General features: G+C 46.0%; 48 protein-coding genes and 1 pseudogene (1 of these 49 running past the window's edge). 35 read left to right on the top strand and 14 right to left on the bottom strand.

Going from position 1 to position 57671, the window contains the following annotated elements:
- Positions 1 to 2113 carry the 3' portion of a patatin-like phospholipase family protein gene (locus ACNA7P_RS02010; RefSeq protein ID WP_416256927.1) on the top strand. The gene continues 218 nt to the left of window position 1, outside the view, so the window shows 2113 of its 2331 coding nt (coding positions 219-2331); its start codon lies beyond the left edge, outside the window; its stop codon occupies positions 2111 to 2113.
- Between the two features lie 32 nt (positions 2114 to 2145).
- On the top strand, positions 2146 to 2805 hold the full coding sequence (locus ACNA7P_RS02005) for a diacylglycerol/lipid kinase family protein (protein ID WP_416256926.1): 660 nt from the start codon (positions 2146 to 2148) through the stop codon (positions 2803 to 2805).
- 19 nt (positions 2806 to 2824) lie between these two features.
- Here ACNA7P_RS02005 and ACNA7P_RS02000 read toward each other — a convergent pair whose 3' ends face one another.
- Positions 2825 to 3937 (bottom strand): DUF3080 family protein, encoded by a 1113-nt coding sequence (locus ACNA7P_RS02000; protein ID WP_416256925.1) that lies wholly within the window; start codon positions 3935 to 3937, stop codon positions 2825 to 2827.
- Between the two features lie 34 nt (positions 3938 to 3971).
- Between ACNA7P_RS02000 and ACNA7P_RS01995 the strand changes: the two genes are divergently transcribed.
- Positions 3972 to 4598, top strand: coding sequence for a riboflavin synthase subunit alpha (locus ACNA7P_RS01995; protein ID WP_416256924.1), 627 nt, complete (start codon positions 3972 to 3974; stop codon positions 4596 to 4598).
- Positions 4599 to 4661: 63 nt separating this feature from the next.
- On the opposite strand, the gene ACNA7P_RS01990 is transcribed toward ACNA7P_RS01995, so the two are convergent.
- Positions 4662 to 4871: a CPXCG motif-containing cysteine-rich protein gene (locus tag ACNA7P_RS01990; protein ID WP_416256923.1), complete on the bottom strand. Its 210-nt coding sequence runs from the start codon at positions 4869 to 4871 to the stop codon at positions 4662 to 4664.
- Positions 4872 to 5054: 183 nt separating this feature from the next.
- Between ACNA7P_RS01990 and ACNA7P_RS01985 the strand changes: the two genes are divergently transcribed.
- The 8 genes from ACNA7P_RS01985 to ihfA all read left to right on the top strand — a co-directional run bounded on the left by ACNA7P_RS01985 (position 5055) and on the right by ihfA (position 13132).
- Positions 5055 to 5954, top strand: coding sequence for a DMT family transporter (locus tag ACNA7P_RS01985; protein ID WP_416256922.1), 900 nt, complete (start codon positions 5055 to 5057; stop codon positions 5952 to 5954).
- 165 nt (positions 5955 to 6119) lie between these two features.
- On the top strand, positions 6120 to 8036 hold the full coding sequence (gene thrS, locus ACNA7P_RS01980) for a threonine--tRNA ligase (RefSeq protein ID WP_416256921.1): 1917 nt from the start codon (positions 6120 to 6122) through the stop codon (positions 8034 to 8036).
- Positions 8037 to 8042: 6 nt separating this feature from the next.
- Complete coding sequence (infC, locus tag ACNA7P_RS01975) at positions 8043 to 8600, top strand: translation initiation factor IF-3 (protein WP_416256920.1); 558 nt, start codon at positions 8043 to 8045, stop codon at positions 8598 to 8600.
- A 78-nt stretch (positions 8601 to 8678) separates the two neighbouring features.
- Positions 8679 to 8876, top strand: a complete 198-nt coding sequence (gene rpmI, locus ACNA7P_RS01970) for a 50S ribosomal protein L35 (protein ID WP_040487138.1) — start codon at positions 8679 to 8681, stop codon at positions 8874 to 8876.
- Between the two features lie 14 nt (positions 8877 to 8890).
- A complete protein-coding gene (gene rplT / locus ACNA7P_RS01965; RefSeq protein WP_126765734.1) occupies positions 8891 to 9250 on the top strand; it encodes a 50S ribosomal protein L20 in 360 nt (119 codons plus the stop codon).
- Between the two features lie 177 nt (positions 9251 to 9427).
- Positions 9428 to 10420 (top strand): phenylalanine--tRNA ligase subunit alpha, encoded by a 993-nt coding sequence (pheS, locus tag ACNA7P_RS01960; protein ID WP_416256919.1) that lies wholly within the window; start codon positions 9428 to 9430, stop codon positions 10418 to 10420.
- Positions 10421 to 10442: 22 nt separating this feature from the next.
- Entirely contained in the window at positions 10443 to 12833 is a 2391-nt protein-coding gene (gene pheT / locus ACNA7P_RS01955) for a phenylalanine--tRNA ligase subunit beta (RefSeq protein WP_416256918.1), read from the top strand.
- 2 nt (positions 12834 to 12835) lie between these two features.
- Positions 12836 to 13132 (top strand): integration host factor subunit alpha, encoded by a 297-nt coding sequence (ihfA, locus tag ACNA7P_RS01950; protein WP_416256917.1) that lies wholly within the window; start codon positions 12836 to 12838, stop codon positions 13130 to 13132.
- 133 nt (positions 13133 to 13265) lie between these two features.
- Here the strand turns inward: ihfA and ACNA7P_RS01945 are convergent, their stop codons facing one another.
- The 3 genes from ACNA7P_RS01945 to ACNA7P_RS01935 all read right to left on the bottom strand — a co-directional run bounded on the left by ACNA7P_RS01945 (position 13266) and on the right by ACNA7P_RS01935 (position 15392).
- Positions 13266 to 13955: a ChrR family anti-sigma-E factor gene (locus tag ACNA7P_RS01945; protein ID WP_416256916.1), complete on the bottom strand. Its 690-nt coding sequence runs from the start codon at positions 13953 to 13955 to the stop codon at positions 13266 to 13268.
- Entirely contained in the window at positions 13948 to 14541 is a 594-nt protein-coding gene (locus tag ACNA7P_RS01940; RefSeq protein WP_416256915.1) for a sigma-70 family RNA polymerase sigma factor, read from the bottom strand. Before ACNA7P_RS01940 ends, ACNA7P_RS01945 begins: the two co-directional genes overlap by 8 nt.
- A 158-nt stretch (positions 14542 to 14699) precedes the next feature.
- A complete protein-coding gene (locus ACNA7P_RS01935; RefSeq protein ID WP_416256914.1) occupies positions 14700 to 15392 on the bottom strand; it encodes an LON peptidase substrate-binding domain-containing protein in 693 nt (230 codons plus the stop codon).
- A 178-nt stretch (positions 15393 to 15570) separates the two neighbouring features.
- Between ACNA7P_RS01935 and ACNA7P_RS01930 the strand changes: the two genes are divergently transcribed.
- The 10 genes from ACNA7P_RS01930 to ACNA7P_RS01885 all read left to right on the top strand — a co-directional run bounded on the left by ACNA7P_RS01930 (position 15571) and on the right by ACNA7P_RS01885 (position 24383).
- Positions 15571 to 16503 (top strand): YbgA family protein, encoded by a 933-nt coding sequence (locus ACNA7P_RS01930; RefSeq protein WP_416256913.1) that lies wholly within the window; start codon positions 15571 to 15573, stop codon positions 16501 to 16503.
- Positions 16504 to 16563: 60 nt separating this feature from the next.
- Positions 16564 to 18054 (top strand): deoxyribodipyrimidine photo-lyase, encoded by a 1491-nt coding sequence (gene phrB / locus ACNA7P_RS01925; protein WP_416256912.1) that lies wholly within the window; start codon positions 16564 to 16566, stop codon positions 18052 to 18054.
- Between the two features lie 8 nt (positions 18055 to 18062).
- Positions 18063 to 18524: a nuclear transport factor 2 family protein gene (locus tag ACNA7P_RS01920; protein WP_416256911.1), complete on the top strand. Its 462-nt coding sequence runs from the start codon at positions 18063 to 18065 to the stop codon at positions 18522 to 18524.
- A 30-nt stretch (positions 18525 to 18554) separates the two neighbouring features.
- Positions 18555 to 19301, top strand: coding sequence for an SDR family NAD(P)-dependent oxidoreductase (locus ACNA7P_RS01915; protein WP_416256910.1), 747 nt, complete (start codon positions 18555 to 18557; stop codon positions 19299 to 19301).
- A complete protein-coding gene (locus ACNA7P_RS01910) occupies positions 19301 to 20608 on the top strand; it encodes an NAD(P)/FAD-dependent oxidoreductase (protein WP_416256909.1) in 1308 nt (435 codons plus the stop codon). The genes ACNA7P_RS01915 and ACNA7P_RS01910 overlap by 1 nt, the downstream gene beginning before the upstream one ends.
- A complete protein-coding gene (locus ACNA7P_RS01905; protein ID WP_416256908.1) occupies positions 20601 to 21395 on the top strand; it encodes a DUF1365 domain-containing protein in 795 nt (264 codons plus the stop codon). Before ACNA7P_RS01910 ends, ACNA7P_RS01905 begins: the two co-directional genes overlap by 8 nt.
- 89 nt (positions 21396 to 21484) lie before the next feature.
- Entirely contained in the window at positions 21485 to 22747 is a 1263-nt protein-coding gene (locus ACNA7P_RS01900) for a class I SAM-dependent methyltransferase (RefSeq protein WP_416256976.1), read from the top strand.
- Positions 22740 to 23303: a DUF2878 domain-containing protein gene (locus ACNA7P_RS01895; protein ID WP_416256907.1), complete on the top strand. Its 564-nt coding sequence runs from the start codon at positions 22740 to 22742 to the stop codon at positions 23301 to 23303. Before ACNA7P_RS01900 ends, ACNA7P_RS01895 begins: the two co-directional genes overlap by 8 nt.
- Positions 23293 to 23859 carry a chalcone isomerase family protein gene (locus ACNA7P_RS01890; protein WP_416256906.1) on the top strand — a complete coding sequence of 189 codons (567 nt, stop codon included), beginning with the start codon at positions 23293 to 23295 and terminating at the stop codon, positions 23857 to 23859. The genes ACNA7P_RS01895 and ACNA7P_RS01890 overlap by 11 nt, the downstream gene beginning before the upstream one ends.
- Positions 23859 to 24383 carry a DUF3833 domain-containing protein gene (locus ACNA7P_RS01885; RefSeq protein ID WP_416256905.1) on the top strand — a complete coding sequence of 175 codons (525 nt, stop codon included), beginning with the start codon at positions 23859 to 23861 and terminating at the stop codon, positions 24381 to 24383. Before ACNA7P_RS01890 ends, ACNA7P_RS01885 begins: the two co-directional genes overlap by 1 nt.
- 153 nt (positions 24384 to 24536) lie before the next feature.
- On the opposite strand, the gene ACNA7P_RS01880 is transcribed toward ACNA7P_RS01885, so the two are convergent.
- On the bottom strand, positions 24537 to 24845 hold the full coding sequence (locus ACNA7P_RS01880; RefSeq protein ID WP_416256904.1) for a hypothetical protein: 309 nt from the start codon (positions 24843 to 24845) through the stop codon (positions 24537 to 24539).
- Between the two features lie 97 nt (positions 24846 to 24942).
- On the opposite strand from ACNA7P_RS01880, the gene ACNA7P_RS01875 reads away from it, so the two are divergent.
- The 3 genes from ACNA7P_RS01875 to ACNA7P_RS01865 are packed head-to-tail and all read left to right on the top strand — an operon-like array spanning position 24943 to position 27453.
- A complete protein-coding gene (locus ACNA7P_RS01875) occupies positions 24943 to 25695 on the top strand; it encodes a Nif3-like dinuclear metal center hexameric protein (RefSeq protein ID WP_416256903.1) in 753 nt (250 codons plus the stop codon).
- 28 nt (positions 25696 to 25723) lie between these two features.
- Positions 25724 to 26581: a methyltransferase gene (locus ACNA7P_RS01870; protein WP_416256902.1), complete on the top strand. Its 858-nt coding sequence runs from the start codon at positions 25724 to 25726 to the stop codon at positions 26579 to 26581.
- Positions 26578 to 27453, top strand: a complete 876-nt coding sequence (locus tag ACNA7P_RS01865; RefSeq protein ID WP_416256901.1) for an NAD(P)-dependent oxidoreductase — start codon at positions 26578 to 26580, stop codon at positions 27451 to 27453. The genes ACNA7P_RS01870 and ACNA7P_RS01865 overlap by 4 nt, the downstream gene beginning before the upstream one ends.
- 145 nt (positions 27454 to 27598) lie before the next feature.
- Here the strand turns inward: ACNA7P_RS01865 and ACNA7P_RS01860 are convergent, their stop codons facing one another.
- Entirely contained in the window at positions 27599 to 28951 is a 1353-nt protein-coding gene (locus ACNA7P_RS01860; protein ID WP_416256900.1) for a DUF1329 domain-containing protein, read from the bottom strand.
- A gap of 222 nt (positions 28952 to 29173) precedes the next feature.
- Here ACNA7P_RS01860 and ACNA7P_RS01855 point away from each other — a divergent pair, with 222 nt between their 5' ends.
- The 4 genes from ACNA7P_RS01855 to ACNA7P_RS01840 all read left to right on the top strand — a co-directional run bounded on the left by ACNA7P_RS01855 (position 29174) and on the right by ACNA7P_RS01840 (position 39039).
- Complete coding sequence (locus tag ACNA7P_RS01855; protein ID WP_416256899.1) at positions 29174 to 30310, top strand: WD40/YVTN/BNR-like repeat-containing protein; 1137 nt, start codon at positions 29174 to 29176, stop codon at positions 30308 to 30310.
- 33 nt (positions 30311 to 30343) lie between these two features.
- Positions 30344 to 32695 carry an efflux RND transporter permease subunit gene (locus ACNA7P_RS01850; RefSeq protein WP_416256975.1) on the top strand — a complete coding sequence of 784 codons (2352 nt, stop codon included), beginning with the start codon at positions 30344 to 30346 and terminating at the stop codon, positions 32693 to 32695.
- A 177-nt stretch (positions 32696 to 32872) separates the two neighbouring features.
- Positions 32873 to 35851 (top strand): TonB-dependent receptor plug domain-containing protein, encoded by a 2979-nt coding sequence (locus ACNA7P_RS01845; protein ID WP_416256898.1) that lies wholly within the window; start codon positions 32873 to 32875, stop codon positions 35849 to 35851.
- A gap of 245 nt (positions 35852 to 36096) precedes the next feature.
- Positions 36097 to 39039 carry a TonB-dependent receptor domain-containing protein gene (locus ACNA7P_RS01840; protein ID WP_416256897.1) on the top strand — a complete coding sequence of 981 codons (2943 nt, stop codon included), beginning with the start codon at positions 36097 to 36099 and terminating at the stop codon, positions 39037 to 39039.
- Positions 39040 to 39165: 126 nt separating this feature from the next.
- Here the strand turns inward: ACNA7P_RS01840 and sbcB are convergent, their stop codons facing one another.
- Positions 39166 to 40626 carry an exodeoxyribonuclease I gene (gene sbcB / locus ACNA7P_RS01835; protein ID WP_416256896.1) on the bottom strand — a complete coding sequence of 487 codons (1461 nt, stop codon included), beginning with the start codon at positions 40624 to 40626 and terminating at the stop codon, positions 39166 to 39168.
- A gap of 195 nt (positions 40627 to 40821) precedes the next feature.
- Between sbcB and ACNA7P_RS01830 the strand changes: the two genes are divergently transcribed.
- The 3 genes from ACNA7P_RS01830 to hrpA all read left to right on the top strand — a co-directional run bounded on the left by ACNA7P_RS01830 (position 40822) and on the right by hrpA (position 46237).
- The gene (locus ACNA7P_RS01830) at positions 40822 to 41955 is read left to right on the top strand and encodes an isoaspartyl peptidase/L-asparaginase family protein (protein WP_416256895.1); all 1134 of its coding nucleotides are present in this window, start codon (positions 40822 to 40824) and stop codon (positions 41953 to 41955) included.
- A 14-nt stretch (positions 41956 to 41969) separates the two neighbouring features.
- On the top strand, positions 41970 to 42386 hold the full coding sequence (locus ACNA7P_RS01825) for a CBS domain-containing protein (protein WP_416256894.1): 417 nt from the start codon (positions 41970 to 41972) through the stop codon (positions 42384 to 42386).
- Positions 42387 to 42493: 107 nt separating this feature from the next.
- Positions 42494 to 46237 (top strand): ATP-dependent RNA helicase HrpA, encoded by a 3744-nt coding sequence (hrpA, locus tag ACNA7P_RS01820; protein WP_416256893.1) that lies wholly within the window; start codon positions 42494 to 42496, stop codon positions 46235 to 46237.
- 21 nt (positions 46238 to 46258) lie between these two features.
- Here the strand turns inward: hrpA and ACNA7P_RS01815 are convergent, their stop codons facing one another.
- From ACNA7P_RS01815 to ubiG, 6 genes are all read right to left on the bottom strand, one after another.
- Positions 46259 to 46522 carry a GrxA family glutaredoxin gene (locus ACNA7P_RS01815; protein ID WP_416256892.1) on the bottom strand — a complete coding sequence of 88 codons (264 nt, stop codon included), beginning with the start codon at positions 46520 to 46522 and terminating at the stop codon, positions 46259 to 46261.
- Positions 46523 to 46714: 192 nt separating this feature from the next.
- Positions 46715 to 46975 carry a class I ribonucleotide reductase maintenance protein YfaE gene (yfaE, locus tag ACNA7P_RS01810; protein ID WP_416256974.1) on the bottom strand — a complete coding sequence of 87 codons (261 nt, stop codon included), beginning with the start codon at positions 46973 to 46975 and terminating at the stop codon, positions 46715 to 46717.
- A gap of 4 nt (positions 46976 to 46979) precedes the next feature.
- A complete protein-coding gene (gene nrdB / locus ACNA7P_RS01805) occupies positions 46980 to 48110 on the bottom strand; it encodes a class Ia ribonucleoside-diphosphate reductase subunit beta (RefSeq protein WP_416256891.1) in 1131 nt (376 codons plus the stop codon).
- A 27-nt stretch (positions 48111 to 48137) separates the two neighbouring features.
- Positions 48138 to 50474 carry a class 1a ribonucleoside-diphosphate reductase subunit alpha gene (nrdA, locus tag ACNA7P_RS01800; protein ID WP_416256890.1) on the bottom strand — a complete coding sequence of 779 codons (2337 nt, stop codon included), beginning with the start codon at positions 50472 to 50474 and terminating at the stop codon, positions 48138 to 48140.
- 351 nt (positions 50475 to 50825) lie between these two features.
- Positions 50826 to 51527 (bottom strand): HAD family hydrolase, encoded by a 702-nt coding sequence (locus tag ACNA7P_RS01795; protein WP_416256889.1) that lies wholly within the window; start codon positions 51525 to 51527, stop codon positions 50826 to 50828.
- 8 nt (positions 51528 to 51535) lie between these two features.
- A complete protein-coding gene (gene ubiG / locus ACNA7P_RS01790) occupies positions 51536 to 52249 on the bottom strand; it encodes a bifunctional 2-polyprenyl-6-hydroxyphenol methylase/3-demethylubiquinol 3-O-methyltransferase UbiG (protein ID WP_416256888.1) in 714 nt (237 codons plus the stop codon).
- Positions 52250 to 52532: 283 nt separating this feature from the next.
- Between ubiG and gyrA the strand changes: the two genes are divergently transcribed.
- From gyrA to ACNA7P_RS01770, 4 genes and pseudogenes are all read left to right on the top strand, one after another.
- Positions 52533 to 55187 (top strand): DNA gyrase subunit A, encoded by a 2655-nt coding sequence (gene gyrA / locus ACNA7P_RS01785; protein WP_416256887.1) that lies wholly within the window; start codon positions 52533 to 52535, stop codon positions 55185 to 55187.
- Positions 55177 to 56256, top strand: a complete 1080-nt coding sequence (gene serC / locus ACNA7P_RS01780) for a 3-phosphoserine/phosphohydroxythreonine transaminase (RefSeq protein WP_416256973.1) — start codon at positions 55177 to 55179, stop codon at positions 56254 to 56256. The genes gyrA and serC overlap by 11 nt, the downstream gene beginning before the upstream one ends.
- A gap of 18 nt (positions 56257 to 56274) precedes the next feature.
- Positions 56275 to 57381: a histidinol-phosphate transaminase gene (gene hisC / locus ACNA7P_RS01775; RefSeq protein ID WP_416256886.1), complete on the top strand. Its 1107-nt coding sequence runs from the start codon at positions 56275 to 56277 to the stop codon at positions 57379 to 57381.
- 15 nt (positions 57382 to 57396) lie between these two features.
- Positions 57397 to 57671: pseudogene (locus ACNA7P_RS01770) on the top strand (hypothetical protein); the annotation flags it as partial.

Genomic DNA, 57671 nt, shown 5'->3' with positions numbered 1-57671 from the left:
TTTGGGTGGTGGCGGTGCTAAAGGGCTAGCGCATATTGGTGTGTTGCAAGTGTTGGAAGATTTGCAAATACCCATTGATTTAGTGGTGGGAACCAGTATGGGTGCAGTAGCAGGTGGTTTATACGTGCAGGGCCATAGCCCGGAAGATCTGCTCACATTGGTAGAAACCCTCGATTGGCAAGCCGCATTTCAAGATGAACCTAGTCGAGAATTCCGCAGTTTGCGGCGCAAAGAGGAAGAGCGCCGTTTTCCCTTACAATTTAGCTTTGGCTTTAATAATGGCCGCCTTTCTTTCCCTCCAGCCTTAATTCAGGGGCAACAGCTAGCAACGATTTTGCGAGAGCTATCCTTGGATTCAGCGTTAGTAGAGCGTTTTGATGAGTTACCTATTCCGTTTCGCTCTGTGGCGGTTGATATAGAAACCGGAGAAAGTGTAGCCCTTGAAGAAGGGGATTTGGTATTAGCGATGCGGGCAAGTATGGCGATACCCGGTTTAATAGCCCCGGTAGATTGGCATGGCCAAACACTTGTAGACGGCGGAGTTTCGGCCAATTTACCGGTGCAGTTTGCCCGCGAGATGGGTGCCGATGTGGTTATTGTTGTTGATGTGAATGGCGAGCTCTTAAGCCAAAAGAATCTTTCCGGGCCGTTTGCCATGATGGATCAATCACTTAACATTATGATTCGACGCAATGATGAAATTGCTATTGCAAGCCTTACGGAAGCCGACGTTTATATCCGGCCCGATATTTCCTCGGTTCCTATTGGAACTGGTGATTTTCAATATGGGCGGGAGGCTTATGATCTCGGATTTGCGGCTGCAGAGGCACAATCAGCGCAACTAGCGCGCTATCGGGTAGATGACGCGCTATGGACAGGCTATATCGGGAGTTTACGGTATGCCACTACGATGCCTGAAAAGATTGAGTTTATTCATTTAGATAATCTCTCAAGCCTACCGAATGCCTTATTGCAAACCCAAATCGAAAGCAGAATAGGTGATGATTTCCTGAGTACAACCATAGGCGACGATGTTGATCGTTTATATGGCCTAGGTTATTTCGAACAAGTTGATTACAGCTTTATGCGTGACGAGGAGAATCGTGCGGGCATAAAAATCACCACGGTACCTCGCTCATGGGGGCCTAGCTATCTTCGTTTTGGCCTAAGCCTTGAAGAAGACTTTGATGCAGTATCAAATTATCGAGCCATAATGAGTTTGCTGCGTACGGAAGTGAATAGCCTTGGTGCAGAGTTACAAATTGATGCCGAGCTCGGTGAAGAGCCATTAATTAATATTGAGTATTGGCAACCGTTGCGCCGAGATGCGCGTTTTTATGTGTTACCGAGATTGAAAGTAAGTAGAGAAAATACCAATATTTATCAGGAAGGTGAGCAAGTGGGCCGTTATCGTTTAACTCGCTACACGTCGGCGCTCGATTTTGGCACTACGTGGCGGTATAACGTGGATGTTCGAGTGGGCTATGAATTTGGTGTAGGGCGTGCCGAAGCTCGTATACAAGCTCCCGGTTTACCACGAGAAGCAAACTTTAAAACCGCTAAAGTGGTAACAACGGTAACTATGGATGATCTTGAAGATGTGTTTGTACCTCGCAGCGGAAAATTAGTAACCTTACGCTACGAATTTAGCGATACCGTGTTTGGTGCAGATGATGATTTCCAATCGCTGCATCTGCATTATTTAAATGCCCATAGCTGGGGGCGCAACACGCTAATTCATAGTGTTCGGCTTGGCAGTTATATTGATAGTGAAGCCCCACTGTATAACACCTTCACTCTCGGCGGCTTTATGAACCTTTCAGGTTATGATCGCCGCGAACTCTCTGGTTCACAAAAAGCACTTGGGCAATTAGTGTTCTTGCGCGAATTTGGTGCTACTCGGGCAATTAGTAATACGCCTCTGTATATTGGTGGAGCCATTGAAGCAGGGCAGGTGTGGACCGATAGCGAAACAGCGAGTTGGGATGATTTGGTTTACTCCGCTTCGGCAGTGATGATGGTAAGAACGCCTATCGGCGCAGCCTACTTGGGCTTAAGTTACAGTGATAATAATCGCAACAGTGTTTACTTGTCGTTAGGGCGAAACTTCTGATGGATTTGGCGAATAACAACGAATCTTGTAACGTGCTTGTACTTGTGAACCCGGTGGCGAATGCAAGGCGGGAAAAAATCCTGCAACAGTTACTGCAAACACTTACTGCGAGTAATGTGGGCTATCAATACTTAGAAACCTTTGCCAACGTTGAACAAACCGCTGCAGCACTTGCCGCCTTGCCAGCGAATTTTAACCAAGTGGTAGTTCTAGGTTTTGATGGTGCTTTGGTACAAAAATTAGGTACCAGAAAGTTTATTTGGCCGAAGCTGAGTTATGTATTAGCCGCATTGCAAAGCCTATTTAGTTATCGTGCCCAATCTTTCGAGTTGCAAGCTACCAACCAAAAGTTACTCGCTATTGGCCAGCGCCCAGCATTTTTATTCACCTTAGCCAATAGCCAGTACTTTGGTGCTGGAATGCATATTGCGCCACATGCCAAAATAAGTGATGGCAAACTCGCGTACTGTCTTATTGAACGTTGTGGAAATTTCACCAAATTGAATGTATTTCGTCGTGTGTTTGCTGGCACACATGGCGAACATGGTAAGGTTCACTGTGGCCAACTCAGTGCTGTAAGTGTTTGCGCGCAAGGGCTACCTGTGCAAGCAGATGGTGAGTGGGTAGGCGAAACTCCAATGATTTTCCGCACCATTCCAGCAGCGATTTCAATTCGCAAACCGAGCTTTTGAATCGCACTCAGGGTGCACATTATTGAGGCTGTACACTGAGCTCGCAGGTACTAAGAAAATCTTGCCATAGCTCAGCATGTTCGCGAATCAGCCGCTGATTGGTTGCAGCTATATTGTTTTCGCTAAACCAAAACCTTAAGTAACTGCGCCACGCCTCGCTTTGCACTTGGGGCAGGATATGGTTAACGGCGGTTTGCAGTTCGCGGTATTCAATTTCCCATGCAGCTAAGGCCGGTTGTAACTCTGCTATCCACACGCTGTGCAGCACATTTTGCATATATTCAGCTGCATTAGGTTGCCGTTCAGGGCATTGTAGTTCGCGTGCAGCGCCATCAAGTTGTTGATTTAATGCCACAAGCCAACCTTGAATATGCTGTTGGCTGCGCAGCAAGCTAGGTATTGCCTGATGCTGCGCAAGAATCTGTACATTTTGCAGCCATTCTTCGGTATCTATTTGGCGAGAGAAAGGGTCTGCTAATAAATTATCGAACAGAGTGCTGAAGTAAAATAGTGCGGCAATCGCTTCTGTACTCATTGCTTGTTCATGAGTTTGGCGTGCGGTTCTGCCTGGGCGGAATGTATCTCGTACTGCCGATTCGCTGGTCCAGAAACGATTAATCCAAAGTGGCAAGTAATCAATCTTCTCTGCCAAGCCTTGCTCTAGCAAGGGCACTAGGCTGCTACTTTGGATTTGTTCGTCTGCCAAACACTGCTCTAATGCGTTAATCATTTCAATTTCATAGCGTACTCGTGCTTGTAAAGGCTGCACCCTGCCTAATGAACTGTTGCGCTCAGCAATAAGCTGGCCAGCCTTACAGCGATTTAGGCGTTGGCTATTCAAAAGGCTAATGCTGCTTTCTGGAATGGGCAGTTGCACTTGGTTAATACGCGGTTGTTCGGCTACAGGGGGCATCATCTCGGGCACGAGGGTGGTATTAAGCAAGCGCGCGATACGCTGCTGGTAATCGGCGAACACATCGCCTACATCAGCCTGAAAATAGCTTACTATCTTGCCGCCAATAACACCGAGAACGATCAATAACAAAACACCTAATAACCAGTATTTTACTGGCGCTTTAGGTGTGCTTTTGCCGGTTTGTTGCGGTACACTTTGCAAACTAGTTTTTCGCATGATTCATTTTCTTCTGTTAAATCGAAGGTAGCCAATGTTCACTGGAATTATACAAACGAAAGCCGCAGTTAATACGATCATTGATCAAGGTGAGTTTCGTCAATTAGAGCTTCGCGTAGCTAGTGAATTTTTGCAAGGTATTGAAACAGGCGCAAGTATTGCAATTAACGGTTGTTGTTTAACCGTGGTAAGTTTTGCGCATGGCCCCGAGCAGGCTTTGGTGCGCTTTGATGTAATTGATGAAACTTTACGCTTAACTAATATTGGCTTGTTAGAGCAGGGTGATTTAGTTAATTTTGAACGCTCACTTACGTTCGGTAGTGAACTTGGTGGGCATATTGTGTCTGGGCACATTCACACTACGGCAACGTTGATGGAGCGAGTGGATGGTGAGAATAATTGCCGAATATTTCTCGCCCTCGAGCCGCAATGGCTGGAGTATATTTTGCCAAAGGGCTTTGTGGCAATCGATGGCGCTAGCCTTACAGTGGGCGAAGTAACAGATACTGGTTTTTGGCTGCATCTTATTCCGGAAACCTTAGCATTAACTATTCTTGGCGATGCTAAAGTGGGCCAGAAAATTAATATTGAAGCCGATCAGCAAACTATGGCCATCGTTGCCACAGTGAAACGGGTGTTGGCGCAACAAAATCGCGAATAATGGCCTAGTATTTTGCCCATGGTAATCACTACTATGCGTAATCACTGGTGTATCGGCCAAGCATTAATAGTACTGTTCGTCATCGGCGCTTACATGTAAATGAAAACGATCATCTGCGGCATCACGATAAAGCCGCAGATAAATCACATCGCCACAAGCTCGGCATTCATCGGCAAATACTTGCTCTCCCTCCGATGCATCAATGTCTAAATGAAGGGTATGCCCACAGTGAGGGCAGTTTACGCGCGCATCATGAAGTTTGTCCGTATTCATGCGTTACTCCTAGTGTGAACAAGCGAAAAGAAAGCCTTTATTCAACTATAGCAACGGCCCTCATGTTTGCTGTAAGATCGCCAGCATTACTTGCTAACCTGCCGTGATATCATCAATTTTTATTATGGTTTTGGCATTTCATTCGCGCTCGCTTCCGCATTGTTATAGGAATATGTTGCACCAATGGCATTTAACTCCGTTATTTTTGGCCAACTAGCGGCGCTTACCGCAGCCTTTTGTTGGGCGCTTGCAACTTTAATGTATAGCAAGAGCAGCCACCATTTAAGTTCAGCACAGTTGAATATGGTAAAAGGCTTACTGGCATCGCCGCTGTTGTTTATTGGCATGTGGTTATTTGTAGATGTGAGCAATTTAGCATGGCAAAGCACACCCTTATTGCTCTTACTTTTAAGTGGTGTGATTGGCATCACCATCGGTGATACGTGCTATTTCTCTGCTCTGCGCCGATTGGGGCCGGCTCACACTATCCTTTTGGAATATCTAGCGCCACCTTTGGCGGCGGTTATTGCTTGGCTTGCTTTAAGCGAACAATTAACTTGGTGGGAAATTGTTGCGGCAGTGGTGGTTATAACTGGCGTACTACTGGTGCTTACGGAACGGCAACCAATTGCAGGAGTGCAGATAAACCGCGCTGGATTACTGTTCGGTGTTACTGCCGCGCTTTGCCAAGCGGTAGGGTTAGTAATGGCGTTTTACGCCTTTCAAAACTTCAGTATAAACCCACTGCAAGCAGCAATGCTGCGGCTTTCTGCAGGCACTCTGGTGCTAACGCTGGCGCTACTGATTATTAGGCCAAAAATGCTCGCACAAACCTGGCTAGCGGTACAGAAAACTAATAAAGGCGTGTTGTTAACAGCCATTATTCTAGGTACCTTTTTAGCGATTTGGTTGCAACAAATAGCGGTAGCTTATGTAACTCCTGGAATCGCCCAAACATTACTCTCTACAGCACCATTGTTTATGCTTAGTTTAAATGTAGTGCGTGGCAACCGAGTAAGCTTCCGAGCGCTGCTGGGAACTTTGGTTGCTATGGCTGGGATAAGCTTGCTTTTCCTACGCTAGTTTCGGTATAGTTGCGCACTTAATTTTATTGGTTTTCTGCAACTTTTTTGCATTAGGTAAGAAACGCGCTAGTAGCGTTTACAACATATTTCATCTCGATATAACATCGAATTCACTCATACAAGTGGCACTTGGTAGGTGTCACCACTGTAGAAAGGAAAAATCATGCCTTTAATTACTCTTCCCGATGGTAGCAAGCGCGAGTTTGCAAACGCTGTGTCTGTACTTGATGTTGCGAATGATATTGGCCCTGGTTTAGCCAAAGCAACAGTAGCGGGCCGCATTAATGGCACCTTAGTAGATGCCTGCGAGCTCATCGAAAATGATGCGGATTTAGCCATCATTACGCCAAAAAATAACGAAGGCGTGGAAATCATTCGCCACTCATGTGCCCACTTGCTTGGCCATGCGATTAAGCAATTATGGCCAAATACCAAAATGGCGATTGGCCCAACCATCGATAACGGCTTCTACTATGATGTTGATATCGATCGGCCGCTATTACAGGATGATCTTGATGCGCTAGAAAAGCGCATGCAGGAATTGCAGAAAACTAACTACGATGTAGTGAAAAAACGCGTGAGTTGGGAAGAAGCTCGCGAGGTTTTTGTACAACGTGGTGAAAGCTATAAAGTTGAAATTCTTGATGAAAACGTAGCACGTGATGATCGCCCAGGCCTTTATTATCACGAAGAATACGTGGATATGTGTCGTGGCCCGCATGTGCCAAATATGCGCTTCTGCCAACACTTCAAAATTATGAAAGTGGCCGGAGCCTATTGGCGTGGTAATTCCGATAATAAGATGCTGCAACGCATTTACGGAACGGCTTGGGCTGATAAAAAGGAATTGAAAGCGTATTTACAACGTTTGGAAGAAGCGGAAAAGCGCGATCATCGGAAAATTGGTAAGGCGCAAGATTTGTTCCATTGGCAGGAAGAAGCCCCGGGCATGGTGTTTTGGCACCATAACGGTTGGAGCATTTTTCAAGAACTAGAAAAATATGTTCGCGAAAAACTCAATGAATACGATTACCAGGAAGTGAAAGGCCCATTAATGATGGACCGCGTGTTATGGGAAAAATCAGGGCATTGGGAAAAGTTCTCCGAGTTGATGTTTACTACGTCCTCTGAGAACCGTGAGTACGCAGTGAAGCCAATGAACTGTCCAGGCCACGTGCAGATTTTTAACCAAGGCTTGAAATCCTACCGCGATCTACCATTACGTATGGCTGAATTTGGCTGCTGCCACCGCAATGAACCGAGTGGGGCGCTGCATGGTTTAATGCGGGTGCGCGGCTTTACTCAAGATGATGCCCATATTTTCTGTACCCCTGAGCAAGTGCAAGCCGAAGTGGCCGGTTGTATTGAAATGGTGTACGAAGTTTATAAAACCTTTGGCTTTGAAGAAATCGTAGTAAAACTCTCAACGCGGCCAGAAAAACGCTTAGGTGACGATGCCATGTGGGATCGCGCAGAAGCGGCATTAAGTGATGCGTTGAAGAGCCATAACATCGAATTTGAGTATTTACCGGGTGAAGGAGCGTTCTACGGGCCTAAAATTGAATTTACTTTACACGATTGTTTAGGAAGATCCTGGCAATGTGGTACAATTCAGCTAGATTTTGCGTTACCAGACCGTTTAGGCGCTACTTATGTTGGCGAAGATAACGAACGCCATATCCCAGTGATGATTCACCGTGCGATTCTCGGTTCACTCGAGCGTTTCATGGGAATTCTTATTGAGGAGTATGCGGGCTACTTCCCAGTATGGTTAGCCCCAAATCAGGTTGTAGTAATGAACATTACCGATAATCAGGCAGAATATGCTGAAAATTTGGTAGCAGAATTGAAAAAACAGGGTTTTAGAGCAAAAGCTGACTTGAGAAATGAGAAGATTGGCTTTAAAATCCGCGAGCATACGATAAAGCGTGTGCCATATTTATTGGTGGTTGGTGATCGCGAAGTCGAAGAAGGACAAGTAGCGGTGCGAACCCGGCGAGGTGAAGATTTAGGCAAATTTGCAGTAGCCGACTTCATGGCTCGCTTACGCGAAGATGTAACATCACGCGTAATTTCTTAAAATTTTTTGGAGGAACACACAATTAAAGGCGGAAAAAAAGGCCAAAAGGTCGACAAAACTCGGATTAATGAAACTATCACGGCTCCTGAAGTGCGTTTACAAGACGGCGAAGGTGAGCAACGCGGGATAGTTAGTTTAAGCGAAGCTCTCGAAATTGCTGCAGAAGCGGGAATGGACTTGGTGGAAATCAGTCCTAACGCTGAGCCGCCTGTGTGTCGTGTGATGGATTACGGTAAATTCCTCTACGAGAAAAGTAAGCAACAGAAAGAGCAAAAGAAGAAGCAAAAACAGATTCAGGTTAAGGAAGTTAAATTCCGCCCTGGAACTGATGAAGGCGATTACCAGGTAAAACTACGCAACCTGCGTCGCTTTCTTGAGGGTGGTGACAAAGCAAAAGTTACCATTCGTTTCCGTGGCCGAGAAATGGCACATCAAGAAATTGGAATTGAATTGCTAGATCGGATTAAAAACGATTTAGAAGAAGTTTCAACTCTTGAATCGTTCCCTCGCAGGGCTGAAGGGCGCCAAATGATTATGGTTCTGGCCCCAATTAGTAGCAAGTAGCACTGGTACACAAGAAGGTAATCATTCCGATTGCCTCACCATGTTATCTTGAATGGCAACCAATGCGGAGTTTATGCAATGCCTAAAATGAAAAGTGTAAAAAGCGCTTCAAAGCGTTTTAAGAAAACCGCTTCTGGCGGTTACAAGTGCAAGCAGTCTCACTTGCGTCACATCCTGACCAAGAAGAGCTCGAAGCGGAAGCGTCACTTGCGTGCAAAGAGCATGGTTCATAAGAGCGATGTTGCTTTAGTAGATCGCATGTTACCGTTCGCATAAGAGGAGACTGACCCATGGCACGAGTAAAACGTGGTGTAATGGCGCGCGCGCGTCACAAGAAGATAATGAAACAAGCCAAAGGTTACTATGGTGCACGTAGTCGCGTATTCCGCGTTGCGAAGCAAGCAGTAACTAAGGCCGGTCAATATGCATACCGTGACCGTCGCAACAAGAAACGTACTTTCCGTCAATTATGGATCGTTCGTATTAATGCTGCTGCACGTCAAGGTGGCCTTTCATACAGCCGTTTCATCAATGGCTTAAAGAAAGCTTCAGTAGAAATCGACCGTAAGATTTTGGCCGATATCGCTGTTCACGATCAAGCAGGTTTCTCTGCATTGGTTGAGAAAGCTAAAGAAGGTCTTTCTGCGTAAGTAGAAAACCTGGTCAGCATTGAAGGGAGCCTTATGGCTCCCTTTTTGTTGGTTACAGTAAAAACATCAAGGCAGTATATCTAACTTACCCTGTGGTATTTTTATGCTATGATTACGCCCTTGTAAAATGGTGAAAAACTCCCGTTATAACTAGCCTAAGAGTAGTTGAGGATCAGAATGGATTTACAAGCAAATCTTGCGGAAATTTTAGCGGCGGGCATTGCTGCTGCAAATTCTGCGGCAACTCCCACAGAGATTGAGGATGTTCGTGTTGAGTTCATGGGTAAGAAAGGCAAGCTTACTGAGCAACTTAAGAGCTTAGGCAAACTAAGTTCAGAAGAGCGCCCAGCAGCTGGCCAGATGATTAACCAAGTGAAGCACGAATTACAAGATTTGCTAAATGCGCGTCGTGATGAACTGAAAAATGCGGAATTGAATGCGCGTTTGGATGCTGAACGCATTGACGTAAGCCTTGCCGGTCGGGCAGGTCAGTTTGGTGGTTTGCATCCAGTTACTCGCACTATTCAACGTATTGAAGATTACTTTGGCCAGTTAGGCTTTGCGGTGAAAGAGGGGCCGGAAGTAGAAGATGATTTCCATAATTTTGATGCCTTGAATATCCCTGCTCAGCATCCTGCTCGTGCGGATCACGACACTTTTTATTTTACGCCGCAAACAATGTTGCGTACGCAAACGTCTGGCGTACAAATTCGTACGATGGAGCACGAACAGCCACCATTACGAATTATTTCTCCCGGACGTGTTTACCGTAATGATTATGATCAAACCCATACACCGATGTTTCATCAGGTTGAAGGCTTGATGGTGGATAAAGATGTTAGCTTCACCGAGTTAAAAGGGATTTTGCATGATTTTCTGCATCATTTTTTCGAAGAAGATTTAGAAATTCGTTTTCGCCCATCTTATTTCCCGTTTACCGAGCCATCAGCGGAAGTGGATGTGCGCCGTAAAAATGGCGATTGGCTAGAAGTTTTGGGTTGCGGCATGGTGCATCCAAATGTGCTGAAATCGGTGGGTATTAACCCAGAAGAGTTTACCGGCTTTGCCTTTGGTATGGGCGTTGAGCGGCTCACCATGATTCGCTACGGTGTAAACGATTTACGCGCGTTCTTTGAAAACGATTTACGCTTCTTGAAGCAGTTCGGCTAAGCGGCAGAGGGTTAAGAGTATTATGAAATTTAGTGAACAGTGGCTACGTGAGTGGGTTAACCCAGAGCTAAGCAGCATTGAGCTTGCCGAACAGTTAAGTATGGCTGGATTGGAAGTAGATGGTATCGAACCCGTTGCAGGCGAGTTTACCGGTGTGGTTGTTGGTGAAGTGAAAGAGTGTGGCCAACATCCTAACGCCGATAAGTTACAGGTAACCAAAGTAGATGTAGGTGGCGAAGAGCTTATTGATATCGTATGCGGCGCAGCCAATTGCCGTAAGGGAATCAAAGTTGCGGTAGCAACTGTAGGTGCAGTGTTGCCAGGCGATTTTAAGATTAAGCAGAGTAAACTGCGTGGCGAGCCTAGCCATGGCATGCTGTGTTCAGCCTCTGAACTTGAATTAAATGATGATCATGATGGCATTATTGAATTACCAGCCGATGCTACCGTAGGTGAAGATTTTCGCGTATGGATGGGGCTAAATGATAGCACCCTAGATATTGATTTAACGCCAAACCGAGCGGATTGCCTTGGTATTCGCGGCTTAGCCCGTGAAGTAGGGGTGTTAAACAAGCTAGACGTGGAAGTGCCTAGCATTCCGGAGGTACCCGCCAGCATCAGCGATAGTGTGGCGATCAACTTAGTTGCCCCCGATGCCTGCCCACGTTATTTAGGTCGCGTAATTCGCAATGTAAATGTAAGTGCCAAGAGCCCGCTTTGGTTGCAAGAGCGTTTGCGCCGTAGCGGTATTCGGTCTATTGATCCGGTAGTTGATATCACCAACTATGTATTGCTTGAGCAGGGCCACCCAATGCATGCGTTTGATTTGGCCGCTGTTAAAGGTTCTATTCAAGTGCGGATGGCAAATAGCGGTGAACAGATCACTTTGCTAGATGGCCAAGAAGTAACCTTACAGAATGATGTGTTAGTGATTGCCGATGAAGAAAAAGCCTTGGCAATGGCTGGTATCTTCGGTGGCGAAGGAAGCGGTGTTACTGAAAGCTCGCAAGATATTTTCTTAGAAAGCGCGTTCTTTGCACCAGATGCAATTATGGGGCGTGCGCGCCGTTATGGGCTGCATACGGATGCATCGCATCGCTACGAGCGCGGTGTAGACCCAGAGTTGCAGAAAATTGCCATGGAACGTGCAAGTGCGCTTATTCTCGAGATTTGTGGCGGCGAAGCAGGGCCTATCGTTGAGGCAGTAAGTTCTGAACATCTACCGAAGCCTGCGCATATTCAATTACGCGCAAACCGCTTAGCGCGTTTGTTAGGCATTGATGTGGCAACTACTGAGGTAGAAGGCATTTTGCAGCGCTTAGGCTTCACGGTGAGCAAAGATGCTGCAGGTTGGCAGGTGAGTGTGCCTACCTATCGTTTTGATATTTCAATAGAAGAAGATTTAATTGAAGAAATTGCCCGCGTGTATGGTTACAACAATATACCGGTAGAGGCTCCAGTAGCTCCATTACGTATGCACCGCTCTGCGGAAGCGCAACTACCAGTGCGGCAATTGCAGCATGCAATGCTTGCGCAAGGATATCAGGAAGCGATTACCTATAGCTTTGTTGATCCGAAGCAACAAGCGCAACTATATCCAGATTTAGCGGCACTTACGTTACCGCATCCTATTTCTATCGAAATGAGTTCGATGCGGCTTGGGCTTTGGCCAGGCTTACTTTCTGCAGCCGGTTATAATCAAAAACGCCAGCAACAAAGTGTGCGGTTATTTGAAACGGGGCTGCGTTTTACTCCTGATGAACAGGCGGAGAATGGTATTCGCCAAGAACCGATGTTAGCCGGAGTAATGCTAGGCACTGTGCAGGGCGAGCATTGGCAAGATGGCGTGCGTGCAGTTGATTTTTACGATATGAAAGGGCACGTAGAAATGTTGCTGCGCGCCACGGGCCGGTTCTCTGAGTTCCGTTTTGTTGCTTCTGAACACTCGGCGTTACATCCCGGGCAGAGCGCCGCAATTTATCGCGGTGAACAACTGATCGGCTTTTGTGGTGCTTTGCACCCGCAGTTTGAGAAGATGTTTGGTATTAAAGGGCGAGCTTTCGTTTTTGAACTGGATTTAGCGCGTTTACGGGAAAGAGAAGTGCCGGCGGCGGGGATTATTTCACGTTATCCTTCCATTCGCCGTGATATTGCGGTATTAGTAGATCGTAATGTTGCCGCAGGTGAAGTTCTTGAAGTTATTCGGAAAGTTGGCGCAAATCAGTTGGTTGATCTAAACTTATTTGACGTCTACACGGGTGATAATGTGCCAGCTACGCAAAGAAGTTTAGCGATTGCACTAACCTTACAGGCTGCGGATCGAACACTGGAAGATCAGGAAGTAACAAACTTGATTGCTACAGTTGTTAAAACCTTACAAAACGAATTTAATGCGGTGTTGAGGGATAGTTAATTATGGCGCTAACAAAAGCTGAGATTGCGGAACATCTATTTGAAAAGGTAGGGATTAATCGAAAAGATGCTAAGGAATTAGTAGAAACATTTTTTGAGGAAATCCGCCATGCTCTGGAAAATGGTGAGCAAGTGAAGATATCCGGTTTTGGAAATTTTGATTTGCGAGATAAAGCCGAGCGACCAGGCCGAAACCCGAAAACAGGTGAAGATATTCCAATTTCAGCTCGCCGCGTAGTAACGTTTCGCCCAGGGCAAAAATTTAAAGCTCGAGTGGAAGACGCTAAGCCAAAAGAATAGTACTTGCAGAGTTATTACCTACCCCGCAGCATATAAATAAAAAGCCGCTTCATTTATTTGAAGCGGCTTTTTAATGCGTTTAAGAACCGGTGCGTTAACTAAATAACATTAGTATTGCTATTCACAGCGCTAGTTAGCGAAAGAACAAATTACTAAACGGATTAAGCAGGCGAGCAACACCTGAAGTGAACTGCAGTGGCTCATTTAGCCAAGCCAAAGTTAAACAATCTTCTTGCGCAGTTTGCGGTGTATGCTTGTGCTGCTGATCAAGAAAGATGAAATCACCATCTTCATAGCAATCAAATTCATCAGCGAAAGAACCATTTAGCACTAAAGTGGCTTCGCTACCTCGGTGCGTATGTTCTGGAACTGATGCACCAGCAGCCATATAAATTAAGTTAATCTTATCATGCTCAGATAAATTCACAGGCGCGCGCCAAACGGAACCTGGAACCTTGCTCCAATGGCCTAAGCGTGAACCTAGTCTGCCAAGCGTAGGAGGCAATTTAAATTGCTTCCCTTCAAGCATTACTTCTTCAAGGGCAGGCTCGCGCACTATTTTTTCAGGTGCATCCGAGCTAATAATTTGCTCAAGCATCATATTCATTTCAGCTTCAGGCAACTGCGTGGGGGTTGCGTTGGCAGAACCTTGTAAATCATTAATGAATGCGCTGCGGGCTACTTGCTCTTCAATATCTTTCACCGTGTTTGCACACACCGGGCACATATCAATATGAGTACCGATTACCAGACACAGGGAAGCTTCGAGCTCGCCTTGCACGTACTTAACTAGTAATTCTTCTGTGGGGTGAAATTTAATCATGTGCAGTTATCATCTCTTTCAGTTTTTGCAGGGCTAATCGAGTTCTCGATTTCACAGTACCTAAAGGAATATCAAGCTCGTCTGATACTTCTTGCTGCGATTTACCTTGTACATATATCTGTTCTATAACAATTCTTTGTGGATCAGGTAATTGGCGATAAAATTCACCAATTTCTTGAAGTAAAATATTTTGGTCTAGAGCGAATTCTTCATCAGAATCGCTCATTTCTTCAGATAATACGGGCCACAAATCTTCCGCACTTACATCATTTTGACGATGTTTGTTTTTGCGCAAAATATCAAAGCGAATGTTTCTGGCGATGGTGAAAATCCACGTAGTTGGCGAGCCTTTCTCAGGACTAAAGAGATGGGCTTTGTGCCATACGTTGGTCATGGTGTCTTGCACCAAATCCATCGCTGTTTGCTCATTACCAAATTGGCGGGTAGCAAAGGCTTGTAATCGCGGTGCAAAATGCTTAAACAACTCACTAAACGCTCTACGCGAACGTGCAGAAGCAATCTCAGCCAATAATTTGCTAAGATGCTCTGTGGTAATCTCTTGGGTGCTCTTGGGCGAAGTGCTCATGTACTCTCGCTTAACCCGTTTTTCCGGCATGACATGCATTGTAGTGTACGCCTTCTTTTTATGATTCACCAATTTGTACATTCAATTACGTTAACTTTTTAAAAAAAGGATCACTTTTTAAACAGAACCGTAGAATATTTTTCTATCTTTAATGCAAATTAGATTGAACCGTGTTTTTGTTTCCTTGTACTACTTTCATCTTCGCTTTGCTCATCTTCGTTATTTTCCGCAAATAAGCATTGCAGATAATTCTGCGTAACACGCAAATTGTTGGCGGCTAAAAGCTCTTGTTTCGCTTCTGCAGCAAGCGGCAGGATCTCCAGCCATCGATTGCAAACCCATTCTGCATTATCGAAATGTTGTTCTGGATATAAGCCCGCGAACTCAGGGTAGTTCGTAAATACTTCTTGCAAACGTTCTTTCAGCTCACATTCTTGTGTACTTTCAGTTTCTACCTTAGTTACCTCAGCCAACCTATTGCGAAAGCTTACGCTTGCGGTTCTTAATCCATCTTTTTCTGTTTCAATCGTGTGAATATCAAATAATGATTCGCCTGCAATGGTAATACCAAGATAGCCATCATTGAGGGTTTCAAAATCTACAATTTTAGCTAGAGTGCCAATTGGATGAATATGCTCATTTTTTGCTACATCGCCATCTGGATTGAGCATACACAAACCAAATCCTTGTTCATTACGTAGAGAATCGCGCACCAAACGAATGTAACGGGGCTCAAACACACGCAGCTGCATTCGCCCGCCAGGCATCAGGTGGGCGGTGAGTGGAAACAAACCAAGTTTCAGTGTGTTGCTATTGCTCGTGGAATCAATGTTATATGTGCTATTTTTCATGCAATAGTACCTACTGCTTTCGCTCTTGATGAGCCACTGCATTGGGATTAATAGTGGCGTTTCCATTGCTTACGTAAGCTAACGCAGTTGGGATCTAATTATCTTTATAAAAGCGATACTATTGCTTGTTGGATGAAAAAACGGAACACTGCAAGAAATAGTGAGTAAGGAGTATACGGTGGTTTACGTTGGGATAAGTGCCTGTTTACTTGGCCAGAAGGTGCGCTACGATGGCGGCCACAAAGGTTCAGATTTTTGCCAAAATCAGTTAGGAAAGCATGTTGAGTATTTACCTCTTTGTCCCGAAGTGGGAATAGGTATGAGCGTACCGCGGCCAACCATACGGTTAGTTGGGGATATAGCGCAGCCCCGCGCGGTGGTACCGAAAACGGGTGAAGATGTTACGCAGCGGTTAGCTGACTTTGCCGATGTTCGTGAGCAGCAATTGGCAAAGCTTTCCGGTTATATTCTTTGCGCGAAATCGCCCAGTTGTGGCATGGAGCGCGTGCGAGTGTATGCGGAAGATTCAAATATGAACGTTAAAGGTGGTACCGGCATATTTGCTCAGCGCCTGAAGGAGATGTTTCCAGCATTGCCAATGGAAGAAGACGGTAGGTTGAACGACCCATTGCTGCGGGAAAACTTTGTACTGCGCTTGTACGTTTACTATGAGTGGCAACAACTACTAAAACCCATCACTAAGCATGTGTTATATCAATTTCATGCGCGGCATAAGTTATTATTGCTTGCTCATAATCAGCCGGTGTATCGCGCTTTGGGTAAAGCGCTGGCAGAGCAGCAGCAAATTGATGAGCAATTCACCACTAGCTATATCATGCAGCTCATGTTGGGGCTATCGGAACCTGCTAGCCGCAAAGATCACACTAATGTTCTGCAGCATGTGCAAGGGTATTTTAAGCTAAAATTAGAAAGCAGTGAGCGTACAGAACTTGCTGAATTAATTTTGCGTTACAACGATGGCGAGGAGCCACTTGCAGCACCGTTAACGCTGATTAATCATTATTTGAAGCGCTTTCCGGATGAATATTTGCAATCCCAATCTTATTTTCGGCCGTACCCAGACAACTTACGCCTGCGCTATGGATTGTAATTGCTGTTCATCGCGTGTGAGCAGCATACTTAATACTTCAGAAAAAAGGGATAATGCAGCATGAGTGCGTTAGTTTGGTTTCGCAATGATCTTCGTTTGCTTGATAATGATGCGGTATTGCAAGCATGCCAAAATCACCAGCATGTGCACTTTTTAGTAACGCCTACCTTACAACATTACGTAGAGCATGATTGGTCGCTCGTTAAGTGGGATTTATACCAGCGCCAGCTGAATCAAATAGGCCATGATTTGGCTGATTTAGGCCACATCCTACTTATTCATCCGCTAGATAAATTCGCCGATTGCAGTGCCTTCTTAACTGATTTTTGTAGAGCACACCAAGTTGCAGCGCTCTACTTCAATCGGGAATACCCACTCGATGAAGTGAATCGCGATAAAGCCGTTATCACTGTTTTGCAGAATAACGACGTGCAAGTGAATACGTTCGCTAGTAATTTGCTGGTAGCGCCAGAACAGATAAAGAATGGTAAAGGGGAGTACTACAAGGTATTTACACCATTCTTTAAAGTATGGTTACAGAGAATACGCGAAAATGGCGTACCAGCGCCTTATGCTCGCAATATATTGCAAGCGGCTTCAGGGCGCACCCTTGCGTTTGCAGAAGTGCATTTATCGTTACCTGAATATCCTACTGAACTTGTTCCCGGCCTAGCGGATTCGGCGTTAACGGAGCCTCTGCAAACAAGCAATGAGTGGCCAGTTGGTGAGGCCAACATTCGCAAGTTAGCGCAGCAATTTGTGCGTGAACAAAGCATGGATTATAAGAGGCAGCGCGATTTCCCAAGCATCAAAGGTACTTCACGTTTATCCGCATACTTTGAGATTGGTGCGCTATCACCTCGTGTGGCGGCGCACCTATTACAACGATTAAGCCCCGAATTTCCTGATGGACTGCCAGAAGGCAGCCATACTTGGTTATCGGAGTTGGCATGGCGAGAATTTTATCAACACTTAATGTTTCATGAACCACGCTTAGCAAAAGGTGAACCTTTTCAGGCAGAGCAAGCCAAGTTCCCTTGGCGAACCGATGTAGAGAGGTTTGCTGCTTGGTGCAATGGTAAAACAGGTTTTCCTATTGTTGATGCGGGAATGCGCGAGTTAAATAATACCGGTTGGATGCATAATCGTGTACGTATGATAGTTGCGAGTTTTTTGGTTAAAGACCTGCACATTAACTGGCAGTGGGGCGAGCGCTATTTTATGCGTAGGTTAATAGACGGCAGCTTTGCGGCAAATAATGGTGGCTGGCAGTGGAGCGCAGGTACAGGTACCGACGCAGCACCATATTTTCGCGTGTTTAATCCAACGAGCCAAGGTGAAAAATTTGATCCGTCCGGACGGTACATTCGTAAATTTGTGCAAGAACTAGCTGACGTGCCCGATAAACAGTTACACACGCCGCACCAGTGGCTGCGCCAAGCGAGTTTGTTGGATGAAGCTACCCACAGCTACCCGCAACAAATTGTTGATCATAAAGATGCGAGGGAGCATTTTATAGCTACATTTAAGCAGGTTAAGAACGCGGAGTAGGAGGCAACATGGCTACGTATAGCAAAAAAGAGCGCGGGCAGTTAATTGCCAAATTAAAAAACATTTATGATGAATTTAACAGCGATTCTCTGCAGCAACTTGCTGCTATTTATCATGAGGACATTACCTTTCAAGACCCAGTTTTACAGGTGAATGGGCTTGCAGATTTGGAAACCTATTTTGCCCACGGTATTGCTAACGCGCAATCGTGCCGCTTTACTTTTGATACGGAAATGTTTAACAAAGATGAGGCATTTTTAACTTGGCAAATGCGTTTGCAGCACGAAAGCTTGGCGAATGGCCGTGAGATCGTAGTGCAGGGCTCTACCCATCTGCAGTTTACTGATGAAGAAAACAAAATACGTAGCCATGTTGATTATTATGATTTAGGTGCCATGGTGTACGAGCACATACCGGTAATTAGCTTTCTAATTCGCAAGGTTCGCGATCGTTTACAAGCTGTTAGTTAAATAGCCAATTCTACTAAGGGAACTTTGTTTATGAATGTACTGATAACGGGCGCAACCTCCGGCATTGGCCGACAGTTAGCGTTGGATTACGCAGCGGCAGGGCACCATGTAATCGCTTGTGGGCGAAACACCAACAAGCTGGATGAACTTTCTAATGACGTAGCTGATGCTACACGAATTACTACCGCAGTTTTTGACGTTACCAACCAACAGCAAGCGTTATCGGTGTTGCAGGATACGCTGAAGCAGCTGGCTGAGCCTTTAGATGTGGCCATTCTTAATGCGGGCGTGTGCGAATATATCGACGATGCTCAGAATTTTGAAGTTGCATTGGTAGAGCGAGTATTTGCGGCCAACTTTTTTGGCGTTGTGAACTGTATTTCCGCACTACTGCCGAATTTACCAAAAGGTAGCAAGCTAGTAGTGGTAGATAGCATGGCACGGCAATTCCCATTCACCCGAGCCGAAGCTTATGGCGCCAGCAAAGCTGCAGTGCATTATTTCGCTAGCGCTTTGCGCACCGATATTGTGGATACGGGGATTCAAGTGATTACCGTTTCTCCTGGCTTCGTAGAAACCCCTATGACCGACGCAAATGATTTTGAGATGCCGATGCGCATCTCAGTGGCAGAAGCTTCCCAAGCTATGCGCAAAGGAATAGCGAAAGGCAAAGCACACATTGCCTTTCCTAGTGTATTTGGTTTTATATTGGCGAGTTTACAACGCCTTCCTTACCGCGTGCAGATCGCTTTATCGAAACGAATGAGGAATCATTAATGAAAATAGCTGTAATTGGTTCAGGAATTGCGGGCATAACCGCAGCCAATTTATTAAGTGAGCAGCATGAAGTATGGATGTATGAGAAAAATGATTACATTGGTGGCCATACAGCTACGGTAGATGTGCAAGTAGCGGGCCAGCCATTCGCTATTGATACTGGTTTTATTGTTTTCAATAACCGTACCTACCCAAACTTTCGGGCCTTGTTGCGCAAGCACGGGGTGGCGTGGCAAGACACTGAAATGAGCTTTAGTGTGCAGAACCCAAAAACTGGCTTGGAGTATAACGGCCATAGTTTGGCGACGCTGTTTGCGCAAAAGCGCAATTATTTGCGGCCGAGTTTCTATCGTATGCTGTTGGATATTGTTAAGTTCAACAAGCAAGCGAAGCTGGCCTTGCAGCAACGCTCGGCAAAAGAGCTAGAACGCCTTACCTTAGATGATTTTGTTACGGAACTGGGAATTGGCCAAGCATTTTCCGACAACTACTTGTATCCAATGTGTGCTGCAATTTGGTCTGCTAGCCTTGAGGAAGCGGCAAAGTTTCCACTGGCCTTCTTCCTTAAATTCTTCCTAAATCATGGCCTTCTTGATGTTAGCGACCGCCCGCAATGGCACGTAATTAAAGGTGGCTCGCGTAATTACATTCCGGCTTTAACCAAGCCTTTTGCGGAACGAATACACTTGAATAGCGGTGTAAAGAAAGTACGCAGGGAACAAGATGGTGTAGTACTAGAGTTTATCGATGGCACTAGCGGCCGGTTTGATGAAGTTATTTTTGCTTGCCACAGCGATCAAGCGTTGGCGTTATTAGCCGATCCAAATGCTGCAGAGCGCGATATTTTAAGCGGTATTCCATACCAAGATAACGATGTTGTGCTGCACACGGATATTACCCAATTACCAAAGCGCAAAGCTGCGTGGGCCAGCTGGAACTATTTACTACCTAATTTATCGGCCGGTGGTATGCAAAAACCAGCTACGGTTACCTACAACATGAATATTTTGCAGGGCTTAACAGGCGCGCCAGTAACCTTTTGCGTAACTTTAAATAACACTGCGGCGATTGATGAAAGCAAGATACTCCGTAAATTCACCTATGCACACCCGGTGTATTCGGTGGATTCTTTCAGGAAGCGACAACGGCGTGCGGAAATTTGTGGCAAAAATCGTACTCACTTTTGCGGTGCGTATTGGTATAACGGCTTCCATGAAGATGGCGTGCGAAGTGCGGTAGATATAGCGGAGCGGTTTGGTATTGAGCGGCCCGAAAATACCCAAGTAGAAGCACCAACCAATGCATAACATTACCAATAACGATACGCATCATCATGCTATTTACAACGGGGTTATTCGCCATCGGCGCTACACCCCGAAAAAGCATTATTTTGCTTATTCGGTGAATCAGTGGTGGCTTGATTTAGATGATTTGGCCAGTGCGAATTCCATGAGCAAGTTGTTTAGCACCACGAGTAAATGGGCACCGATGCAATTTCGCGAAAGTGATTACTTAACCAATGAGCGAGCATCGCCGAAGCAGAGTTTAGCGGATGCAGTGCGGGCGAAAATGTGCGAGCTTGCGCATGCAGAATTGCAGGGTAGAGTTTATTTTCTCGGTAATATTCGCAACTGGGGTTTGTATTTCAGCCCTATTAACTGCTTCTATTTGGCGAACGAGCAGGGCGTTTTCACCCATATGCTCGCCGAAGTAAGCAACACCCCTTGGAATGAGCGGCACTGTTACTTGGTTAATTTAACGCGAAAGAACACCACCGATAAGATACTGCATGTATCCCCATTTAATCCTATTGATATGCAATACCAGTGGCGCCTAGGCGCACCGAAGTTGAGCGATGGCAGCCGTGTGTTAGTGCATATTGCTGCACACACTAAGAAAGAAGGGCTGGAGCGTTGCGAGTTCGATGCAACCCTCACATTAAAACGAACTGCATTGAACCAGAGCGCTATTCGTCGCGTACTAATAATGCATCCATGGATGACGCTGAAAGTTGTGGCGGGAATTTATTGGCAAGCTGTGAAGCTTTTTGTGAAGCGAGTGCCATTTTATGGGCACCCAGGCAGCTCTAGCTAATAGAGTATCTCGAATTAACAACGGACAATAATAATCGCAACAGCAAATTAGCCCATGCTAATGCAAAGCGAATACACAGGAAAGCTATGATGAGAACATCGACCAATACATCTTCGAATAACCTAGCACTCGCTGAAATCACCATGACCAAAATGGAACGATTTGCGCAAAACCTTATGTTTCGTGTGCTGAAGCACCTAGCTTTTGGTGAATTGCATATTGTGCAAGATGGCAAAGTTATTGGTCGATTTGGTGAGGTTGATGCGCAGCCTAGTGCGCGCATTGAAATTATTAACCCACAAACCTATGTGAAATTTGTATTCGGCGGCGATATTGGTGCCGGCGATGCCTTTATTGCGGGAGATTGGCATTCTCCCGATCTTACCAAAGTAATTGAATTATTCGCTGCAAACTTAACGGTTCTCGATAAACTTGAGGCTCGTTTGGCATGGTTATCGTGGCCGTTGCAAATGGTGAGCCACATGCGCAAACGCAACAGTAAAACGCGCGCGAAAGAAAACATTGCTGCCCATTATGATTTAGGCAACGAGCTGTATACTCGCTTTTTAGACCAGCGCATGCAGTATTCAAGTGCTGTGTATCCATCTTCCGAATCCACCCTTGATGAGGCGCAGGAAGAGAAACTTCGTCGTTTATGCGAAATGCTTGAGTTAACTGCGGATGATCATCTGCTTGAAATTGGTACAGGCTGGGGCGGCTTGGCAATTTTTGCGGCAGAGAACTATGGCTGTAAAGTAACCACCACCACAATTTCTGAAGAACAGTTTAAATTTGCAGAGAACCTTGTGGCAGAGCGCGGGCTGCAGAGCAAGGTTACCCTGTTAAAAGAGGATTACCGTGATTTAACTGGCCAGTACGATAAGTTGGTATCGGTAGAGATGATCGAAGCTGTGGGTGCCGAATATATGGCGGTTTTCTTCCGCAAGTGTAATGCACTCGTGAAGCCAGGCGGAAGCATGGTGCTGCAAGCCATTACAATTGCTGACCAACGATTGGAAAAGTACAACCGTAACGTTGATTTCATCCAAAAATATATATTCCCGGGCGGCTACTTACCTTCTATTGAATTGGTAAGCCGCATGTTCCGCAAGCACACCGAAATGGTAGTGCGAGAAGTGAGTGATATCGGCCTCGATTATGCGCGTACTCTTGCTGATTGGCGCCAGCGCTTTAATCACCGATTCGATGAATTAAAAGCCTTTAACTATGACGAACGCTTTGCCCGTATGTGGAACTATTATTTGTGCTACTGCGAAGGTGGCTTTAATCAACGTTCGATTAGCGCCGTGCAGTTAAAAGCAACGAAAGCGAAGTACCTTACTAATGGTTAACTGGCTGCGCAAGCTCATCTTAAATCATCGCTTAGCGGCGTTTGTGATTTTTGATTTCGTTTGGCTAAGCGCAGTGCTCGGTAGAGAGAGCTGGATTTGGTTAACGGTACTGTTAATCGTTCTTATGTTTGCTGCTACCCCCAAGCAGTTGTGGCATCGGCGTAAGGCATTTTTAATTATCGTAGTGGCAGGTTTGGGAGCAGAGCTGCTCACAGTTACTGGTGGTGTAATTCAATTTACTGGTACCGAATGGTTGCCGGCATGGTTGATTCTGTTGTGGTTCGGCTTTGCGGGCATGGCTTTGATGATGTTTGATTGGTTGCGCGGTAAAGCATGGTTAGCTGCTTTGCTCGGCGGAGTTTTCGGGCCCATCACCTATTTCGCCGGTACTCGTATTGGTGCTGCGGAACTGCAAGTACAGCCCGTTACGGCAGCCGTTGTATATGTTGTGATGTGGGCATTATTGATGATTTTGGTAGCGCGTTTGGTAACGCCAATTGTTAAGTTACCGAAAAATCCAAAACAGCGCTCTAAGGAGGGCTACAATGAAATTTAAAGGTTTAACGCTAGGTAATTCTGCGCTTCTTGTTTCCCTTGTTACTGCAATGCTGTTCAGCGCCACAGCGGCGGCTAGTAGTTGCGGTAGTGATGTAATTAGTGGTGCTAGTTCAGCATCATCGCAAAGCTTGGCAAAAGTTGGTGAAACCCGTTTGCGGGTAATGCTGTTTCGTATCTATGATGCTGAGCTTTACTCGAATACCGGCAGCTACTCTCAGGCAGAGGAACGTTTGTTGCGGTTAAACTATGCACGTAGCTTCACTGCCGAACGCTTGGCTGAGCAAACCCGTGATGAATGGGAGCGTATAGGTTTTGCAGAGAGTGAGAAAACAGGCGAATGGATTAATACGCTGAAAAACATTTGGCCCGATGTGAATTCCGGCGATTGTATTGTGGCGCATCAACTCCCCAATGGGGCAGTGCGTTTTTATGGCAACGAAGGCGAGCTAGGTGCGATAGAGGATCAACAGTTTGGTGAGCAGTTCCTGGCAATTTGGTTATCCGAGAATGCCCGTTTTCGTAGCAGCCGTGATGAACTAGTAGGGGAAAAGTAATGCGAATTTTAACCTTAATATTTGCCGCAGCCTTCCTGTTAGTAGGTTGTTCAGCAAAGATTGATGATTATAAAGATGATAGCCCGGCACTGCATTTAGATGAGTTTTTCGTAGGAAATATTGTGGCGCATGGAATGGTGCAAGATCGGTCTGGCAAGGTAACACAGCGTTTTCGTGCCGATATTGTAGGCACTTGGGAAGGCGAGCAAGGTGTGCTGGATGAAGTGTTTTACTGGGATGACGGGCGTGAGGAAACGCGGGTATGGCAACTTACAAAAACTGGGCCGAACAGCTACGAAGGCACTGCCGGTGATGTAGTAGGGGTAGCCAAAGGCACCACTGCAGGTAACGCGCTGCACTGGGTATATCAGCTGGAAGTGCCGTTTCGCGATAGTACGATTGCGATTACGTTAGATGATTGGATGTTCTTACTCGATGAAGATCGCTTAGTAAATCGCACAGAAATGCGTAAATTCGGGTTTCGGGTAGGGGAAATTACTATCTACATGGAGCGCCTTGATTAGCGCCATTTCAGTAATGTATGTAGCCGCTTCCGCAGCGTAGCGGCAGGAAAATGAATAAGGCGCCTTGGTTATCCAATGGCGCCTTGTTTATATGTGGTGTTTGTACGTGTTTCGGGTATACAGATTCACTGCTTTATTTATCGGTGGCAACGCTTAACGCATGCCACGAGGCAGGCGAGCATGGCCGCTTGCTTCAAGTTGTTGCTTCCACAATTCTTTTGCAGTAAGGCCACCTTTGCCTTTTTTCACAGCAGCGGCTGCTTTTGCTGGTTTTTTCGCAGCAGCGCTCTTGCCGCCATTAAGCTCGTCTGTTAATTCAGCAAGTTGCGCTAAACGCATATTCTTACCGCCATCAACACTAAACCAGCCGTTGCTATCTGTTAGCTTGGGTGCTTTACCGTGGGCGTTTTTGTACGCTTTAGTGAAATCAGCAAGCACCTGGTCTTTATCAAGTTTGCTCATCGTTCGTTCCCTGTGTGTTAACATTATGTGTGTACTCTATTTTTATACCGATTTTTCATGCAAGTGTCTAATTTGAGTAATACCTAGGGGGATTCGCATGCAGCGAAATAGTTTTTTAGCACGTTTAAATGAATGGTTGCAGCCTGAATTGGTAAGTGATTATTGCCCAAATGGTTTGCAAGTTGAGGGCGCGAGCACGATTCAGAAAATTGTAACCGGTGTTACCGCTAGCCAAGCATTAATTGATGCAGCGATAGCGGCAAAAGCAGATACAATTTTGGTGCATCATGGTTACTTTTGGAAAGGTGAAGCTGAACCTATTGTAGGCATGAAGGGCAAACGTATTCGTAGCTTAATAGAGAATAATATTAATTTAATTGCGTACCATTTACCCTTAGACATTCATCCAGAATTTGGCAACAACGCGCAATTATTAAAGTTACTAAATACCGATTCAAGCAGCGTAATCGATTTGCCACCAAATGGCATTCTTCAGCTTGGTGAGTTTGCTGAACCACTCACCGGAACTGCCTTGGCGCAGCGAATTGAACAACAGTTAAAGCGCCCGTTAGTAGCTTCGGTGCATAGCGATAGAAAAATCACCTCGGTAGCAGTATGTACGGGTGGCGGCCAAGGTTTTATTGAACAAGCGCTAGCTGCAGGTGCTGATGCGTTTATTACCGGCGAAGTATCTGAACAAACCATTCATGTAGCTCGCGAATGTGGCATTCAGTTTTTTGCTGCAGGGCATCATGCTACGGAGCGTTATGGCGTAAGAGCATTGGGCGAGAAAATTGCCGAGCAACTGAGTATTGCAGTTGAATTCGTTGATATTGATAATCCGGCGTAACTACCGGTAGCAGAGTTTAAAGCCGTATATGAAAAAAAGAAGTGCCAGCTCCACTAACGAAGATAGAGCGTTCACCAGTGATGTTCACCGGTTCGATAAAAATATCTATCAAACAGAAAAAGGGCAAATTCGTGAAGCGGTGCTTGCCGCAGACCTGCGTTTTTTGCTTGCTGATGTGGGCGCAGATGAAAGCAGCGAGCCAAAACGCTCTGTTGAAAAACAACCTAGCCGTTCATATCACCCACGCGCCCAGCTTAGCTGTTTAGATGTTGGCGCTGGGTTGGGGCAATTGAATACCTACTTTGCGCGGGCCGGTTACACGGTTACTCATACCGATATCTCTGCAGAAATGATAGTTGCTGCGAAAAGCCGCCACAGTGCGCAAGAGTTAGAGCAGCACTATACTTATCATCAGGTTGGTTTACAGGAGCTGGCTAGCGAGCTTGGTGAGCAACAGTTTAATGTGGTGCTGTGCCATGCGGTATTGGAGTGGCTTGCCGATCCATTTGCAGCGTTAGCAGTATTGCAAGCGCGGGTAAAACCCGGCGGATGGCTTTCGCTTATGTTCTACAATAACGATGCAAAACGCATGGCCAATATACTCTATGGTAATTTTGATTACGTAAATGCTGGCTTAAAAGTAAAAAAGAAGGTGCGCTTTAGCCCGAATTATCCGCTACAACCGCAGCAGGTGGTAGCGCGGCTAGGGCAATACCCACTTACCTTAATTAGCCATTCTGGTGTGCGTTGTTTTCATGATTATATGCGCGCGAAAGAATACTCCGCCGAGGAATTACTTGCGCTAGAGCTTACCTATCGGCAACAATCGCCTTATCGAGAATTAGGGCGGTATCAACATCTATTATTGAGAAAGGATAGCAAATGACCAAAGTAGCGTTTATTGGCCTTGGAGTAATGGGTTTTCCAATGGCGGGCCACTTACAAGAAGCCGGGTATGATGTATGTGTATATAATCGTACCGCAGCAAAAGCTGCATCTTGGCAAGATACCTACGGTGGTTGCACCGCTGAATCGCCAAAGTTGGCAGCACAGAACGCCGAAGTGGTATTTTTGTGCGTAGGCAATGATAGCGATGTACGCAGTGTTGTGTATGGTGAACAGGGCGTATTTGCAGGTATGCAAGAAGGCAGCATTTTAGTGGACCACACTACAGCTTCAGCAGATTTAGCGCGTGAGCTTGGTGCTGCAGCTGAGAAGCGGCATATAGCATTTCTTGATGCGCCGGTTTCTGGTGGCCAAGCAGGTGCAGAAAATGCTGCTCTAACGGTTATGGTGGGTGGCGAAGCTGCTAATTTACTCCGTATTTCGGCAATGCTGGAAACTTACGCAAAGCACGTTGGTTTACAGGGCCCTGTAGGCACTGGGCAGCTTGCTAAGATGGTGAATCAAATTTGCATCGCTGGGGTGGTGCAGGGTCTTTCAGAAGGTCTGCAGTTTGCGAAGAACGCTGGCTTAGATCAAGAGAAGCTAATTGCTGCAATTAGCAAGGGTGCAGCTGGTAGTTGGCAAATGGAAAACCGCTCTGCCACTATGTGGCAAGGTGAGTTTGAATTTGGTTTTGCGGTAGATTGGATGCGCAAAGATTTGCAAATCGCCTTGGCCGAAGCCAATAGTAATGGCTCGCGATTGCCCGTTACTGCCTTGGTTGATCAATTCTATGGTGATGTACAAGCTAACGGTGGTAATCGTTTTGATACCTCAAGTTTAATTACCCGGCTTGGTAACTCAAAACCGTAAAGTTTTTTAGCGGCTCAGAGTAACGCCGAGCGGTACAAAAGCTCTCTTAGAGAGTATTTGTAGAAAGCACACGTAACAGCAACCCATAAAAAAAGCTGAGCTTATAAAGCTCAGCTTTTTATTCAGCTAAGAAGCTAGCCTAAGTTTAACGAATACCCATGCGACGAAGCGCTTGTTGAGTAAAGTCTTGCCGACGAGGAGTGATGCTAAAGTCCATAAAATCACCTTCTTCGTTCGCCAAGCCAAGCACTAAGTAACGACCATTGTTTAAATCGTACAGTGATTCAGCTGCCATCCAAGGTACGTCATTACCGTAGAATTGAACGTTGTAGGCTTCACCTACCCGCCACAACTCACCACGGCCATCGTAATGGTCGATTACCGATGCTGTCCAAGTATCTTCATCAATAAAGAAGTTACGCTGCGCATAAATATGGCGTTCGCCTTCTTTCACACTTGCTTCCACTACCCATACACGGTGCAGTTCATAACGCACGTGGTCTTGGTTTAAATGGCCAGGCTGAATGATATCCGAGTATTTCAAACTATCATCGAGAAGCTTGTAGTTGTTGTACGGAATATACATTTCTTTTTTGCCAACGAGTTTCCAGTCGTATTTGTCTGGAGCACCGTTAAACATATCCAAGCCATCGGATGTACGTAAACCATCAGACGCTGTACCTGGACCATCATAGGCAACATTTGGCGCTCTGCGCACACGGCGCTGGCCAGCGTTGTACAGCCATGCGCGGCGGCTTTCTTGAACTTGGTTTATGGTGTCATGTACTAGAAGTACGGTACCGGTTAGGCGAGCTGGCGCTAGAACTTCTTGTAAGAAGTAGAACAGAATGTTGTCATCTGCACGCTCATCACGGCCACCTTGCAGGTGTTCTGGCCATACGAGTTGCTCGCGCAGGCGAACCATTTCGTAGTTACCGTTCGCTTGTACCGGGAATTGACCAACAGTACGTTGCACAGCACCGCCGCGATAGCGTGTGAGATGGTTCCAAATAACCTCTAAACCACTGCTCGGTACTGGGAATGGTACATAGCCAGAGAAATTATCTAAACCCATGCCACCTTCTGCTAACGAAGCGTTTTCCGCATTGGCTTTAACAATATCGTAAATTTCTTGCGGGTAAGCTGCAGTGCGTCGCGTTTGGTAAATATGCATCTTGTACGTAGGATAACGATCAAACATCGCGATTTGCCCTGGGCTCAAACGTTCACGGTGCTCAGATAAGTTATCATGCGTGATGGTGTATAAAGGTTGCTCATCTGGAAATGGGTTTTGCGGGCGATGTACATCAGCGCCTGGGTTAGAGAGGCCACCGGTCCACTCAGGAATTGTGCCCTCTGCATTGCCAGCACGCTCAGCCCCTAGTGGGGTAAGGTCTTGGCCTAAACGAGCTGCGTTGCTTTCTAACATCGCAGCACTAACGCTTGCAGAGACTAGCGAAAGCGCCATTACCCCTGCTGTAAGCATAATTTTTTTCATTGTCGTTGTCCTTAGTTCCTGTGCGTTCTTTATTATGGAACACCAATCCAATAGAAACTGGATGGGGTTATTATGTAAGCTACACCAATTTTCAACAAAATAAAATACAAGAAATATTTCCTTGTGGGGGTTTTCAAACGCCCGTTAGACTATACAATCGAGTACGAGAATAAATTTAATCAGATCAAACGGAATCTGAATATACATCTGGAGTATTCATTTATGAAACGAATTGCCCTCGCGGGAATCGTTACAGCCTTAATAACCAGTGCCACAGTAAGTACTGCTGTTATTGCCGAAATTTTCGATCCCCTTCATACGCCAGCCGCGCAAGCCTCCCGAGCAGAGCAGGGTTTGTTAATCGATATTGAGCAAACAGTTCATCGCACCTTTATTGTTGGTGATCACGGTATTCTGTTATCCCAGGGGATTGGGGAAAGTGGTTGGCAACAAGCCATGGTTCCTACGAGTGTGCTACTTACTGCTATTAGTGTAGTTGATACGAAACATATTTGGGCAGCAGGGCATCAGGGTGCATTAATTCGAAGCAGCGATGGCGGTGAATCTTGGCAGTTTATGCTTGATGGCCACCAACTATTAGAGCTTGAATATGAATGGTTACAAGAGAAACAAACGGCGTTAGAAGATGCAATCGAGAATGCTGAAGATGAATATGAAATAGAAGAGCTTGAATTTGCATTAGATGAGCTATTTTTCCATATCGGTGGCGCTGAAATTCAATTCGAAGTTGGGCCTACCAAGCCTTTTTTAGATGTGCATTTCTTTAATCGTGAAGTTGGCCTTGCTGTAGGCGCATACGGAACCATTTTGCGCACTACCGATGGTGGTGAATCATGGCAAGTGATGAATGATGCCATAGATAACATCATGGGTTACCACGTTAATAAGCTTGTAGAAGGCCCAGAGCAGAGTTTAATCCTAGCAGGGGAAGCGGGGCTATTGGCTCGTAGTGATGATTTGGGTGAAACCTTTGAGATGCTTGATTCGCCTTACCATGGTTCGTTATTTGGCGCTATTTTTGACGCTGAAGAGCGGCTGTGGGTACATGGCTTGCGGGGTAACTTATATGTTGCGGAAGATGGTTATAGCTTCCAGCAGGTTATGGTGAACACCCGGTATAACTTAAATGGTGCAACTCTGCTTGCCGATGGTCGCTTAGTATTTGTTGGTCATGCCGGTGTACTTGCGGTAGTAAACCCAGATTCGCGGGAGGTTGAGTTGTTTAACCATCCTTCTGGTTTGCCTATCAGTAATTTAGTGCAAAGTGCTGGTAATGAACTCATTTTAGTTGGTCGTGCAGGTGTACAAACCTTCGCGTTGCCTGCAGCAAGCCACTAAGAGGATACATAACAAATGCAAGAATTTGACAAGATTGAGAGTATTTCTACCGCGGGTTACGGCAAAGCTTCGTTAGCAGAAAAGCTACTGTTTCGTTACCGCGTATTCTGGATTTTCGTGTTTGCTGCATTAACGGCGTTTTTATTGTATCACGCAGCGCAGGTTCGGCCCGATGCCAGCCTGCAGAAAATGATTCCCGCGAATCATGAATTCGTACAAAACTTTTTTAAATATAGTGATGATCTCGCCGCCACAGGCAACGCAGTGCGGATTTCAGTGGAAACCACGGAAGGCGATATATTTAGTGCCGAGTATCAAGATATTTTGCGCCAAATTACCGATGAAATCTCCTTCCTTAATGGTGTGAATCGTTCTGGAATGCGTTCTATTTGGACACCTAACGTACGTTGGTCGGAAGTAACTGAAGAGGGTTTTGTGGGTGGCCCGGTTATTCCACAAAACTACGATGGCTCCGAAGAAGCATTGGCGCAATTGCAGCAGAATGTATTGCGGTCGGGTACGGTTGGCGATTTGGTAGCTAATAACTTCCGCTCTTCATTAATTTACGTTCCGCTCAACGAAATTAACCCGGAAACGGGAGAGGCACTTGATTATCATGAATTCTCCCTGCGCTTAGAAAGTGAAATTCGTAACGCATTTGAATCAGACACCATCAATATTCAGATTGTTGGTTTCGCTAAAGTTGTTGGTGATTTAATCGATGGCGCCATGTTAGTAGGTGGCTTCTTTATTCTAGCCATGCTGATCACTTTCGGCATGTTGTTCTTGTACAGCCGATGTGTGCGCAGTTCCATCGTGGTTTTATTATGCTCAGGCATCGCGGTAATATGGCAGCTGGGTATTATTAAACTCATCGGTAGCGGTATTAATCCATATTCGATGTTAGTGCCATTCTTAGTATTCGCGATTGGTGTAAGCCATGGTGTGCAGATTATTAATGCCGTACTTGCCAACACGGTTGACGGCGCTAATAAAATTGATGCCTCTCGGCTGGCGTTCCGCGGCTTATATGTAGCGGGCTTAACGGCATTGGTTTCAGATGCAGTAGGTTTTACTACCTTAATGGTAATTGATATTGCCGTTATTAAAGAACTCGCAATCGCTGCCAGTATTGGTGTAGCAGTAATTGTGCTTACCAATTTAGGCTTACTGCCTATTCTTACTTCCTACATGGGTGTAAGCAAACGCGGTGTTACTTATTTACAGAAAGTACAGGCGCAAAGCCATCCTATTTTCTCGCTGTTTGATCGCTTTACCAAGTTACGTTGGGCTATTGGTGCGGTTGCCGTTGCGGTGCTTATGAGTATTTGGGGCATTTATCAAGCGCAAAACTTGGAAATTGGCGATCTTGATAGTGGAGCGCCAGAGCTAAGGGCTGATTCACGCTACAACCTTGATAATGCATTCCAGGTGGCCAACTACAGTGCTAGCACAGATATATTCGTGGTAATGGCGGAAACACAGCCTGGAGAATGTATCTCCTACAACAATCTTGCACTCATTGATCGTTTCCAATGGCATATGGAAAACGTGCAGGGTGTGCAAGCTGTGCGTTCGATTGTGTATGTGTCTAAATTGGGTATGGCAGGTACCAATGAGGGTAACCTGAAATGGTCTAGTGTGAACCGCGATAACTTTGTGGTTAACGCGTCTATCTCGCAGGCACCAAGTGGTTTAATCAATGGCGATTGCTCAATGGCGCCGGTAATTATCTACTTGAACGATCATAAGGCCGATACGCTAAACCGAGTGGTTGCTGAAGTTCGCTCATTTAGTGACATGTATCCCAGCGATTCTGTTGAATTCTTGATGGCAGCGGGCAACTCAGGCATCGAAGCTGCCACCAATAAAGTTATAGAAGATGCGCAATTCCGCATGTTGGTGTGGGTATATGGTGTGGTAATTGCACTCTGTTTAATTACCTTCCGCAGTATTCGCACGGTGTTGTGTATTGTGCTGCCACTAATGTTCACCACCATTATGAGCCAAGCCTTAATGGCGAAACTCGGCATTGGCGTGAAGGTAGCTACCTTACCGGTAATTGCACTCGGGGTAGGTATCGGTGTGGATTATGGCATCTATATCTACAGCAAAATGCGGGAAGCACTAAATCAAGGGCGCAACCTTACTGATAGCTATTTGTTTGCGCTATCGAAAACAGGTAAAGCAGTTGGCTTTACTGGCTTAACGCTAGCGATTGGTGTGGCAACCTGGATTTGGTCGCCGATCAAGTTCCAAGCTGATATGGGTTTATTATTAACCTTCATGTTCATTTGGAATATGCTAGGTGCGCTGATCCTCATACCTGCATTAGCACGCATTTTCCGTGTAGGGCCGAAATCAGAACCGAAATCAATCACTTAAATAATGTTAAAAAAGTTAACAAATACGTTGATTTTATGTTTCGTTTCACTTTATGCTTGCAATGCTTAGGGTAGGGGGAAACCCCTGCTCTATAACAAATAGGAAAGCTGGTAGCCTTAAAGAGCCACATAATAATAAAACTAAAGTCACTCAGAGTGATCCAGGGAGAGCTCTAATATGTTTACAAACAGCAAACTCAGCAAATCTGTGCGTTTGGCGTTAGCATTCGGTGCTGCGTCTACGTTAGCATTTGCGGGCGGTGTTAACGCCCAAGAAAACGAAGAAGAAGAGGAAGAACAAGCTCGTAGCGAACGTCCCGAGCGCATTCAAATCGTAGGTTCTCGTATTCGCACTGATGGTTTAGATAGCGCTACACCAATCGATATCATCAGCACTGAAATTGCCACTGAACAGGGTTTAAACACTCTAGGTGAATTGTTGCGTACCTCTACTATCGCATCAGGTTCAGATCAGTTGATTTCAGCGCAATCAGTAGGTTTTGTAACCTCTGGTGGTGCCGGTGCAGAATCAATCTCAATGCGTGGTTTAGGTGCAAACCGTACTCTCGTATTATTAAACGGCCGTCGTGCCGGGCCTGCAGGTACTCGTGGTCAAATCTCTGCATTTGATATGAACGCATTACCTGTTTCAGCTGTAGAACGTGTAGAAATCCTGAAAGATGGTGCTTCTTCACTATACGGTTCAGACGCGGTAGCGGGTGTAATTAACATTATCACTAAGCGCGGCGAAGATAAAAACATCAACGTTAACTTAAGCCAGCCTTTCGAATCAGGCGGCGAAACCGCGCGCGTTAACGGTACCTATGGTTCAACGTTTGATCGTGGTTCTTACCGAGTAGTTGCCGATTATAACTACAACTCAGGCCTAAAACGCGGCGATCGTGACCACTTCGGTTGTCCAACACGTTACTACTTTCATCAAGTAGATGGCGTTGCCGGCGATAGAGCCGATCCAATTGATCCGCGAACAGGGCAATATCATTGCAACGATACCGGCTTCGGATTGTGGGTAAATGCTGCTGGTGGCCGGTTACAATTCGATCGTGATGGCTTTGGTTTCCCGCAAGCAGGCCTTGCTGGCGCCGCTGATCCTTCCTATAGCCACCCGTTTGTGCAAACAGCGCCAGATGGCTGGTATTGGGCTGGTCATTCAGTAGAAACCGATGGTTGGTATGATAACTCATCTGATTTGCATAAGAATCGAACCATGATTCCGGAAACAACGGTGTGGTCGATTTACACGCAAGCGGATTACGATTTAACTAATAATATATCCGCCTATGCAGAGTTCATGCATAGCCAACGGAACACTAAAATTGACAACGTGCGTCAGTTCTGGACATCTAACCCAGGCCTAGCGTCGTTTATTCCAATTAATACCTTACCAGGTTGGGAAGCAACTAACCCAGCATTCGGTGTTATGCCAGTAGCTCTTACTGACCACTTCAGCAGCGATACTACGGTAGATTACAGCCGTTTCGTGGCTGGTTTAGAAGGTGCTCTTGGTTATTGGAACTGGGATATTTCATGGCAGCGTTCGCTCAACCGTGGCGAATATGAAAACGAAATCATCTTCCAAGATTCAATGATCATGGCGCATCAAGCATTACTTGGTATGCGTGAGTGTGGGCCGGGTGAAGTAACTGAATTTTCGCAGAAACAATGTGTGCAGTTAAACTGGTTCACTGATGGTCACCTTTCTGGTACTGATTATGGAGATGCGCAAGCAGATTTCATTTTCGGTAACGATATTGGCCGTACAATCTATAAGCAAGACACAGTGGATGCCTATATCACTGGTGATGTATTTGATTTACCGGCTGGTCCACTCGCAACTGCAATTGGTGTTTCCTATCAAACAGATGAAATCCAAGATACTCCGGGTTTTCACACCTTAAATGGTAACTCATGGGGCTTGAGTTCTGCTGGTATTACAGCGGGGCGGCAAACAACCAAGGCAGCGTATGCGGAAGTTCAAGCACCGTTAGTGCGTGATTGGTTCTTGATGGAAGCTCTGGATATAACCGCTTCTGCGCGTTACACCGATGTAAATACTTATGGTAGCGGTGAAACCTATAAGATTAGTGCCAACTGGACAATTGGTGGTGGTTTCCGTGTGCGTGCTTCCAGAGGTACTTCATTCCGAACTCCAGCGTTGTTTGAATTGTTCCTTGAAGGGCAAACTAGCTTCGCAGGTCAGTTAAATGACCCTTGTGTAAACTGGATTGAATCTACCAGTGATTTCTTGCGTACTAACTGTGCTGCAGCTGGTGTGCCAGAAAGTTATACCGCAGCGGTTGGTGGTTCTATGACCATCGTAACTGGTGGCGGCGCAGGTGTGCTAGATGCTGAAACTTCTACTTCTGAAGGTATTGGCTTAGTGTACTCTAGCCCGGAAAATGCATTTGCCTTCTCGATAGATTATTACGATGTAACCATTCGTGATCAAATCTCTAACGTTGGTGGTGGTAGTGTACTCAGCCGTTGTTACCTAACTGAAAATGGTATTGAGAACGAACCGTTCTGCCGGCAAATTGATCGCCGTACGGGTAACGAAGGGAACAACTTCGATTGGGGTGTAGATACTGTTCGTGGAGGTTATTTGAACACTTCAGAGCAGCGTGTACGCGGAACAGATTGGGTAGCGAGCTACCAAACTGAATCACCAATCGGTCACTTACGTTTCCGTTTAAGCCACACAGCTACTATCGAGCGGTTCTTCAAGCAGTTTGATGATAGTGTTCCAACTCAGTTCACTGGCCGTTTAGGCAACCCGAAACATTCAGGAACCTTCAACACCACGTTAACCCGTGATGATTGGAGATTTAACTGGAACATTCGTTATGTTGGTTCTGTATCGAACTATCCTTTCTACACCAGAGGAAACTTAATTACCTATCGTGGTACCGACTATGCGTTCTCGGCAGCAGCGGGAAGCTACTTCATGCACGCAGTATCGGTGAATAAAGCGCTGGGTGACTTTGATGTAACTCTAGGTATTTCTAACGTGTTCGATCGTATTCCACCGCAGGTTTCTCCTGCAGCAGCAAGCACTGCGGGTAACACTGCATTGTTCGCATCACAATACGAGTTGTTAGGACGCCGTGCATTCTTGAACGCTTCATACTCTTTCTAAGTTAAGATAATTAGAAAGATTCGAGGTTAACAACTAGGCACAAAATATAAACACCGGCTAGCAATAGCTGGTGTTTTTTTATTGGAAATAGTGAACATCAATGTAAATAATCGCGGAAATAAAGGCTTACCGCGGATTAAATTTGCGCTTTACATAGAATTAACATTATTATGAGGTACTAGCGTTAAAGTTAGATCGAATGCTGATAATAAAAACAGCACAATAAGCACCTTGGGAGCACACTCATGTTTACGAATAATAAGCTAAGCAAATCAATTCGTTTGGCGCTGGCATTTGGTGCCGCGTCAACGTTAGCGTTTGCTGGTGCAGCCACTGCACAAGACGAAAATGAAGAAGAAGAGGAAGCGCGCTCAGAACGGCCCGAGCGTATTCAAGTTGTTGGTTCGCGGATTCGCACGGATGGTTTAGACAACGCTACACCAATCGATATTATTAGCGCGGAGATCGCAACAGAGCAGGGCCTTAACACGCTTGGCGAGTTGCTGCGTACCGCTACGGTAGCATCGGGTTCAAACCAGCTCATTTCTGCAATGTCAGTTGGCTCCGTTACTGCCGGTGGTGCAGGTGCAGAATCAATATCAATGCGTGGTTTAGGCTCTAACCGTACATTGGTATTGTTAAACGGCCGACGTGCAGGCCCTGCGGGTACCCGTGGCCAAGTAGCCGCTTTTGATATGAATGCCTTACCCGTATCTGCTGTTGAGCGAGTTGAAATCTTAAAAGATGGTGCATCTTCACTGTATGGTTCAGATGCGGTTGCCGGTGTAATTAATATTATTACCAAACGTGGCGATGAATCATCGATTAACGTGAGTGCAAACCAGCCGCTAGAAAGTGGTGGTGAAACCTTCCGTATCAACGGTACTTGGGGTAAATCATTCGATCGCGGTTCAATCCGTGCGGTAGCAGATTATAATCTGCAAACTGAATTACAACGCGGTGATCGCGATCACTTTAAATGTGGCCAACGCTACGTTTTTAGCCCAGAAACGGGTGAGCAAGTAGATCCAATCGATCCGCGTACTGGTAACTTCCATTGTAACGATTTGCCTTATGGTATGTGGTTATGGAACGCGGGAGCGCCGAACTACACCTCACTAATTACGGGTTTTGACCACACTGGTTATTTCGCTAATAATCCTATTCCAGGCTATGAGCAAACACAGCCTGGTGATATTGCTGCACCTGAAGGCTGGTATCCTATGGGGTATAGCCGTGAATCAGATGGTTGGTTAAATTCAACACATCCGTTCCAAGAAATTCAAACCATGATTCCAGAAACGGAAGTAACCTCTGTTTATTTCCAAGGGGATTATGATTTAACGAATAATGTGTCTATGTATGGTGAATTACTGCATAGCCGCCGCGTAACCACGATCAATAGCTATCGCCAATTCTGGGAACCCTTTATTCCTGCATGGATTGGTTTGGTTGATGGCTGGGATGGTTTTGTTTTCCTCGATCCAACTGCGGTTACTGATCACTCAGGTTCTGAAACCACCATTGATTATTCACGCGCTGTTATCGGTTTTGAAGGTGCGATTGGTTACTGGAACTGGGATGTTTCCTATCAACGTTCAGTGAACCGTGGTGAATACCGCCAAAAGGTTATTCTTCGCGATTCGTTGGAAATGGCATCAGACGCGATTTGGGGCGACCCATGTGAAGGTGAATTCTCACCAATTTCGAATCGCCCATGCTACGCGATTGATTTCTTCACCCCAGAATATATCTTTGGTGATTTCGACCAAGGTACCCGTGATTTCTTGTTTGATAATGAGATGGGCAAAACCATCTACAAGCAAGATACCCTTGATGCCTACATGACCGGCGATTTGTTTGATTTACCAGCTGGTACATTAGCCACGGCGTTTGGTGTTTCGTATCAAACAGACGAAATCCAAGATACTCCAGGTGACGTAACCTTAGCAGGAAACTCGTGGGGCATGACAAGTTCTGGTATTACTGCAGGTAAATCAAATACCAAAGCAGTGTACGCGGAAATTCAAGCACCGTTGATTCGTGATGTGCGTTTTATTGAAGCGTTAGATTTAACTGCTTCTGCGCGTTACACCGATGTTTCTACATACGGTTCCGGAGAAACATATAAGGTAAGCGCTAATTGGACCATTGGGAACGGCTTCCGAGTTCGTGCTTCGCGTGGCACCTCGTTTCGTTCACCGGCATTGTTTGAACTATTCTTAGAGAATCAAACAGGCTTTTTCTCGCAAACTCAAGATCCATGCTGGAACTGGGGCGAACGTTTTGATGCAGGTACTTTGAATCCGATTGTTGCTGCAAACTGTGCGGCGGATGGAATTCCGGAAGATTACGCACTGAACTTTGGTTCCGCGACATCGGTTAGTGGTGGTGGTGCAGGCTTACTTGAAGCCGAAACTTCAGTATCGGAAGGGATTGGTTTAGTGTGGTCTTCAGCAGACAATCGCTTTGCTAGTTCTGTTGATTACTATGATGTAACCATTCGTGATCAAATCAGTAATGTGGGTGGCGGTAACATTCTCTCGTTATGCTATAACTCAGAGAACTTTGCAACTGAGCCGTTCTGCGATCAGTTCGATCGTAACGATGGTGAAGCGGGTAACTTCAATATCATCGAAGTTCGTGGTGGTTACGTGAACGTTGCTGAACAGCGTATTCGTGGTGCTGATTTCGTATTCACTTACATGGATGAAACGCCATTTGGTGGTGTACGTGTGCGTTTAGATCACACTGTGCAGTTTGAACGCTCATTCTTACAGTTCCCAACTAGTACAGCGATTGAATCAACTGGTCGGTTGGGGAATCCGAAACACTCAGGTACGTTGAACATCGGGTTAACCCGTGATTCGTGGCGTTATAACTACGCGATTCGCTATACCGGTAAGGTGTCTAATGATCACCTATACAACAACGGCGCATTTGGTACCTATCGTGGTGAGGAAGTACGTTTTGTGGCTTCTGCTCCAACTACGCTATACCATACCTTCTCGTTGAATAAAGAGTTTAATACCGGTATCGATCTTACTTTAGGTGTGAACAACTTATTTGATAAGAAGCCACCTAAAGCTAGCCCAAGCCGAGCGGCAACTGTTGGTAATGCAATGCTTTACTCTCAGTATGATCAGCTTGGTCGCCGTATCTTTATGAACCTAGGTTACACGTTCTAAAAGACACTCAAGGCAATACGCGAAAACCCCAGTAACTTTGGTTGCTGGGGTTTTTTTATTGGGAGGCCATCAATAGGCGTTTCAATTGGAGGTTATAATAACAAATGCTTCTGCACCTAGAGCCAGCTATAGCTCTAATAGGTAGTTTGCAAGCGCTTTAAGGATAGCCATTTTCTGAGGGTTGTTCTGGTGAGCTTCGGCTAGCTGCTCAATCTTTAACATATATTCATCGCTACTTAAAAAACCGTCCTCGCCAAGTATTAAACGATTCCGGCAATGCTGCCGCCAACGATGCATTTCTGCTGGGCTAAGCGTGTGCGGGAAATTGCGTGCGCGATAGCGGAATAACAAAATGGGCAACCGTGTGTCATCCCAAGGCAGGTTGATATCCGCCAGTGCTTCCGGATTTGCTTCGCGAATCATGCGGGCATGGGTGCGTGCTTGTTGGCTAAGAAAGCCACCTGAATACAGAGCTAAATCGGTATCGATGCTGCGTTCGTGCTGGTGTTCATCGGTTTGCGCTGGTGTGCTACTGGCGTCCCGTACCATTACGGATAATAGATGCTCACGCAGCGCAGCATTGTTAGCTAACATATTGCGGTAATTCTCCGCTGCATTAACATCAATGCCAGCCAATACAGCTTGTTCTGCGGCTAAGGTTTTTTCTGGCGCAAGAAAAGGGCATTGATTTAAGGTGATGGTAATGAGGCCAGGCCTTTCTCCGGTAAGTTCATCTTTACGTTGATACAATAACTCGCGGATATTTTCAGCGGTAATATCACGCCATTGCTCTGGATTGGTATCCAGCCGCCACGCTATCAACTGATTGGCATTCTCTGGATGAAATGCGAGTGGGTAAACCCAGCGTACATAACGGTTTTCGGCGCCAAACATGCCACTAACATGAACCAACATAGTTTGATTTACTAGTGCGGTTTTTACTAATTCGATCAGTGCTTTTTTACTGCGAATTGTAAAGGTGTACTGATAAAGTTTTGGCTGCTGGGTTTTAATTTTCCGCGCCATTTCAATGCTGGCATATACATCCGCCATGGCATCATGCGCGTTGCTATGCTCGATACCGTTGGCTGGTGCAAGTTGATCAAGTTTTAAACTTACGCTGCCATCGGCATTTAAGGGCCACTCAATGCCTTCAGGGCGCAGTGCATAGGCGGCGCGCACTAGAGTAAGCAAATCCCAACGTGAATTATTATTCTCCCAACTATAGCCGTAGGGATCGTAAAAATTACGATAAAATAGAAAGCGGCTCATCTCATCGTCATAACGAATGTTATTGTAACCAACAATAGTAGTATCCGCCTGGCTGAACTCTGCGTGAATAAGGCGAGCTAATTCGCACTCGGGCACGCCCCGTTGATTCGCGGTTTGTGGCGTAATGCCAGTAATTAAGCAAGCTTCAGGGTGCGGGAGATAATCGGGTGCGAGTTGGCAATAGATTTCCAAAGGCTTACCAATAATCTGCAAATCCCGATCAGTGCGGATGCCTGCAAATTGCATTGGCCGATCGGCGCGCGGATTTACACCACCGGCTTCATAATCGTGCCAATAAATTGAGGGGCTAGGCATGGCGAGAATTCTCTCATAGTTTAAACTGAAGATAACAGCATATCATCGCTAGGGGCTTGTATGCGAGCCGCAAGCATGGTGATAATAGGGTAATAATTTTAATCATAATGTGTTGGTAGTACTGTTGAATACCTTCGAGCTTTGCGCTGTATGTGTTCACTCGTTTTAAAATTCTAATAATACTCAGAGGATACTATGCCAGTAAATACGCCAGGTAAGCCATATATTAATCATCAATCGAATAGTGCTGAAACTAAGGCATCGCGCCGCTCTGCAAAGCGGTGGCTACTGCCTTTACTAGTAGGCGCGAGCAGTATCGGTTTGTTGGCATGTGGTGGGGCACCGGATCCAGCCGAGCAGTTCAATTTTTCGGAAACCCCAATAGCGATAGCCATTCATGGTGGCGCGGGAACCATTACGCGTGAAAGCATGAGCCCTGAGCGCGAAGCGCAGTTTCAAGCCGCACTAGAAGAGGCCCTTGCTGCTGGCTATGCTGTGTTAGAAACGGGCGGCTCTAGTGTTGATGCGGTAATTGCAGCCATTGAACTGATGGAAGAGAACCCACTGTTTAACGCTGGCCGTGGCGCGGTGTATACCTATGAGGGTACTCATGAGCTAGATGCGTCGATTATGCATGGTGCAACTCGCGAAGCTGGTGCGATAGCCGGTGTAACACGGATTCAGAACCCGATTAAAGCGGCGCGTGCGGTAATGGAAAACTCTCGGCATGTATTGTTAAGCGGCACTGGTGCTGAAACGTTTGCGCGGGAACAAGATTTAGCCATGGTGCATAACAGTTATTTCAATACAGAACATCGTTTTGAGCAATTGCAGCGTGCGCGGGAAAATATGCAAATGAATGCAACCTTACCTGTACATGAAGCTTATGCCAGTGTGAACTGGGACCCAGCCTTCAATATGGGTACAGTAGGTGCCGTGGCGCTCGATGTAGAGGGTAATATTGTTGCCGGAACCTCTACCGGTGGTATGACCGCGAAACAATATGGCCGTATTGGTGATTCACCCATTATTGGCGCCGGCACATGGGCCGATAACGAAAGTTGTGCGGTTTCAGCTACCGGCCATGGTGAATACTTTATTCGCTATCAAGTGGCAGCTGATATCTGTAGCCGTGTAAAATATCTAGGTGAAAGCATCGAGCAAGCAGGTGCCTACGTGATTCATGAAGTGTTGATGCCAATTGGCGGTACCGGTGGAGTAATTATTCTTGATGCAGCGGGTAACGTAAGCATGCCATTTAACACTGAGGGTATGTACCGCGGCGCAAAAACTAGCGCAAACGGCATGGAAATTGGAATCTACAAGTAACAGGAGTAATCCCTATGCGGTCGATTAAAATTTGTGATTATATGAATCGTCATCCGCTGAAATTTAAGCGGGAAATGCCTATTGAAGAGGCTGTAGAACTGTTGGTAGCCGCAAACCAAAGTGGTGGGCCGGTGGTTGATGATAATAAGCAAGTAATCGGCTTTTTATCGGAGCAAGATTGCTTGGTGAAAATGCTCAAAGATACCTATCACAATGAGCAATCGGCAACGGTTGAAGATTGTATGAGTGCGCAAGTGCTTACCGTGAATATGGATATGGCGATAGTGGATTTAGCCCAAAGCTTGGGTTCTGATAAGCCGAAGGTTTACCCTGTAGTAGATTATGAACAGCAGCTTGTGGGCGTAATCAGCCGTACCGATGTATTGCGTGCTATTGATTTGCATCATCGTGATGGCCACGGCATGCGATAATCTGCGCTGCAACTGTTTTATAGGTTCGCAGAGGGCCGCTAGGTTTGCTAAACTTAGCGGCCTTTTTCATTGTTGTTAACCGATTGGTTAGGAAGTAGTTTCCCGTTATGGTTGAAGTTTCAAAACGCATCATAAAATATCCTGAGCAGCTGCCAGTAGTTGCTGAAAAAGCACGAATTATGCGGGCTATTAGCGAGCACCAAGTGATTGTGTTGGCGGGTGAAACAGGCTCGGGGAAAACTACTCAGTTACCAAAAATGTTGCTGGAAATGGGCTATGCCGAGCATGGCATGATTGGCCATACGCAACCCCGCAGGCTTGCTGCTCGTTCTGTAGCGAACCGGATTGCCGAAGAGCTAGAAGAGCCGCTAGGGAAAACCGTAGGTTTCAAGATCCGCTTTCAAGATACAGCCTCAGCCGAAACCTCTATTAAACTGATGACCGATGGTATTTTGCTAGCCGAACTGCAACGGGACCGGCTGCTGAAGAAGTATTCTGCCATTATTATTGATGAGGCCCACGAGCGTTCGCTGAATATTGATTTTTTATTGGGTGTGTTACGGCAGTTAATTGATAAACGCCCCGATTTGAAAGTAATTATTACTTCCGCAACCATTGAAACAGAGCGCTTTTCGCAGCACTTTAAGGATGCACCGGTAATTGAAGTATCAGGGCGCACTTTTCCGGTGGAAGTGCGTTATCAACCACCGCTAGATGATGATAATGATCTCGATGTATTGCAGGGTATTTGTGATGCTGCAAGCACATTAGTTCGGCAAGGCCCTGGCGATATCTTGGTGTTCTTAAGTGGCGAACGGGAAATTCGCGATGCTGCAGATGCATTGCAAGATACGTTTCGCGAACATCGGGAGCAGGTAGAAATTGTTCCCTTGTATGCTCGCCTTTCGGCGAGTGAGCAAAACCGTATTTTCCAGCCTCATCAAGGGCGGCGCATTGTACTGGCGACTAACGTAGCGGAAACTTCATTAACGGTTCCCGGCATACGTTATGTAATAGACCCGGGTAGTGCGCGTATTTCTCGTTACAGTTACCGCACCAAGGTGCAACGCTTACCAATTGAGCCAATATCACAAGCGAGTGCTAATCAGCGTGCCGGGCGTTGCGGGCGCCTTGGGCCGGGTATTTGTGTGCGCTTGTATAGCGAAGATGATTTCCTTAATCGCCCGGAGTTTACGGATCCGGAAATTCTGCGCACAAATTTAGCTTCTGTGGTGCTGCAGATGGCAACATTAAAGCTAGGTGATATTCGTAAGTTTCCGTTTTTACAGCGTCCGGATGAGCGCTTTATTAACGATGGTATTCGCTTACTAGAAGAGCTTGGCGCCATGCAGAAGATGGCCAAGCGCCAACCGCCGAAGCTAACTGCTATTGGCCGCGCGCTCGGTAGGCTGCCAGTAGATCCACGATTGGGCCGCATGGTGCTGGCTGCCGAGCAATTCAGTAGTGTGCGGGAAATACTAATTATTGTGGCAGGGCTAAGTATCCAAGATCCGCGAGAGCGCCCCCATGATAAACAGCAAAAGGCAGATGAGCTGCACAAGCGCTTTTTAGATAACGATTCTGATTTCTTGGGTTATTTGAATCTCTGGAATTATGTACAAGCACAGCAGCAAGAGTTAAGTGGTAATCAATTTCGCAAACGCTGTAAGCAGGAACTAATTCACTATTTGCGCGTTCGCGAGTGGCAAGATGTGTATACCCAGTTACGGCAAAGTGTACGCGAAATGGGTATCCGCATTAATGATGAACCTGCAGATTATGCTGCGATTCACCGCGCATTGTTATCTGGCTTACTTTCTCATATCGGTAATAAGGATGAAAAGCACCAGTATGTTGGTGCACGGCAAAGCCGTTTCTTTATTTTTCCTGGTTCGGCATTGTTTAGTGCCAAACCGAAATGGATTATTGCCGCAGAACTTGTAGAAACCACTCGGCTGTATGGCCGCTATGTGGCAAAAATAGACGTAGAGTGGATAGAAGCTGCCGCTGAGCATCTACTGAAGCGAAATTATCACGAGCCTCGTTTCTCGAAGAAGCAGGGCGCAGTGATCGCTACTGAACAGGTTACCTTGTTTGGCTTGCTGATTGTTGCCGGGCGTAATGTGCAATATGGCCGTATAGATGCAGTGGAAGCGCGGCGTATTTTTATTCGTGAAGGGTTGGTAAATGCGCAGCTGCGGCAAATATTGCCCTTTATGCGCGCGAATAGCGCGTTAATTGAGGCGGTGCGTGAATTGGAAGATAAATCACGCCGGCGTGATATCTTGATTGATGAAGAGGCATTGTTCGCGGCATACGATGAGGACCTGCCGGAAAACATTTTTGATGAACGCAGCCTTAAGCATTGGTGGCAGCGTGAGCGTAAAGTGAACCCACAAGTGCTCTGTTTCTCGCGCGAGCAACTAATGCAACAAGATGCCAGCCATATTACTGCTGCGGATTACCCTGATGAGTGGGTGCAAGGGCGTTTACGTTTACCCCTGAGCTATGTGTTTGAACCGAACGATGTTGATGATGGTGTTTCCGTAGACATTCCATTGCCGGTGCTGAATCAAGTACAGAACGTTGGCTTTGATTGGCAAATTCCTGCGTTACGAGAAGATTTAGTGGTAGCACTCATTAAAAGCCTACCCAAGCCAATACGGCGTAATTTTGTGCCGGCACCAAACTACGCACGAGCCTTTCTAGAAGCGGTTAATACCAATGAGATTGCGGGTGATGTGCCGTTGTTGCAGGTATTAACCAGTAAATTAAAGCGCATGACGGGTGTAGAGATTCCAGCCAACGCATGGAACCTATCTGGTTTGCCAGTACATGTGCAAATGAACTTCCGGGTGCTTGATGAACATCACAAGGTGATTGCGCGAGGCCGCAATTTGAAGGAAGTGCAGCAACTTGTGCAACCTAAGCTAACGGCAACATTGAAAGAAACCGCAGGTGAGAGCATTGAACAGGAAGGGCTTACGGATTGGACCTTTGGTAATGCACCGCAAGCTGTAGAAAAGCGTACAGGACGGTTTTCGATTCAGGCGTTTCCCGCCTTAAAAGATGAGGGTAAAACCGTAGCGATTCGCGTATTTGATAGCGCCCTAGAAGCGGAGAACGCAAACCGCGCAGGGCTGCGTAAGTTAGTGATGTTGCAAATTCCTTCGCCAGTAAATTACCTACGAGAAAAATTACCAAATAAAGCGAAGCTCGCGCTCTACTTTAACCCCTGGGGCAAAGTAGAAGCTCTGATTGAAGATTGCATGTATGCGGCCATTGATGCCCTTACCGAACAGTTTACGGGTGGCAAACTGCCAGCAATAGAAGCTGAGTTCCGAGAGTTAACTAATCAAGTGCGGGCTGAGTTAAATGATCAAACGTTACAGATAGCCCAGCAAGTAGAGCGCTGCCTAGTTCTTAGCCAACAGATACAAAAATTATTGAAGGGGAAAATACCTTTAGCTTTGGCGCAATCATATAATGATGTAAAAGCGCATTTGCACCGGTTGGTATACCCAGGATTTGTCAGTTATTTTGGTGCTAAACGCCTAGATGATGCGGAGCGGTATTTAAAAGCACTACTACAACGAACAGAAAAGCTACCGGTAGACCCCACCAAAGATCGGGTGCGCAGTTTAGTGTTTGAGAAGCTCGAGACACGTTGGCAGGAACTTTATAAAAAGGTACCAAAAGGAGATCGGCCACCCGTTGAGCTAGATGAATTCCGTTGGTATTTAGAGGAGTTTCGGGTGTCTACTTTTGCCCAGCAGTTGGGCACCAAGTTCCCTGTATCTGAGCAGCGGCTGAAGCAACGATTAGAAGAAATCGAGAAAACGTTGCATTAACCGCTGCCGAACAGGCAAAAATTACGCGTATAAGCCTAAATGCTCCTTAGCATGGGCTTCAAATTCGGTGCAGCCGCCAACGTGGAGCTCATCAACGAATACTTGCGGTACGGTCATTACTGGCTTACCGATTGTTTTTTCCAAATCCGCTTTGGTAATGCCTTCTTCTTGCATATCCACGTAACGGTATTCAAAATCATCGCGCTTGCTTGATAACTGTTTCGCAATTTGTACAGCACGCACACAGAATGGGCAGCCAGGGCGACCAAAAATTACCGTTAACATATTACTCTCCTAGATTTTAGTACCGTTATGAGTGGGGAAAATTTGGCGTGCATTATGCCAGATATATTGGCGCTGTGAAAATCAGTATTTACGATGTAGCTGTTCTGATAAAACGATTGCTCGCATAGTGCCAGCATAAGCTAGGAATAGTGCGGGTAGGGTGGTAGCAGTAATGATAAGAACGTGCTTTCACTAGTGCTCAATAACGATATCGCTATCGGCTTGGCATACGCAAGGTAGGATATCACCTTGCCGAATATATGCGAGGGGCTCAGTGGTATAGCGAACCGTGCCACTAATTAGTTTAGTTCGGCAAGCGCCACAAAAACCATTTCTACAATGAAAACGCGGCTCTACACCTGCTTGTTCAATAGTTTCAAGTAAAGAGGCCGGGGCATCTGCCTCGACCTCTACGTGTATCACTTGATTGATGGTTATTTTGCAGCTGGCCATGTGATCAGAGATCGAAATCTCCGAAATCATCTACGCTTACTTGGCTGTCAATCTGGCCTACTAAGTAAGAACTGATTTCAGCTTCTTGTGGCGCAACCTGCACGTTATCCGACACTAAGTATTTATTCATCCACGGTAACGGATTACTTTTCTGATCAAAGGCACTTTCAAAGCCGATGGCTTGCATGCGTAGGTTGGCGATATATTCCACATACTGGCAAAGGATTTGCTCATTCAAACCAATCATAGAACCATGCTGGAATAGGTATTTAGCCCATTCTTTTTCTTGCTGCACGGCTTTTAGGAAAATTTCTCGCGCTTCTTCTCTGCACTCTTCGGCAATTTCTTTCATTTCCGGATCATCTTCACCGTATTGCCACAAATTAATGATGTGCTGGGTAGATGTTAAGTGCAAATTCTCATCGCGAGCGATAAGGCGAATGATTTTCGCATTACCTTCCATTAACTCACGCTCAGCGAACGCAAACGAGCAAGCGAAACTTACGTAAAAACGAATTGCTTCTAGTGCATTTACCGAGTTAATGCACAAGAACAGTTTTTTCTTAAGTTCGCGAATCGTTATGTTGAAGGTTTCTTCACCCACGGTGATTACGCCTTCGCCATGAATTTGCCAAAGTTGCGTATGCAGAATCAAATCATCGTAATATTTAGAAATATCAACCGCCCGCTTTTGAATTTCTTCATTCACTACGATGTCGTCAAACACATGGCTTGGATCAGTGAATAAGTTGCGCAAAATGTGCGTGTATGAGCGTGAATGTATTGTTTCTGAAAAAGCCCAGGTTTCAATCCATGTTTCTAATTCAGGTAATGAAACGATGGGCAGCAATGCAACGTTTGGGCTGCGGCCTTGCACTGAATCTAATAACGTTTGATATTTCAGGTTTGAAATAAAAACATGTTTTTCGCTATCAGAAACCTTCTGAAAATCTACCCGATCGCGGCTTACATCTACTTCTTCTGGACGCCAGAAAAAACTGAGCTGCTTTTCAATAAGCTTTTCAAAAATAGGGTGGCGCTGTTGATCATAGCGCGCCACATTTACCGTGTTACCAAAAAACATTGGTTCACCCTGTGGGTTCACGGCGTGCTGACTAAACGTTGAATATCGCATCTTAATTCATGTGCTCCCTAAAAAAACCTAGATTTTGCAAGCACCACCGGCGCAATCGTCATCATCTTCGATTACTGCGGTTACTACTTGATTCGTTTTCGCTTCGAGCTTTTTGCGTAAATCAGCCGGCATATCAGTTTGGCTATCGGAAGCACCATCACGGGTGTTGTGGTAGTACATCGTTTTTACGCCAAGTTTGTATGCGTATAACAAATCTTGTAGCAGCTGCTTCATGGGTACGCGGCCGCCTTCGAATTTATTCGGATCGTAGTTGGTGTTTGCAGAAATTGTTTGATCAACAAACTTCTGCATAATGCCAACGAGTTCGAGATAGCCTTTATTACTCGGAATCTGCCAAAGCAGTTCATATTGATCTTTCAATCGATCATACTCCGGAACTACTTGCTTCATTACACCATCTTTTGAAGATTTCACGCTTACATGGCCACGCGGTGGCTCGATGCCATTAGTAGCGTTAGAAATCTGCGATGAGGTTTCCGATGGCATTAACGCAGATAGGGTAGAGTTACGTAGCCCATGCTTCTGTACCGATTCGCGCAAAGCTTCCCAATCGTAATGGAGTGGCTCGTTGCACACCGCATCGAGATCTTTCTTATACGTATCGATGGGTAACACACCCTCTGAGTAGGTGGTTTCATTGAACTTAGGACACGCGCCTTGCTCTTTTGCTAATTCGTTAGAAGCTTTCATTAGGTAATATTGAATAGCTTCAAAGGTGCGATGAGTAAGGCCATTGGCGCTACCATCTGAGTAACGTACACCGTTTTTGGCAAGGTAATAGGCATAGTTGATTACGCCAATACCGAGCGTACGGCGAGCCATTGAAGCATTCATTGCTGCAGGCACAGGATAATCTTGATAATCGAGTAGGTTATCAAGCGCCCGCACGGCTAAATCGGCCCATTCTTCCAGATCATCTAATGATTCTAGTGCGCCAAGGTTGAATGCCGATAGCGTACATAAGGCAATTTCACCTTCTTCATCATTAATGTGCTGTAACGGCTTGGTTGGTAACGCGATCTCAAGGCACAAGTTGCTTTGCCTTACCGGCGCAAGCTTCGGATTAAATGGGCTGTGGTTGTTGGTATGATCCACATTCTGTAAATACATCCGGCCCGTACTAGCACGCTCTTGCATAAACAAGCTAAACAGCTCAATTGCTTTAATGCGTTTTTTGCGGATGCTTTCATCGGCTTCGTATTGCACGTATAAGCGCTCAAACTCGTCTTGGTCGGCAAAGAATGCATCGTATAAGCCAGGCACATCGCTGGGGCTGAATAAAGTAATGTACTGATCTTTTACCAAGCGCTGATACATGAGTTTATTGAATTGCACACCGTAATCTAGATGGCGCACACGGTTTTCTTCAACACCACGGTTGTTCTTTAACACCAGCAGTGATTCTACTTCTAAATGCCAGAGCGGATAGAACAGGGTAGCAGCGCCACCGCGAACTCCACCTTGTGAACAACTTTTTACTGCCGTTTGGAAATATTTAAAGAACGGAATGCACCCCGTGTGGAATGCTTCACCATTGCGAATTGGGCTACCAAGGGCGCGAATACGGCCAGCGTTGATACCGATACCAGCACGTTGCGATACATACTTCACGATAGCACTGGCCGTGGCATTAATAGAATCAAGGCTATCACCACACTCTATCAGTACACAGGAACTAAACTGACGAGTAGGGGTGCGCACACCGGACATAATTGGTGTGGGTAGTGAAATTTTGAACTGCGAGGTAGCATCGTAAAAACGACGAACATAATCCAACCGCTTTGCCGGTGGATATTTTGCAAACAAACATGCGGCTACCAAGATATATAAGAACTGTGCACTTTCATATACCACACCCGTAACGCGGTTTTGCACCAGATACTTACCTTCCAATTGCTTTACTGCTGCATATGAGAAGTTTAGATCACGGCTATGATCAAGGTAGGTGTTCAGCTCTTCTAGTTCGGCTTGGCTATAATCCTCGAGAATATGCTTGTCATAGCGATTCATACTTACCATTTTGGTAACATGATCGAACAGGTGCGGCGGTTCAAACTCGCCATAGGCTTTTTTGCGCAGATGGAAAATTGCCAAGCGTGCGGCAAGAAACTGATAATCAGGTACTTCTTCACTAATTAAATCAGCTGCAGCACGAATAATGGTTTCGTGAATATCGGCGGTTTTGATACCGTCATAAAATTGGATGCGAGATTTAAGCTCCACTTCTGAAACCGATACGTCTTTTAATCCCTCAGCCGCCCAGCTAATTACTCGGTGAATTTTCTCCAAGTCTAGAAGCTCGCGCTCGCCATTGCGCTTTGTTACGTAGATAGGTTGGTTCATGATGCCCTCGCAGGTTTCTTCTTATCACTATATATTGTGGTGAATTAGGTAAGGTGGAGTATTTTTACACAATATGTAGTGTTGCGTTAATTAACGCTATGCTAGTCATCAAAGTGCTTTTGATCAAGCAAGAAATTCACTGTTTCGGGGTTGAATTTTGGTAGATTTTGATAAGCACCAAGAGTGGCGCGCCTTTGCAGGTACATAGCAGGTACATAATTTTTTTGTCTTAAATAATTTGTTATGCAGCTGAGATGGAATATATAACAAATGGCACAGCAGTTGAGGACGCTAACTGTACCGTACAGCCGTTAATTTTCTCACCGAAAGGCCAATTTTGATGGGAATAGATTACCACAAATCCAATAATTGGCTCGGTTGGGCAATGGCAAAATCAGCGCGCCATGCCTGCACATCATCGTGCGCAGCAATGTACCCATAACTAGCTAGCACTGTGCGCATTCCCGCTCTGCGGCCAGCTTCAATATCGCGCTCTGCATCACCCACATACAAGGCATGTTGCGCCTCAATGGGATATTGATAATGAGCGCTCAGTAATGCGCAGGCATGCAACAAGGGCGCTGGATCGGGCTTAGCAACACTTAACGTATCGCCGCAAACCACTACAGGTAATCGTGCTAGAGCTGGGATTTCCCGCAATACTAGTTGTGTGTAAAGGGTAGGTTTATTGGTAACAATCGCCATTGGTATTTGTTGTTGGCTTAGCGTTTGTAGCAGTTCCTCAACCTCGGCAAACAGGGTGGTGTCTACACAAACTCGTTGTTCATAATAATCAAGAAACTGTTGCCGCAATTGGGTGCGGTTTAGCTCATTGTAATCATCCCCAAAACCTAATTTCAGTAGGCCATGTGAGCCATGTGATGCGTACGGGCGCAACTCGATAAGTTCTTTCAACGGCCGATTCGAATCGGCCAGAACACGATTGAGGGCATGGCCCAAATCGGGTGCTGTATCGAGGAGGGTGCCATCTAAATCAAATAGAATAGCGTTGGGGCGCTTACCTAACATATACACTTCTCCGTTACGGCTCATTAAATGGCCTATTTGGCAGCAGGGCGCTCACAAGCAACCAGATAGTTTACATCCAAGTTACGATCACTTACGAAGAATTGGTTCAGTAGCGGATTGAAGTGGATACCCGTAGCGGCAAGTTCTGTTAATCCTGCACTATTGGCCATGTGCATTAACTCCGCTGGGCGAATAAATTTACTCGCATCGTGAGTGCCCTGTGGTACCCATCGCAATACATATTCGGCGATATATACGCCCAGCAGTTTAGCTTTCAAAGTGCGATTCAAAGTAGAGAAAACAACCCGGCCGCCAGGTTTAACTAGGCTTGCGCAGGCGGCAATTACCGTACTTGGGTTGGGTACATGCTCGAGCATTTCCAAGCACGTAACGATATCGAATTGGCCAGCATGCTCGGCGGCAAACTCTTCCGCTGTGATTTGCTGATAATCGACATCCACACCACTATCCAACGCATGCAAACGGGCTACGCTAAGCGCATCTGGGCTCATATCAATACCCGTAACGTGAGCCCCAGCTTTTGCCATTGCTTCGCTTAATAAACCGCCACCACAGCCTACATCTAAAATTTTCCGCCCACTCAAACCAAGACCGTGTTGGTCAATAAATTGCAAGCGCAATGGGTTTATTTGATGGAGTGGCTTAAAATCGCCTTGGGGATCCCACCAACGTGATGCCATGGCATTAAACTTTTCGATTTCTGCAGGATCGACATTTTGCTGCATGTTTATCTTCCTTATGCTAAAACAAGGGGCTGCGAAGAGCGCACAATGATTTGTGGGTGCGCCTGTGGCGCTTTACTGGGTACCCAATACGATATTTTTATTGCCCATGTGAGTGGCTCGCAGTGTACCGAAACGAACACATGTAAACCAGTGTTAACTTGTGTTTTGTGTTCGTTTTGCAGTCGTCAACGGCAAGCTGCTATGGTATCCTGCAAAGTTGATTCAGTAAGGCGATTTACTCGAAAACTATAACGATATGAAGAGTACTTGTTAGGGAAAAAATATGAGCGATCTTGCCAAAGAAGTAATGCCGATTAATATCGAAGACGAACTAAAGAATTCGTACTTAGATTACGCCATGAGCGTTATCATCGGGCGAGCTTTACCTGATGTACGCGATGGTTTGAAGCCAGTGCATCGGCGCGTACTATTCGCAATGAATGTACTCGGGAATGATTTTAATAAGCCGTATAAAAAATCTGCTCGCGTAGTAGGTGATGTAATCGGTAAGTATCACCCACACGGTGATTCTGCAGTGTACGACACCATTGTTCGTATGGCGCAGCCATTCTCTCTTCGCTACATGCTTGCTGATGGCCAAGGTAACTTTGGTTCAGTGGATGGTGATTCAGCGGCGGCAATGCGTTACACCGAAGTACGGATGTCGAAAATTGCGCATCAATTATTGGCTGATTTAGAGAAAGAAACCGTTGATTTCGTGCCCAACTACGATGGCACCGAATTTATTCCGGAGGTGTTGCCAACCCGAATTCCAAACCTATTAGCGAACGGTTCTTCCGGTATCGCTGTTGGTATGGCAACCAATATCCCGCCGCATAACCTAACCGAAGTAATTAACGGTTGTTTAGCGATGGTGGATAATCCAGATATTCAACTTGAAGAGTTGATGGAGCATATTCCTGGCCCAGATTTCCCAACAGCCGGTATCTTATCCGGCCGCCAAGGCATTCTCGATGCATATCGCACCGGTAGAGGCCGAATTTACATTCGTGCACGCGCAGACGTGATTACCGATGAAAGCACTGGCCGCGATACAATTATCGTGCACGAAATTCCATATCAGGTGAATAAAGCCAAGCTGATTGAGAAAATCGCTGAACTAGTAAAAGAAAAACGCATTGAAGGTATTAGTGCGCTGCGTGATGAATCTGATAAAGATGGCATGCGTATTGTTATTGAAATGAAGCGCAATGAATCGGGTGAGGTGATGTTGAATCACCTGTACCAGCATACGCAAATGCAGGTAGCATTTGGCTTCAACATGGTTGCCCTTGATAAAGGCCAGCCGAAGCTGTTTTCCCTGCGTGAAATGTTGGAATGCTTCATTACTCACCGTCGTGAAGTAGTTACTCGCCGTACCGTGTTTGAGCTGCGTAAAGCACGTGAACGAGCGCATATTTTGGAAGGTTTAGCGGTAGCATTGGCGAACATCAACGAGATCATTGAAATGATCAAGCGTTCGCCATCACCAGCCGAAGCAAAAGCACAGCTAATTGCCCAAGGTTGGCAGCTCGGGGATGTGTCTATTATGCTAGAGCGCGCGGGGGTAGATGCTGCGCGGCCAGATTGGGTAGAAGAAGGCTTCGGTGTAATTGATGGCATTTATCATCTTACTGAAAACCAAGCGCAAGCCATTCTTGATTTACGGTTACATAAATTAACCGGCCTAGAACACGAAAAGATTCTTGATGAATATAAAGGCCTATTAGATGTAATCGCAGAGTTAATGCATATTTTGGCAAGTACAGAACGGTTGATGGAAGTAATTCGTGAAGAGCTTGTGCAAGCACAGGCTGAATTTGGCGATGAGCGCCGTACTGAAATTAGTAACGCTAGCCATGATATCAACATGGAAGATTTGATTGAGCAAGAAGATGTTGTAGTAACACTTTCTCATCAAGGCTACGTAAAATATCAATCTCTTACCGAATACGAAGCACAGAAGCGTGGTGGTAAAGGTAAAGCCGCTACGAAAATGAAAGATGAAGATTTCATTGAGCGCTTATTGGTTGCCAATACGCACGATATGATTCTCTGTTTTTCGAGCCGTGGCCGAGTGTATTGGATGAAAACATATAACCTTCCATATGCCAGCCGCGCCGCGCGTGGTAAGCCGATAGTGAACCTGCTGCCATTACAAGATGGTGAGCGGATTAATGCTATTCTGCCGATTGCAAACTTTGCAGACGATAAGTTTGTAGTTATGGCTACTCGTAACGGCACGGTGAAGAAAACACCATTGGTGGATTACTCGCGCCCACGTACCAGCGGTATTATTGCCCTGAACTTAGTAGAGGGTGATGAACTGATTGGTGTGGATATCACAGATGGTAGCAACGACATCATGTTGTTCTCAGATGCAGGTAAGGTAGTTCGCTTTAGTGAAGACCACTTGCGTTCTATGGGCCGCACAGCAACAGGCGTGCGCGGTATGCGGATTGCTGAAGAGCAGAAGATTGTATCGCTACTTATTCCACGTACGGAAGAGGGTGCTGTGCTTACCGTTACCGAAAATGGCTTCGGTAAACGTACTCCGCTTACCGAGTATCCAGCCAAAGGCCGTGCTACGAAAGGTGTGGTATCGATTAAGGTTTCCGAGCGAAATGGTGCGGTAGTGGGTGCTATGGAAGTAATTCCTGGTGAGCACTTAATGATTATCAGTAATCGTGGCACCTTAGTTCGTACGCGAGTAGATGAGGTATCTACCGTAGGCCGAAATACCCAAGGTGTGCGTTTGATTCGCACTGCAGATGATGAGTTTGTAGTAGGAATGGCGCGAGTTGCTGAAATTGAGGAAGAAGAGCTCGATGCAGAAGCAGCGGAGTTAGATGCTGATGCTGCAACCGATGCAGCAGATGCAACCGATAAGCAGGATTCTGGTGCGCCAGATTCTGGAGATGAAGGTGATGAAGTATAACTTCTCTGCGGGGCCGGCAATGTTGCCAGCTCCTGTTTTACAGAAAGCGCAACGCGAGTTAATAGATTGGCAAGGGTTGGGGATTTCTGTAATGGAAATCAGCCATCGTGATCCAATCTATGTGCAGATGACCGAGGAAGCAGAACAAGATTTACGTGATTTGCTGGCGATTCCAGATAATTACTCGGTTTTGTTTATGCATGGTGGTGGTCGTGGACAGTTTTCAGCTGTAGCGCAGAACATTGCTGCTCCTGATGCCACGGTAGATTACCTCAATTCCGGTATTTGGTCGGGCTACGCGATTCGCGAAGCAAAGAAGTATGTTGCCCAAGTTAACGAAGTGGCGCAGGTTGCGGAAACGCCTTTAGGTAAAGCCATCCCACCCGTTAGCGAATGGAATCTATCTAAGCATGCTGCCTATTTGCATTATTGCCCGAATGAAACGGTTGATGGCATCGCCCTACATGAAATCCCCGATGTGGCAGCGCCGCTAGTAGCGGATATGTCGTCGGTAATCCTCGCGGAACCAATTGATGTGTCGAAGTTTGGCATTATCTACGCGGGCGCGCAAAAGAATATCGGCCCTTCTGGTTTGGCTGTGGTGATCATTCGCAACGATTTGTTGGCAACCCAACAAGAGCGGGTGTGCACCGTTATGAATTATAAGGTGCAGGCCGCTGAGAAATCGATGTACAACACACCCAATACCTTCGCTTGGTACTTAGCCGCTGAAGTATTTAAATGGTTGAAAGCAGAGGGTGGTTTAGCGGCGATGCGTGAGTTAAATCTTGCGAAATCATCGCTATTATATGAATGTGTTGATAACTCAGCGTTTTATCGCAATACCATTGCACCTGCAAACCGTTCGATGATGAATATCCCATTCCAACTCAATGATAGCAATCTTGATGCACTGTTCTTGCAACAGGCGCGGGATGAAGGGTTGTTATCTTTGCAAGGACATCGCTTTGTTGGCGGCATGCGTGCAAGTATGTATAACGCAATGCCTGTTGCTGGCGCCCAAGCGCTAGTTGATTTTATGACCCGATTTGCCAACGAGCATAGTTAAGATTACTTGAGGAATTTTATGCAAGATTTTGATGCTGCAAGTTTAGCCTTACCTGGAATTCGATCTTTACAGCCTTATCAAGCCGGTAAGCCAATTGAAGAAGTAGAGCGTGAGTTGGGCATTAGTAACATTGTGAAGCTAGCTTCGAACGAAAACCCATTGGGTGTGAGCTCGAAAGTTCGTGATGCTTTAACTGAAAAAATCAATGGTTTAGCTCGTTACCCAGATGCCAATGGCTTTTATTTGAAAACAGCGATTGCAGAGAAGTTTGCGATTGATGCCAAGCAGATTACCCTTGGTAACGGCTCGAATGATGTGTTGGAACTGTTGGCGAGAACCTACGTAACAGATCAACATGAAGTGATTTTTTCTCAACATGCATTTGTAGTGTACCCCTTGGTAACAAAGGCAATTGGTGCTACGCCAGTAGCGGTGCCTGCAAAGAATTATGGCCATGATCTCGAGGCAATGTTGGCAGCCATAACAAGCCGCACGCGAATGATATTTGTTGCGAACCCAAATAATCCAACAGGCACCTTTTTAAGTAAACAAGCGTTGCAAGAATTTATTGCACAAGTACCGCGCAATGTTTTGGTGGTGCTTGATGAAGCTTACTATGAGTACGTACCCAGCAAAGAGCGCGCGCCGTCGTTTGCTTGGATCGAAGAGTATCCGAATTTGGTTGTTTCGCGCACCTTTTCTAAAGCATATGGCTTAGCAGGTTTGCGCGCTGGCTACGCGGTTTCGCATCCAGCAGTTGCTGATTTAATGAACCGTATTCGGCAACCGTTTAATATGAATGAACTAGCGCTAACTGCAGCAATGGCAGCGTTGCAAGACGAAGAGTTCTTGGCGCGTTCAGTGCAGGTAAATGCCGAAGGAATGGCGCAAATTACTACTTTTTGTGATGCGCATGGCCTTAGTTATATCCCTTCTTACGGTAACTTTGTAACCATTAAGGTAGGTAATAACGCCGCTGAAATATACCAACAGCTGTTGCACAAGGGCGTTATCGTGCGGCCAGTAGCTGGCTATGAACTGCCAGAACATTTGCGGGTAAGTATTGGCACTGCAGAAGAAAATGACGCGTTCTGCCGAGCTTATAGCGAGATTCTAGATCAATAGCGGGGCATATGAGTAGTGGCCGAAAACAGTAAACATGATGTACTGCAATTAACTTATGCCCCACAGGCGCGCGGGGATGTAGCTGTTCCTGGTTCGAAAAGCATTGCCAATCGCGCGCTGCTATTGGCCGCTTTAGCGGAAGGCACTACCGTACTTGAGCATATGCTCGATAGCGATGATACCAAGCGTATGCGCGAAGCACTTACTGCGCTGGGCGTTGGTATCAGTAGCATTGATAACAGCAAGGGCGCAACGCTAGAAGTAACTGGCGTAGGGGGTTTGTTTACTGC

It is taken from the genome of Aliidiomarina sp., from assembly GCF_047920995.1.
Classification (GTDB): Bacteria; Pseudomonadota; Gammaproteobacteria; order Enterobacterales; family Alteromonadaceae; genus Aliidiomarina.
The sequence above is the reverse complement of the archived record's forward strand: the minus strand, read 5'-3'. Positions and strand labels throughout refer to the sequence as shown.

What these genes read in the sequence shown, in the direction of transcription:
- ACNA7P_RS01995 (WP_416256924.1), top strand. Translation starts at nt 3,972, where the DNA reads ATGTTCACTGGAATTATACAAACGAAAGCCGCAGTTAATACGATCATT.
- ACNA7P_RS01935 (WP_416256914.1), bottom strand. Translation starts at nt 15,392, where the DNA reads ATGAAAAATAGCACATATAACATTGATTCCACGAGCAATAGCAACACA.
- phrB (WP_416256912.1), top strand. Translation starts at nt 16,564, where the DNA reads ATGAGTGCGTTAGTTTGGTTTCGCAATGATCTTCGTTTGCTTGATAAT.
- ACNA7P_RS01825 (WP_416256894.1), top strand. Translation starts at nt 41,970, where the DNA reads ATGCGGTCGATTAAAATTTGTGATTATATGAATCGTCATCCGCTGAAA.
- ACNA7P_RS01840 (WP_416256897.1), top strand. Translation starts at nt 36,097, where the DNA reads ATGTTTACGAATAATAAGCTAAGCAAATCAATTCGTTTGGCGCTGGCA.
- ACNA7P_RS01870 (WP_416256902.1), top strand. Translation starts at nt 25,724, where the DNA reads ATGAAAAAAAGAAGTGCCAGCTCCACTAACGAAGATAGAGCGTTCACC.
- hrpA (WP_416256893.1), top strand. Translation starts at nt 42,494, where the DNA reads ATGGTTGAAGTTTCAAAACGCATCATAAAATATCCTGAGCAGCTGCCA.
- ACNA7P_RS01875 (WP_416256903.1), top strand. Translation starts at nt 24,943, where the DNA reads ATGCAGCGAAATAGTTTTTTAGCACGTTTAAATGAATGGTTGCAGCCT.
- gyrA (WP_416256887.1), top strand. Translation starts at nt 52,533, where the DNA reads ATGAGCGATCTTGCCAAAGAAGTAATGCCGATTAATATCGAAGACGAA.
- serC (WP_416256973.1), top strand. Translation starts at nt 55,177, where the DNA reads ATGAAGTATAACTTCTCTGCGGGGCCGGCAATGTTGCCAGCTCCTGTT.
- ACNA7P_RS01910 (WP_416256909.1), top strand. Translation starts at nt 19,301, where the DNA reads ATGAAAATAGCTGTAATTGGTTCAGGAATTGCGGGCATAACCGCAGCC.
- ACNA7P_RS01920 (WP_416256911.1), top strand. Translation starts at nt 18,063, where the DNA reads ATGGCTACGTATAGCAAAAAAGAGCGCGGGCAGTTAATTGCCAAATTA.
- ACNA7P_RS01815 (WP_416256892.1), bottom strand. Translation starts at nt 46,522, where the DNA reads ATGTTAACGGTAATTTTTGGTCGCCCTGGCTGCCCATTCTGTGTGCGT.
- ACNA7P_RS01895 (WP_416256907.1), top strand. Translation starts at nt 22,740, where the DNA reads ATGGTTAACTGGCTGCGCAAGCTCATCTTAAATCATCGCTTAGCGGCG.
- ACNA7P_RS01795 (WP_416256889.1), bottom strand. Translation starts at nt 51,527, where the DNA reads ATGAGCCGTAACGGAGAAGTGTATATGTTAGGTAAGCGCCCCAACGCT.
- ACNA7P_RS01865 (WP_416256901.1), top strand. Translation starts at nt 26,578, where the DNA reads ATGACCAAAGTAGCGTTTATTGGCCTTGGAGTAATGGGTTTTCCAATG.
- hisC (WP_416256886.1), top strand. Translation starts at nt 56,275, where the DNA reads ATGCAAGATTTTGATGCTGCAAGTTTAGCCTTACCTGGAATTCGATCT.
- nrdA (WP_416256890.1), bottom strand. Translation starts at nt 50,474, where the DNA reads ATGAACCAACCTATCTACGTAACAAAGCGCAATGGCGAGCGCGAGCTT.
- ACNA7P_RS01940 (WP_416256915.1), bottom strand. Translation starts at nt 14,541, where the DNA reads ATGAGCACTTCGCCCAAGAGCACCCAAGAGATTACCACAGAGCATCTT.
- ACNA7P_RS01900 (WP_416256976.1), top strand. Translation starts at nt 21,485, where the DNA reads ATGAGAACATCGACCAATACATCTTCGAATAACCTAGCACTCGCTGAA.
- ACNA7P_RS01860 (WP_416256900.1), bottom strand. Translation starts at nt 28,951, where the DNA reads ATGAAAAAAATTATGCTTACAGCAGGGGTAATGGCGCTTTCGCTAGTC.
- ACNA7P_RS01905 (WP_416256908.1), top strand. Translation starts at nt 20,601, where the DNA reads ATGCATAACATTACCAATAACGATACGCATCATCATGCTATTTACAAC.
- pheS (WP_416256919.1), top strand. Translation starts at nt 9,428, where the DNA reads ATGGATTTACAAGCAAATCTTGCGGAAATTTTAGCGGCGGGCATTGCT.
- ACNA7P_RS01855 (WP_416256899.1), top strand. Translation starts at nt 29,174, where the DNA reads ATGAAACGAATTGCCCTCGCGGGAATCGTTACAGCCTTAATAACCAGT.
- ACNA7P_RS01915 (WP_416256910.1), top strand. Translation starts at nt 18,555, where the DNA reads ATGAATGTACTGATAACGGGCGCAACCTCCGGCATTGGCCGACAGTTA.
- ACNA7P_RS01885 (WP_416256905.1), top strand. Translation starts at nt 23,859, where the DNA reads ATGCGAATTTTAACCTTAATATTTGCCGCAGCCTTCCTGTTAGTAGGT.
- ACNA7P_RS01945 (WP_416256916.1), bottom strand. Translation starts at nt 13,955, where the DNA reads ATGATTAAATTTCACCCCACAGAAGAATTACTAGTTAAGTACGTGCAA.
- ACNA7P_RS01845 (WP_416256898.1), top strand. Translation starts at nt 32,873, where the DNA reads ATGTTTACAAACAGCAAACTCAGCAAATCTGTGCGTTTGGCGTTAGCA.
- thrS (WP_416256921.1), top strand. Translation starts at nt 6,120, where the DNA reads ATGCCTTTAATTACTCTTCCCGATGGTAGCAAGCGCGAGTTTGCAAAC.
- sbcB (WP_416256896.1), bottom strand. Translation starts at nt 40,626, where the DNA reads ATGCCTAGCCCCTCAATTTATTGGCACGATTATGAAGCCGGTGGTGTA.
- rplT (WP_126765734.1), top strand. Translation starts at nt 8,891, where the DNA reads ATGGCACGAGTAAAACGTGGTGTAATGGCGCGCGCGCGTCACAAGAAG.
- ubiG (WP_416256888.1), bottom strand. Translation starts at nt 52,249, where the DNA reads ATGCAGCAAAATGTCGATCCTGCAGAAATCGAAAAGTTTAATGCCATG.
- rpmI (WP_040487138.1), top strand. Translation starts at nt 8,679, where the DNA reads ATGCCTAAAATGAAAAGTGTAAAAAGCGCTTCAAAGCGTTTTAAGAAA.
- nrdB (WP_416256891.1), bottom strand. Translation starts at nt 48,110, where the DNA reads ATGCGATATTCAACGTTTAGTCAGCACGCCGTGAACCCACAGGGTGAA.
- yfaE (WP_416256974.1), bottom strand. Translation starts at nt 46,975, where the DNA reads ATGGCCAGCTGCAAAATAACCATCAATCAAGTGATACACGTAGAGGTC.
- ACNA7P_RS01990 (WP_416256923.1), bottom strand. Translation starts at nt 4,871, where the DNA reads ATGAATACGGACAAACTTCATGATGCGCGCGTAAACTGCCCTCACTGT.
- ACNA7P_RS01890 (WP_416256906.1), top strand. Translation starts at nt 23,293, where the DNA reads ATGAAATTTAAAGGTTTAACGCTAGGTAATTCTGCGCTTCTTGTTTCC.
- pheT (WP_416256918.1), top strand. Translation starts at nt 10,443, where the DNA reads ATGAAATTTAGTGAACAGTGGCTACGTGAGTGGGTTAACCCAGAGCTA.
- ACNA7P_RS01985 (WP_416256922.1), top strand. Translation starts at nt 5,055, where the DNA reads ATGGCATTTAACTCCGTTATTTTTGGCCAACTAGCGGCGCTTACCGCA.
- ACNA7P_RS01830 (WP_416256895.1), top strand. Translation starts at nt 40,822, where the DNA reads ATGCCAGTAAATACGCCAGGTAAGCCATATATTAATCATCAATCGAAT.
- ACNA7P_RS02000 (WP_416256925.1), bottom strand. Translation starts at nt 3,937, where the DNA reads ATGCGAAAAACTAGTTTGCAAAGTGTACCGCAACAAACCGGCAAAAGC.
- ihfA (WP_416256917.1), top strand. Translation starts at nt 12,836, where the DNA reads ATGGCGCTAACAAAAGCTGAGATTGCGGAACATCTATTTGAAAAGGTA.
- ACNA7P_RS01880 (WP_416256904.1), bottom strand. Translation starts at nt 24,845, where the DNA reads ATGAGCAAACTTGATAAAGACCAGGTGCTTGCTGATTTCACTAAAGCG.